Source organism: Gryllotalpicola reticulitermitis (genome assembly GCF_042651345.1).
Lineage (GTDB): Bacteria > Actinomycetota > Actinomycetes > Actinomycetales > Microbacteriaceae > Gryllotalpicola > Gryllotalpicola reticulitermitis.
Map to the genome: position 1 here is coordinate 336,917 of NZ_JBHSCN010000006.1, position 55,947 is coordinate 392,863.

The following is a 55,947-nucleotide window of genomic DNA, read 5'->3' on the forward strand; positions in this document are numbered from 1 at the left end:
CCCACTCTCAGCGCGCTGCTCGAGCAGGGCGCCCGAGTCGTGGTCATCAGCCACCTCGGGCGCCCCGACGGCGCGCCTGACCCCAAGTACTCGCTGGCACCGGTCGCGACCCGCCTCTCCGAGCTGCTCGGCAAGCCGGTCGCCTTCGCCGACGACACGATCGGCGACGCAGCCACGAAGGTCGTCGACGCGCTCGGCGACGGTGAGATCGCCGTACTCGAGAACCTGCGCTTCAATGCCGAGGAGACCTCGAAGGACGACCTTGAGCGCGCCCGCTTCGCGAGCAAGCTCGCAGCGTTCGGCGATGCTTTCGTCTCCGACGGCTTCGGAGTGGTGCACCGCAAGCAGGCATCCGTCTTCGAGCTCGCCCAGGCGCTGCCCAGCGCCGCCGGTCTGCTCATCGCAGCCGAGCTCGACGTGCTCGACCGCCTCACCGAGAACCCCGAGCGACCGTACACGGTCGTGCTCGGCGGTTCGAAGGTCAGTGACAAGCTCGGCGTGATCGGCCATCTGCTGCCGCGCGTCGACTCGCTCGCCATCGGCGGCGGCATGCTGTTCACGTTCCTCGCTGCGCAGGGCCACAAGGTCGGCTCGAGCCTGCTCGAGGCCGACCAGATCGACACCGTCAAGGGCTACCTCGCCAAGGCCGAGGAGCTCGGCGTCGAGATCGTGCTGCCCACCGATGTCGTCGTGGCAGAGAAGTTCGCGGCTGACGCCGCGCACGAGGTGCGCCCGATCGACGACATCGAGGGCACGCCGTGGGGCGAGAAGGGGCTCGGCCTCGACATCGGCCCCGACACTGCCGCAGCGTTCGCGCAGAAGATCACCTCGGCGAAGACCGTGTTCTGGAACGGCCCTATGGGCGTGTTCGAGCTCGCTCCCTTCGCGGCCGGAACGAAGGCCATCGCTCAGGCGCTCACCGAGGTCGACGGCCTCGCGGTGGTCGGCGGCGGCGACTCCGCGGCGGCCGTGCGCGCGCTCGGATTCACCGACGACCAGTTCGGGCACATCTCGACCGGCGGCGGTGCGAGCCTCGAGTTCCTGGAGGGCAAGAAACTGCCGGGCCTCGAGGCGCTCGGCTGGGAGCCCAGCGCATGAGCGACGCGGCCAATGTGACCGCGACCGTGCGCACCCCGCTGATCGCGGGCAACTGGAAGATGAACTTCGACCACCTGCAGGCGATCGCGTTCGTGCAGAAGCTGGCGTGGACCCTGAAGGACGCGGCACACGACTACGACGACGTCGAGGTCGCGATCTTCCCGCCGTTCACCGACCTGCGCAGCGTGCAGACGCTGGTCCAGGCCGACAAGCTCGAGCTGAAGTACGGCGGCCAAGACGTCTCGACGCATGTCTCGGGCGCCTACACCGGCGAGATCTCTGCCCAGTTCCTGAAGAAGCTCGACTGCGACTACGCGATCGTCGGGCATTCCGAGCGCCGCTATCGCCACGTCGAGTCCGATGAGACGGTCGCCGCGAAGGCCAAGGCCGCGCGCGACGCCGAACTCGTCCCGCTGATCTGCGTCGGCGAGACGGCCAAGGACCTCGAACGGCACGAGCCGAGCGCGGTCCCTGCCAACCAGCTGCGCGGCGCGCTGATCGACTTCAAGGCGGGCGATGACTTCGTCGTCGCGTATGAGCCGGTCTGGGCGATCGGCGCAGGGGCTGCGGCAACGCCGGAGCAGGCCCAGAACGTGGCGTCCGTGCTGCGCCGCGTCGTCGCCCAGGCGACCGATGAGGCAACGGCGCAGAAGACGCGCATCCTCTACGGCGGGTCCGTGAAGGCCGACAACATCGTCGGCTTCATGAAGTCGCCCGACATCGATGGCGTCCTCGTGGGCGGCGCGAGCCTCGACGTCGAGGGCTTCGCGTCGATCGTGCGCTACAAGAAGCACGCCACCTTCTGATCCGCACCCCTGCCGCCGGACAGCGGCAGCACTGTGCTCGCTTATACTGGCTGTTGCCCTCCGCCCACGAAAGGTCCGTTCATCGTGCAAATCCTCCAGGTAGTGCTGCAGGTGATCCTCGGCATCACGAGCGCCCTGCTGACGCTGCTCATCCTCCTGCACAAGGGTCGCGGCGGCGGCTTGTCCGACATGTTCGGCGGCGGCATGACCTCGAGCCTCGGAGCTTCGGGGGTCGCCGAGCGCAACCTGAATCGCATCACGGTGATCCTCGCCCTGGTGTGGGTGGTCGCCATCATCGTTCTCGGGTTGATCACCAAGTTCACCTCATAGCTCTGTCGGTCACTGGCGTTTGCACCGCCAGTGACTTCTGCACCGTCACGCACTCGCACAACAGCAACATCTAGGAGGAGCAATGGTTTCCGGAGGCAGCGCCATCCGCGGTTCGCGCGTCGGCGCAGGTCCGATGGGCGAGCAGGACCACGGCCACCACGCCGACCGCATCGCCATCTCGTATTGGGACGCGTTGGGTAACGAGACCGTCCGCTACTTCGCGGCGAACCTCCCCGCCGACGAGATCCCCGAGACCATCGACTGCCCGTCCTCCGGCCTTCCGGCCGGGCGCGACCGTGAGAACCCGCCGGCCCTCGCCAAGAACGAGCCGTACAAGACGCACCTCGCCTACGTGAAAGAGCGCCGCACTGAGCAGGAAGCGGAGGCGCTCCTGCAGGAGGCGCTCGACAAGCTCCGCGCACGCCGCGGCACGCTGACGAGCTGACCGGCGCCGCACGAATCGAGACCACAAGAAAAGGGCTCCCCGCGAGGGGAGCCCTTCTTCGCATCTCCGGCTAGTACGTCTCGGCGATCAGCTCTTCCGGGACCTCGGCCGCGGCGTCCTGGTCGATGAAGAACACGGTGCGGCGGCGCCCTTTCGCGCCCGCGGCGGGCACGTCGGTGTACTGCGCACCCGCAAGTGCGAGACCGAGAGCCGATGCCTTGTCGGCCCCGGCGAGAACGAGCCACACCCGCTCGGACGAGTTGATGACCGGCCGCGTGAGCGACAGGCGCTCGGGCGGCGGCTTGGGAGAGTTGCGCACCGAGATGACGGGCACGTCGGTGACGCGGATGCCTTCCCGCTCCGGGAACAGCGACGCGATGTGCCCGTCAGGGCCCACCCCGAGGAACGTGATGTCGAAGCGCGGCCACTGGCCGCCGTCGGGGGAGAAGCGGGCGAGCTCGGCCGTGTACGCCGCGACGCCCTCCTCGAGCGAGCCGACCTCGTCGCTGGCGGCGAACGCGTGGATGTTCCCGGCCGGTACGTCGAGGTGGTCGAGCAGCGCCTCGCGTGCCTGCAGCTCGTTGCGCTCGCCGTCAGCCTTCGGAACGAACCGCTCGTCCCCCCACCAGAAGTGCACCTTCGACCAGTCGACCGTGTCACGCGTGGGGGAGTCGTTCACGGCAGCGAGCGTGCCGATGCCGATCGAGCCGCCGGTGAGCACGACGTGTGCGTCGCCGAAGTCGGCGATCACGTCGATGACCTTGGTGATGAACCGGGCCGCGACCGAAGCGGCGAGTGCTTGCTTGTTCGGGTGGACAAGCACCCGCCGTTCGTTCGACGTCATAGTCCCTACTCTATTTATCGATCAGCGCGATCCCGCGCGTGACGACCTCTCTGACGAGCTCATTTATCGATCAGCGCGATCCCGCGCCTGACGACCTCTCGGAAGAGCTCATTTACCCATCAGCGCGATGCCGCGGGTGATGACCTCGCCGTAGAGCTCGTCGGGGTCGAGACGCCGCAGCTCCTCAGCGAGGCAGTCGCGCAGGTTCCGGCGGGGGAGTGCCAGGTCGTGCGTCGGCTGGCCCGGCTGCTTGAGGGTGGCGATGCCGGGCACGTCACGCTCGAGCTCGATGTCTCCCGAAGCCCGGGTGAGGCGCACGCCGTGGATTCCGCTCGAACCGTTGGCGCGCGTCGTGATGTCCTTGTTCACCGGTGCCTCGAGCGCCATGCGCAGCCAGGCGGCCAGCAGGTACGTCGACGGCGAGTCCTCCGCGCCGGTGACGTGCACCCCGGTGACCGGCTCGTACGGCGCCTGGTCGAGGGCCGCCGCGAGCTGGGCACGCCACAGGGTGAGGCGCGTCCAGGCGAAGTCGGTGTCGCCGGGCTGGTACGTGACCGAGTTGTGGCGGATCGCCGCGGCCGGGTCGGGCTGGGTCGACGCATCCGTGATGCGCCTGGTCGCGATGCGACCGAGCGGCGACGCGGACACCTTGATCGGGGCCTGACGGGGCCACCACGCGACGACGGGGGCGTCGGGCAGCAGCAGTGCCGTGACCAGGCCCTCCTCGTCGTCGGCGACGTCACCGTAGGCGCGCAGCACGATGACCTCGGACGCGCCGGCGTCCGCACCGACTCGGATCTGCGCGTCGAGGCGGTGGCCGACGCTCGCGACCGCCGGGTCGTCGCCGTCGGCCTTGGCGATCACGATGACGCGCATCGGATGCTCGCGCGAGGCGTCGTTCGCGGCCTCGATGGCCTCCTCCTCCTCGCCCATGGTGGTCGAGATGATGAGGGTGAGCACGCGACCAAGGGTGACGACGCCGCCCTCTTCGCGGATCTTCACGAGGGTCTTCGCAACGCCGTTGGTCGTGGTGTCGGAAAGGTCGACGATCACGGACGCCTCCAAACGCGGCCATCGCGGGCCATCATGTCGTCTGCGGACTTCGGGCCCCACGAGCCCGGCTTGTACTGCTCGGGCTGGCCCTGCTTCGCCCAGAACTGCTCGATCGGGTCGAGGATCTTCCAGGAGAGCTCGACCTCCTCGTGGCGGGGGAAGAGGGGCGGGTCGCCGAGCAGAACGTCGAGGATCAGTCGCTCGTAGGCCTCAGGGCTCGCCTCGGTGAACGAGTGGCCGTAGCCGAAGTCCATCGTGACGTCGCGAACCTGCATGCCTGCGCCCGGCACCTTGGAGCCGAAGCGGAGCGTCACGCCCTCGTCAGGCTGCACGCGGATCACGAGCGCGTTCTGGCCGAGCGCCTCGGTCTGCGAGCCGTCGAACAACTGCTGCGGCGCGCGCTTGAACACGACCGCGATCTCGGTCACGCGGCGGCCGAGGCGCTTGCCGGTGCGCAGGTAGAACGGCACGCCGGCCCAACGGCGGGTGCCGATCTCGAGCTTGACCGCGGCGTAGGTCTCGGTGGTCGACTGGGGGTTCATGCCCTCCTCGTCGAGGAATCCGAGCACCTTCTCGCCGCCCTGCCACCCGCCCGCGTACTGACCGCGGGCGGTCGCGACGCTGAGGTCCTCGGGCAGCCGCACGGCGGCCAGCACCTTCTCCTTCTCGGCGCGCAGGTCCTTCGCGTCGAAGCTGATCGGCTCCTCCATCGCGGTGAGCGCGAGCAGCTGAAGCAGGTGGTTCTGGATCACGTCGCGCGCCGCGCCGATGCCGTCGTAGTAGCCCGCGCGACCGGCGACGCCGATGTCCTCGGCCATCGTGATCTGCACGTGGTCGACGTAGTTCGCGTTCCAGATCGGCTCGTACAGCTCGTTGGCGAAGCGCAGCGCCAGGATGTTCTGGACCGTCTCCTTGCCGAGGTAGTGGTCGATGCGGAACACCGAGTCGGGCGGGAAGACCGACTCGACCACGGAGTTCAGCTCACGCGCGGTCTTGAGGTCGGAGCCGAACGGCTTCTCGATCACGACCCTGCGCCACTGGTGCTCGTCCTGCTCGGCGAGGCCCGACTTCTTCAGCTGCTCGGTGACGAGCGGGAAGGCCTTCGGCGGGATGGACAGGTAGAAGGCGTGGTTGCCGCCCGTGCCGCGCACCTGGTCGAGTTCGTGGATCGTGTCGGCGAGACGCTGGAACGCCGCGTCGTCGTCGAACTCGCCGGGAACGAAGCGGATGCCTTGCGCCAGCTGCTGCCAGACCTCGTCGTGGAACGGGGTGCGGGCGTTCTGCTTGACGGCCTCGTAGACGACCTTCTCGAAGTCCTGGTCCTCCCAGTCGCGCCGGGCGAACCCGACGAGCGCGAACCCGGGGGGCAGCAGACCGCGGTTGGCGAGGTCGTAGACGGCCGGCATCAGCTTCTTGCGTGACAGGTCACCCGTCACGCCGAAGATGATGAGGCCGGAGGGCCCAGCGATCCGGTTCAGACGCTGGTCGGACGGAATGCGTAAAGGATTGAAATCCTTGGTGATCTCCACCGGGGACATGTAGCTCGCTTACTCGTCGTCGTTCGCCGCGGCGAACAGCGTGGTGATGTCCGCCTCGGGGTCGCTCAGGTTGAGGGTCAGCACGGGACGGCCGTGCTGCGCGAGCACGGTGCCGTCGCCGGCCGCCTGGGCCTGGATGAGCTGACCGAAGGTGAACGGGCGGTCGGGGATCTGCAGGTCGTGTGACGCGTCTGCGGTGATCTGCAGGAAGACACCGACCGCTGGGCCGCCCTTGTGGAACTGGCCGGTCGAGTGCAGGAAGCGCGGACCCCACCCGAAGGTGACGGGGCGCTTCGCGCGCGCGGCGATCAGATCGCGGATTCCTGCGAGCTGCGGCAGCGCCACTCGGTCGACGTACGCCTGGATGGCGACGTAGCCGTCGGCGGGGAGCTGCGCGAGCAGCGCGCCGATGGCGCCGTCGACGTCGTGCGCGTCGCCCAGGACACCCTCAGTGGCGCGCACCGCGATGCCGGCGTCCGTGAACGCAGGCTCAGCCGGCGCGGGGGTGGCGTCGAGCAGCGCACGCGCGGCGGCCTTCGCTGCCTCGACGTCGGGCTGGTCGAACGGGTTGATGCCGAGCAGGCGCCCGGCCACCGCGACGGCGAACTCCCACACCACGAACTGCGAGCCGAGCGAGCCCGAGACGAGGATCTCGCCCTCGTGGCGCCCCTGGGGGAGCACGTGGAGCTCGGTCGCGTCGTCGACGAGACGCGCGATCTGCAGGTCGGGCAGAGCTTCCGAGAGCTCGGGAGCCTCGGTGTCGAGCACGACCGGCAGCACGCCCTTGCCGAGTTTTCCGGTCGACTCGGCGATCAGCTGTTCCGCCCAGTCGCCGAAGCCGACGAGCGGGCTGCCGTCGGTGACGATGCCGAGCTTGCCCTTCGAGGCCATCGCGGCACCGAGGATCAGACCCGGGTTCTTGGGGTCGTCGACGGCGACCTCGCGCAGGCCCGCTTCGGCTTCGATGAGCAGCTCTTCGAGGTCGACGCCGGCGAGGCCGGACGGCACGAGCCCGAACGCCGTGAGCGCCGAGTAGCGGCCGCCCACATTGGGGTCGGCGTTGAACACCGCGTAGCCGGCCTCGCGCGCGCTCTGGTCGAGCGGCGAGCCGGGGTCGGTGACGATGACCACGCGCTCGGCCGGGTCGATGCCGGCATCGCGGAACGACTTCTCGTAGATGCGGCGGTGGCTGCCGGTCTCGAGGGTCGAGCCCGACTTCGACGACACGACGACGGCCGTGGTCGCCAGACGGTCGCCGAGCGCGGCGAGCACCTGGCCCGGGTCGGTGGTGTCGAGGATGGTGAGCTCGACACCCTTCGAGTTCGCGATCACCTCGGGCGCGAGCGACGAGCCGCCCATGCCGCCCAGCACGATGTGGTTCACACCCGCAGCGCGCAGCTTGTCGCGGAGTGCGTAGATCTCGGGGATCAACGGGGTCGAGATGTTGACCGCGTCGATCCAGCCGAGGCGCTTGCTCGCCTCCGACTCGGCGTCGGGGCCCCACAGCGTCGCGTCCTGGGCGAAGATGCCCGAGGCGACCAGGTCGGCGACGAGGCCGGCGACCGTCGCGTCGACGACCTCCTTCACCGCGCCGCTGACGTGGATCTGGAAGCTCACTTGGCCGCCTCCAGCGAGGAGTCCAGCGTGTTCTGCACGGTCTCGACGAGCTCGTTCCACGAGGCGATGAACTTGTCGACGCCCTCCTTCTCGAGCAGCTCGACGACCTCCTCGTAGCTGACGCCGACCTTGGCGACGGCGTCCAGCACTCCCGCGGCCTCGTCATAGGCGCCCGTGATGGTGTCACCGGTGACGACACCGTGGTCGAACGTCGCGTCGAGCGTCTTCTCGGGCATCGTGTTCACGACGCCGGGGGCCACGAGGCCGGTCACGTAGAGCGTGTCGGGCAGGCTCGGGTCCTTCACACCCGTCGACGCCCACAGCGGGCGCTGCAGGTTGGCGCCGGCCGACAGCAGCCCCTGGGCGCGCTCGGTCGCGAACTCCTGCTCGAAGAGCTGGTAGGCGAGAACGGCGTTCGCGACGCCCGACTTGCTCTTGAGCGCGAGCGCCTCGTCGGTGCCGATCGCGGTCAGGCGCTTGTCGATCTCCGTGTCGACGCGCGAGACGAAGAACGACGCGACCGAGTGGATCTTCGAGATGTCGATGCCCGCCGCCTTCGCGGTCTCGAGACCGGTGAGGTAGGCGTTGATGACCTCGCGGTAGCGCTGCAGGGAGAAGATCAGGGTGACGTTCACGCTGATGCCCTTGCCGATGACCGTGGCGATGGCCTCGAGGCCCTCTTTGGTCGCGGGGATCTTGATCAGCGCGTTCTCCTTGCCGACCCGGTTCCAGAGCTGCTCGGCCTCGGCGATGGTGCCGGCCGCGTCGTTGGCGAGGTTCGGCTCGACCTCGATCGACACGCGGCCGTCGACGCCGTTCGTGGCGTCGTAGACGGGCTTGAAGATGTCAGCGGCGTCGGCGACGTCGGTCGTGGTGATCTCGAAGATCGCCTCCGTGGCGGTCTTGCCGGCCTTGGCGAGCTCGGTGGTCTTCTCGGCGTAGCCCTCGCCCTTGCCGATGGCGGCGGCGAAGATGGTCGGATTGGTCGTGACGCCCGTGACGTTCTTCTCGTCGATGAGCTTCTTCAGGCCACCCGAGGTGATCCGGGTGCGCGAGAGGTCGTCAAGCCAGATGCTGACGCCTGCGGCGGCCAGTTCTGCGGTGGGAGTAGTCATTTCCTTCTCTTCTTTCCTTGAGATCTCGGTCACTTGCCGTTGGCCGCGAGGCTGTCCTTCGCGGCGGCGATCACGGCTTCCGTCGTGATGCCGAACTTCTCGAACAGGGTCTTGTAGTCGGCGGACGCGCCGAAGTGCTCGATGGAGACGATGCGGCCCTTGTCACCGACCCAGCTGTGCCACGGCATGGCGATACCGGCCTCGACGACGACGCGAGCGGTGACGGATGCCGGAAGCACGGATTCCTTGTACTCGTCGCTCTGCTCCGCGAACCACTCCATGCTCGGCACCGAGATCACGCGGGCGTTGACGCCGTCGGCCGCCAGCTTCTGGCGTGCCTCGACGGCGATCTGCAGCTCCGAACCGGTTCCGATCAGCAGGATGTCGGGGGTGCCGTTCGGCGCCTCTGCCAGCACGTACGCGCCCTTGCCGACGAACTTCGCCGAGGCGAGCGTGTCACCGGATGCCTCGCCGTCGCCTCGCTCGAACACCGGCAGGTTCTGGCGGCTGAGCGCGAGGCCGACGGGGCCGCCGTGACGGCTCACGGTCTCGAGCCAGGCGTACGCGGTCTCGTTGGCGTCTCCGGGGCGGACCACCGCGAGGTTCGGGATGGCGCGCAGTGCCGCGAGGTGCTCGATCGGCTGGTGCGTCGGGCCGTCTTCGCCGAGCGCGACCGAGTCGTGCGTCCAGACGAAGATCGACGGGATGTTCATCAGCGCTGCGAGACGCACGGAGCCGCGCATGTAGTCGGCGAACTGCAGGAAGGTGCCGCCGTAGGAGCGGGTCTTGCCGTGCAGCGTGATGCCGTTGAGGATCGCGCCCATCGCGTGCTCGCGGATGCCGAAGTGCAGGATGCGGCCGTAGGGGTTGCCCTTGCCCCACTCCGGCGTCTCGATCGAAGCGGGCAGGAAGGAGCTGCCGCCCTGGATCGTGGTGAGGTTCGACTCGGCGAGGTCGGCCGAACCGCCCCACAGCTCCGGCAGCTGAGCCGCCAGGGCGTTGATCGCCTTGCCGCTCGCGGCACGCGTCGAGACGTCCTTGCCGGCTTCGAACACCGGCAGCGCCGCCTCGAGGTTGTCGGGGAGCTCGCCGGCCTCGAGCCGGTCGAAGAGTGCCTTGCGCTCGGGGTTGGCGGCGGCCCAGGCGTCGAAGCCCTTCTGCCACTCGGCGCGCTGCTCGGCACCGCGCTCGACGGCCTTGCGGGTGTGCGCCAGGACTGCGGGGTCGACCTCGAAGTTCTTCTCGGGGTCGAAGCCGAGCACCTTCTTGAGGCCCGCGACCTCTTCGCCGCCGAGCTTCGCGCCGTGCGCCTTGCCGGTGCCCTGCTTGGTGGGGGAGGGCCAGCCGATGATCGTCTCGAGAACGATGATCGAGGGCTTGTCCGTGACGGCCTTCGCGGCCTCGATCGCGTCGAACAGCTCCTGCACGTCTTCGACGTACTCGCCGGTCTTCTTCCAGTCGACCGTCTGGACGTGCCAGCCGTAGGCCTCGTACCGCTTCGCCGTGTCTTCAGTGAGGGCGATGTCGGTGTTGTCTTCGATGGAGATGTTGTTCTTGTCGTAGATGACGACGAGGTTGCCGAGCTGCTGCGTGCCGGCGAGCTGACCGGCCTCGCTCGTGATGCCTTCCTCGATGTCGCCGTCGGAGGCGATCACGAAGATGTGGTGGTCGAACGGCGAGGTGCCGGGGGCGGCATCGGGGTCGAAGAGTCCGCGCTCGAATCGCTGCGCGTACGCGAACCCGACGGACGAGGCCAGGCCCTGGCCCAGCGGGCCGGTCGTGATCTCGACGCCCTTGGTGTGGCGGTACTCCGGGTGGCCGGGCGTGAGCGAACCCCAGGTGCGCAGCGCTTCGAGGTCCTCGAGCTCGAGGCCGAAGCCGGCCAGGTACAGCTGGATGTACTGGGTCAGCGAGCTGTGGCCCGCCGAGAGGATGAAGCGGTCGGCGCCGACCCACTGGTCATCGCTCGGGTCCTTCCGCATGACCTTCTGCCAGAGCAGGTAGGCCGCGGGGGCCAGGCTCATGGCGGTGCCGGGGTGGCCGTTCCCGACCTTCTCGACCGCGTCGGCCGCGAGGACACGAACCGTGTCGACCGCCTTGTTGTCAATGGAATCCCATTGCAGAGCTGCCACTGGAAATGACCCTTCTGACTATCTCAGTGCGGACGGGCCCTGTACTTCCACCCGCCGCTTATCGGTTATGCCGCCACGGCGTCATTGGCAACCGCGGCGCTTCGCAGACTTCTCCCAGCCGCAAGGTTGGAATGTTGTCGTGTGTCTGTGTAAAGCCTCGGAAGGCGAGCACAACCAGCATAGTCACGCACGCGCACCGGCAGGACTCCCGTCGGGCAACTAAGCTGGACGCGAAACGAGACCTCGAGGAGCCATGGGGACTGCGGTAGATAGCCCGGCAGAAGTTCACGAGCGAATCGCCAAATCCAGCAAGCACTGGCGACGCAAAGCGCTCGCCTATCTCGCGCTGACCAAGCCGCGCGTGATGGAGCTGTTGCTGGTCACCACGATCCCCGTGATGATCCTCGCCGCCCACGGCCTGCCGAGCATCTGGCTCATCGTCGCCACCGTCATCGGCGGCGCACTGTCGGCGGGCAGCGCGGCAGCGTTCAACATGTACATCGACCGCGACATCGACGCGGTGATGAAGCGCACCAAGAACCGCCCGCTGGTCACCGGCGAGGTGAGCGCCCGCGAGGGCCTGATCTTCGCGTGGGTACTCGGCATCGTCTCGACCGTCTGGCTCGCCGTCACGACCAATCTGCTCGCCGCCGGCCTCTCGGTCGCCGCGATCCTGTTCTACGTCTTCGTCTACACGCTCTGGCTGAAGCGCCGCACCGCGCAGAACATCATCTGGGGCGGTATCGCGGGGTGCTTCCCGGCGCTGATCGGGTGGGCGGCAGTGACGAACAGCCTCAGCTGGGCGCCTTTCATCCTCTTCGCCGTCGTCTTCCTGTGGACGCCGCCGCACTACTGGCCGCTGTCGATGAAGTACCGCGACGACTACAAGTCGGTCGGCGTTCCGATGCTCGGCGTCGTGCGCGGTCGTGCGCAGGTCGGCCTGCAGGTCATCCTGTACGCCTGGGCGACGGTCGCCTGCTCGCTGCTGCTCATCCCGGTCGCGAACATGGGCTGGGTCTACTCGATCGCGGCCGCCGGGGTCGGCGCCTGGTTCATCTATGAGACCCACCGTCTCTACCACCTCGCCATTCGTCACGAAGACGTCTCGCCGATGCGCGTCTTCCACGGGTCCATCAGCTACCTGTCGGTCCTGTTCCTCGCGATCGCAATCGACCCCCTGCTGCACTTCTGATGAAGACCCCGCTCGGCTGGGCCGCCGACCGGTGGACGCTGTCGCCGCGCGTGCTGCGGTGGGCCACCACCTTCGCGCTGGTCATGGGTGTGCTCATCGTGCTCGGAGGCGGCATCGTCCGCGTCACGGGGTCGGGCCTCGGCTGCCCGACCTGGCCCGAGTGCGAGGCCGGTTCGCTGACCACGACTCCGCAGCTCGGCATCCACGGCCTCATCGAGTACTCCAACCGCATGATCACGGGGCTTCTCGAAGTCGCGGTCGCCTGCGTGATCATCGCGGCTCGCCTGCAGAAGCCGCGGGTGCGCAGCATCACCCGACTCGCGTGGAGCCAGTTCTGGCTCGTCGTGGCGAACGCGATCGTGGGCGGCCTGAGCGTCCTTGCAAAGCTCAACCCGTACATCGTCGCTTTCCACTTCATCATGGCGATGGCGCTGCTGACCACGATCGCCTTGACCTGGCATCGCGTGCACGAGCAGCACGGCCGTCCGCGCGAAGTGCGTCCAGCCGCACGCTCGCTGAGCTGGCTGACGCTGGCCGTCACCTTCCTGCTCATCTGCACGGGCACGGTCGCCACGGGGTCCGGACCGCACTCCGGCCAGGCGGAAGACGGCACGCCCGTGCAGCGCATGGCCGTCGACTGGCTCGCCGCGACGTGGGTGCACGGGCTGCTCGCGGGCGCGACGCTCGTGCTCGGCGTGCTGCTGCTCGTGATCCTGCGCACCCCGGGCGAGAAACTGGCGCGGGAGCGCGCCGGATTCTTCCTCGCAGCGGTCCTTGTCCAGGGCGCGATCGGCGTGATCCAGGCGGTCACCGGGCTCCCCGACGTCTTCGTGATCCTGCATGTCGTCGGCGCGTCTCTCGTCTGGGTCGGCGCGGTGCGCCTTGTGCTCGACGTTCAGCCGGGGCTGTTCCCGTCTGTGCAGTTGACGCAAGCCCCGGCTCAATCACCGCGGGCTCGCGCAACACTCCGATAGACTCAAATGGTTAATCGGGTGCGCGGCCGCGCATCCGAAGGCCATCCGCACATTCGCCAGCTGCGACGGACTCGTGACCGCCGTATTCGATGCCGGCGAGCCGGTCTGATAACCGGTCACGGGCGGCAGTAAGCGAGGTAAACAATGTCAGACGTTCTCATCGACCGTCCTGAGCTCGAGGGCCTCGGCCAATACGAGTTCGGTTGGTCGGATTCCGACGCGGCCGGTTCATCCGCCCGCCGCGGTCTCTCCACGGAAGTTGTCAGCGACATCTCTGCTCTGAAGAGCGAGCCGGAGTGGATGCTGCAGCGCCGCCTGCGCGCGCTCGAGCTGTTCGGCAAGAAGCCGATGCCCACGTGGGGCGCCGACCTCTCCGAGATCGACTTCGACAACATCAAGTACTTCGTCCGGTCGACCGAGAAACAGGCCCAGTCCTGGGAAGACCTCCCTGAAGACATCCGTAACACCTACGAGAAGCTCGGCATCCCTGAGGCCGAGCGCCAGCGCCTCGTCGCCGGCGTCGCTGCTCAGTACGAGTCCGAGGTCGTGTACCACCAGATCCGCGAGGACCTCGAGGCGCAGGGCGTCATCTTCCTCGACACCGACACGGCGCTCAAGCAGCACCCCGAGGTGTTCGAGGAATACTTCGGCACCGTGATCCCCGCTGGCGACAACAAGTTCGCCGCGCTGAACACCGCGGTGTGGTCGGGCGGCTCGTTCGTCTACGTGCCGAAGGGCGTGCACGTCGAGATCCCGCTGCAGGCCTACTTCCGCATCAACACCGAGAACATGGGCCAGTTCGAGCGCACGCTGATCATCGCCGACGAGGGCTCGTACGTGCACTACATCGAGGGCTGCACGGCGCCGATCTACAAGAGCGACTCGCTGCACTCGGCCGTCGTCGAGATCATCGTCAAGAAGAACGCACGCGTGCGCTACACGACCATCCAGAACTGGTCGAACAACGTCTACAACCTCGTCACCAAGCGGGCCATCGCCCACGAGGGCGCGACGATGGAGTGGATCGACGGCAACATCGGGTCCAAGGTGACGATGAAGTACCCGTCGATCTACCTCGTGGGGGAGCACGCCAAGGGCGAGACCCTCTCCGTCGCCTTCGCCGGCCCCGGCCAACACCAGGACGCGGGCGCGAAGATGATTCACATGGCGCCGTACACGCAGTCGTCGATCGTCTCGAAGTCGATCGCCCGCGGGGGCGGCCGCGCCGGTTACCGCGGCGAGGTCAAGGTCGACGCGAAGGCGCATCACGCGGCCAACACCGTGCGCTGCGACGCGCTGCTCGTCGACACCATCTCGCGCAGCGACACCTATCCGGCGATCGACATCCGCGTCGATGATGTGCAGCTCGGCCACGAGGCCACGGTCTCGCGCGTCAGCGAAGAGCAGCTCTTCTACTTGATGAGCCGCGGCCTTCCCGAAGACGAGGCGATGGCGATGATCGTGCGCGGCTTCATCGAGCCGATCGCTCGCGAGCTTCCCATGGAGTACGCCCTCGAACTCAACAAGCTCATCGAGATGGGCATGGAAGGATCGGTCGGTTAATCCGTGAGCACGTACACAGAGACCGAGGTGCCGGCTCTGCCGAGCACCTCGGTGCCCGTTCAGACCCGCTCCGAGCGCCCGGCGTCGACTGATGTCGCCGACTTCGAGAAGGTCACCGGCCGCGAGGCGATGTGGAAGTACACGCCCGTCGCCGAGCTCCTCGACCTGACCGAGGGGTCGCTCGACGGCAGCACGTACGACTACGAGGTGGCGGACACCCGCGGCATCCGCACCTCGTGGGTCCCGCGCGACCACGAGCTGGTCGGCTCCGCCGGTCTCCCCGAGGATCGCGCCAGCGCCAACGCCTGGGGCAGCTTCGAGCGCGCGCTGCTCGTCGAGCTCTCTGGCGACGAGCACGTCGATGCAACGCTCACCCGCGCCTCCCTCGGCACCACGCCGCGCGCCGCGCACACGATCGTGTCGGTCGCGCCGAACACTCACGCCACGCTCGTGCTCGAGAACCGCGGCGAGGCCGTGCTCAGCGAGAACGTCGAGATCGTCGTGGGCGACGGCGCGAGCCTCACGCTGGTGAGTGTGCAGGACTGGGCGGATTCCGCGAAGCACGTCTCGGCGCACTTCGCCACGGTCGGTCGTGACGCGAAGCTCAAGCACGCCGTCGTCTCTCTCGGTGGAAGCGTCGTGCGGCTCAACCCGTCGGCCCGCCTCGCGGGTCCGGGTGCCGACGTCGAGCTGCTCGGCGTGTACTTCGCCGATGCGGGCCAGCACCTCGAGCACCAGGTCTACGTCTTCCACCAGGCCGCGAACGGCAAGAGCCGTGTCACCTACAAGGGCGCGCTGCAGGGTCAAGGCGCACACACCGTGTGGATCGGCGATGTGCTGATCGGGCCCGACGCCGTCGGCACCGACTCGTACGAGCAGAACCGCAACCTGGTCCTCACTGAAGGAACCCGCGCCGACTCCGTACCGAACCTCGAGATCGAGACCGGCGACATCATGGGCGCCGGCCACGCGAGCGCCACGGGCCGCTTCGACGACGAGCAACTGTTCTACCTGCAGTCGCGCGGCATCACCGAAGACGAGGCGCGCCGCCTCGTCGTGCGCGGATTCCTCGTCGACATCATCCAGCAGATCGGCGTGCCCGCCCTCGAGCAGCGCCTTGGCGAGGCGATCGAGGCAGAGCTCGCCGGGGGAGCGCGGGCATGAGCGCAGTGCGCGTCTGCTCGTTCGACGAGCTGGTGGTCAACGAGGCGAGGCGGGTCGTGCTCGACGGCGTCGCCATCACGGTCGTGCGCGACGCGTCCGATGCGGTCTACGCGATCGGCGACACGTGCACGCACGGTGACATCTCGCTCTCCGACGGTTTCGTCGAGGGCGACACCATCGAGTGCTGGGCGCATGGCTCGCAGTTCTCGCTGATCAGCGGCAAGCCGCTCAACCTTCCGGCCTACGAGCCGGTCCCCGTTTTCGAGGTCGAGATCGCCGATGGCGATGTTCTGGTCGACCCAGCTGCAAAGCGCGTCGGCGCGTAACGCGACGCGCAAAGAAAAGAGAGTGAATTCGTAATGTCAGTTCTCGAGATCCACGACCTGCAGACGACGGTCGAGACCGAGCAGGGCACCAAGCAGATCCTGCGCGGCGTCGACCTGACCGTGAAGTCGGGCGAGATCCACGCGGTCATGGGCCCGAACGGATCGGGCAAGTCGACGCTCGCGTACACGATCGCGGGCCACCCGAAGTACACAGTGACCGGCGGCACGATCACGCTCGACGGCGAAGACGTCCTCGCGATGACGGTCGACCAGCGCGCCCGCGCCGGCCTGTTCCTCGCGATGCAGTACCCGGTCGAGATCCCCGGTGTCACCAACACGAACTTCCTGCGCACGTCGAAGACGGCGATCGACGGCGAGGCGCCCTCGATCCGGCAGTGGTCGAAGGACATCAAGGAGGCCATGACGAAGCTGCGCATGGACCCGTCCTTCGCGGCACGCAACGTCAACGAGGGCTTCTCGGGCGGCGAGAAGAAGCGCAACGAGATCCTGCAGCTCGAGCTGCTCAAGCCCGGCTTCGCGGTGCTCGACGAGACCGATTCCGGGCTCGACGTCGACGCGCTCAAGATCGTGTCGGAGGGTGTGAACCGTGCGCACGCCGCCAACGGGCTCGGCATCCTGTTGATCACGCACTACACGCGCATCCTCCGCTACATCAAGCCGGACTTCGTGCACGTGTTCGTCGCCGGCAGGGTGGCTGAGGAAGGCGGACCCGACCTCGCGGAGCGTCTTGAGGACGAAGGCTATGACCGCTACCTCGTGCCGGAGTCAGCCAGCGTCGAGGCCGCCGGCACGGACGATGCCGCTGCCGTGAACGTAGGCTAGACAATCATGGCCACTTCACTCGCACCTTCACTCTTCGACCAGGTCGTCGAGTCGCTCAAGGACGTGATGGACCCCGAGCTCGGCGTGAACATCGTCGACCTCGGGCTCATCTACGACCTCGCGTGGGACGACGAGAACGACGCCCTCATCATCTCGATGACGCTGACGAGCGCCGGCTGCCCCCTCACCGACGTACTCGAGGAGCAGACTGGCGAGTCCCTCGACGGCGTCGTGGAGCGATTCCGCATCAACTGGGTGTGGATGCCGCCGTGGGGGCCCGAGCGCATCACCGATGACGGTCGCGACATGATGCGAGCCCTGGGTTTTTCAATTTGATTTCGGCAGGCAATTGTTAGCAGTCTCCAACCTCGAGATCCGCGTCGGCGCCCGTACTCTCATGTCGGGCGTCGACTTCCGTGTGCAGCGAGGCGACAAGATCGGCCTGGTCGGCCGTAACGGCGCGGGCAAGACGACGCTCACCAAGGTGCTGGCGGGCGACCTCGCGCCGGCCGACGGCACTGTCACCCGCGCGGGTGAGCTCGGCTACCTGCCGCAGGATCCGCGCACGGGCGACCCCGAGATGCTCGCTCGCACGCGCATCCTCGACGCGCGCGGGCTCGGCACGCTGAACCTGCAGATCAACGACGCGACGCACAAGATGTCGGATGCCGACGCCGCGGTGGCCGAGAAGGCGATGCGGCGCTACGCCAACCTGCAGGAGCGCTTCGAGCAGCTGGGCGGTTACGCGGCTGAGGCGGAGGCGGCCTCCATCGCGAGCAATCTGAATCTGCCCGACCGCATCCTCGACCAACCGCTCAGGACGCTCTCGGGCGGTCAGCGCCGGCGCATCGAACTCGCGCGCATTCTGTTCTCCGACGCGGAGACGATGATCCTCGACGAGCCGACCAACCACCTCGATGCCGACTCCGTCGTGTGGCTGCGCGACTTCCTGAAGAACTACCAGGGCGGCTTCATCGTGATCTCCCACGACGTGGTGCTCGTGGAAGAGGCCGTCAACAAGGTGTTCTACCTCGACGCGAACCGCGCCGTGATCGACATCTACAACATGGGCTGGAAGAAGTACCTGGCCCAGCGCGCCGCCGACGAGGAGCGCCGTAAGAAGGAGCGCGCCAACGCCGAGAAGAAGGCGTCGGCGCTGCAGCTGCAGGCGGCGAAGTTCGGTGCCAAAGCGACCAAGGCCGCGGCGGCTCACCAGATGATGGCGCGTGCGGAGAAACTGCTCGCCGGCCTTGATGAGGTGCGCCAGGCCGACCGGGTGGCGAAGCTCCGGTTCCCGGAGCCCTCACCGGTCGGGCGGACCCCGCTCAAAGCATCCGATCTCTCGAAGTCCTACGGTTCGCTGGAGATCTTCACCGCTGTCGATCTCGCGATCGACCGTGGTTCGAAGGTCGTGATCCTTGGTCTCAACGGTGCGGGGAAGACGACGTTGCTGCGCATCCTCGCGGGGGTCGACGAGCCCGATACGGGCGAGCTGGAGCCCGGTCACGGGCTCAAGGTCGGCTACTACGCGCAGGAGCACGAGACGATCGACGTGCGCCGTTCGGTGCTGCAGAACATGGTGTCGGCGTCGCCCCACCTCACCGAGACCGACGCCCGTAAGGTGCTCGGCTCGTTCCTGTTCTCCGGGGAAGACGTGCACAAGCCCGCCGGGGTGCTCTCGGGCGGCGAGAAGACACGGCTCGCGCTCGCGATGCTGGTCGTCTCGTCGGCGAACCTGCTGCTGCTCGACGAGCCGACGAACAACCTCGACCCCGCTTCACGCGAAGAGATCCTCGACGCCCTCGCGCACTATTCGGGCGCCGTCGTGCTCGTCTCGCACGACCCGGGCGCGATCGAGGCGCTGAACCCGGAGCGCGTGCTGATCATGCCCGAGGGCACTGAGGACCTCTGGACGCCCGACTACGCGGAGCTGGTCGAGCTCGCGTAGCGTCGGCGACAGGACCTGCCGTCGAGCTGAGCCCGTCGAGAGAATCCACACAGCGAGGCGCGAGAGGATCGATGCGTGCCCGAACGTTACCCTCAGGGGTCGCTGCAGCACCGCGGCTCGCGCGCCGTTGAAGCGCGTCGCCCCGGTGCCCTCGAGCGCAAAACGGCCGCGGTCTACGACACGACGACCGAGGGCATGGTCGGCTACGAGTTCGTCCGCACCCGCCGCTGGGTCGTCTACATCATCGCGGCCGTCGTGTTCGCGGTCGCGTGCGTGTTCCTGTCGCACTGGCAGCTCGACCGTGGTCAGAAGGCGACGAGCTACAACGCCCGGGTGCAGGAGAACTTCAACGCCGACCCCGTGCCGCTCGATTCGGCGCTGCCGAAGCTCGACTCCTATCGCTTCGCCGACGATTACAAACGGGTCTCCGTCACGGGGACCTATCTGCCCGACCAGCAACTCGTCGTGCGCACACGGCCGTGCGGCGACGACACCGGCTTCGAGATCCTGACGCCGCTGCGCCTCACCAGCGGCAAGGTATTCGTCATCGATCGCGGCTGCGTCGACGCGAGCAACGCCGACCCCGACCTGCCGAAGCCAGTCGCCGCGCCGCCGAGCGGCACCGTCAGCCTCATCGCGCGTCTGCAGCCGAGCGAGGCGAAACGCGGTTCGACGCCGGCGATCAAGAACCAGATCGAGACGATCGACCTGCCTCAGGTCAAGCAGCGCATCGGCGGCAGCGTGTACACCGGGGCCTACGGCTTGCTGCAGACGCAGACACCGGCGTCGAAGGCACTCGGTGCCGTCGTCACGAGCGCGCCCACCGCGAACACAGCGATCCACTGGTCGTACATGGTGCAGTGGGTCCTCTTCGCCATCGGCGGGTTCGTGGCGCTCTACTACGCGGTGCAGGTCGAGTTCCGGCGCATCAACGCCGACGATCCGGAAGAGCGCGTCCGCGCCCGGAACCGGCGCGAGAAGGCGGCACGCAAGAAGTTCACCGACGGAGAGATCGAAGACGAGCTCCTCGACGGTTTCGTCCCGATGTCGCGGTGGGGCATCGAGGGCCCAGTCGCCATCGCACCCCCTGGCGCCGGCCCGAAGTTCGCCCTCGATGAGGCCTCAGCGGGCGAGCCGACGCAGGCCGCCCCCAAGCGCGCCTCCCACGACGTCATCGTGATCCAGCCGAGCGACGACGAGCCTAAGCCCGAGGAATGAGCTCGGAGACCGAAACCGGAAAACCGCGCGAGTCGAGGAATCCGTAGAGAAAGTCTCTGTGCTCGGCGCAGGCGAGCCACGTCTTGCCGCGTTCGGCCGTGTGGATCTTGGGGTTGCGCCAGTCGATCCGCCACACCGCGGTCGCCCGGCAACCGGCCCGCGAGCACGTGTCGACCGCAGGTTCGCCGAGCAGGCTCACTGCTCGCCGTGATTGCGCTCGATCGCGCCGGGCCGCTCGACGGTGCCGGCCTCGCCCGCCTGAACCGCGTTCGCGATGATGACGGCGAAGTAGGGCAGGAACACGGCGCCGAGTCCGAGCGGGATGAGCCACCAGCCGCGGACCCAGATGCACGCGAGGACGCACAGCACGCGAATGATCATCATGATCGTGTACTCGATCATGCGCTTGTGCCGCTCTCGTTCCGGCGACGGCGGAAGTGCGGTGATGGTGTGCGACGGGCTCTTCATGACGTTCGTTCCAGCCTACGTCCCCCGAGCCAATACCATTCCCGTATGCCTGAATTAACTCCTCGTACCGTGCTCATTACCGGCGGAAATCGCGGAATCGGCTTCGCCATCGCGCAGGCGTTCATCGCTCTGGGGCATCGTGTCGCCGTCACCGCCCGCTCGGGGGCGGGCCCCGAGGGCGCCATGACGGTGCGCGCGGACGTGACGGATGCCGCGGCCGTCGATGCGGCGTATTCCGAGGTCGAGGCAGCCCTCGGCCCGATCGAGGTCGTCGTCGCGAACGCCGGCATCACTCGCGACACGCTCATGCTGCGCATGAGCGAGGACGACTTCGACGCGGTCGTCGACACGAACCTGGGCGGGTCCTTCCGCGTCGTGAAGCGCGCGCTCAAGGGAATGATCAAGGCGCGTCACGGGCGCATCGTGTTCATCTCGTCGATCAGCGGCCTCTACGGAAACCCCGGTCAGGTGAACTACTCGGCGTCGAAAGCCGGCCTCATCGGCATGGCGCGCTCGATCACCCGCGAGCTCGGCAGCCGGGGCATCACCGCGAATGTCGTCGCCCCCGGGTTCATCGAGACCGACATGACCGCCGAGCTTCCGGAGGCGCAGACGGCCGAGTACAAGCGAGCGATCCCCGCCGGCCGCTACGGTACGGCGTCCGAGGTCGCGGGGGTCGTCACGTGGATCGCGTCCGACGACGCCGCGTACATCTCCGGCGCCGTCATCCCCGTCGACGGCGGACTGGGCATGGGGCACTGAGCCTCGCGTCGCGCCGGTTTCGGCTGAGCGCTGGCCGCGCGAGCAGGTCGCGGCTCAGCCCCTAAGTCCCAGCAACCCCAGCACCTGCGAGAGATCCTGAGCCGGAATCACGACGTCGGCCTCGTCGCGCACGCGCGGCTTCGCGTTGAACGCGACGGCGAGGCCGGCGATCGCCATCATCTCGAGGTCGTTGGCGCCGTCGCCGATGGCGATGGTGCGCGACTCACGGATGCCTGAGGCATCCGCCCACTCGGTGAGCGTCTGTGCTTTCACCTGCGCGTCGACGATCGCCCCGTCGACGCGGCCGGTGAGGGTCTGCGCGCCGTCGGCGCCGGCCACCTCGAGCCGGTTGGCTCGCCAGAAGTCGAGGCCGAGGCCCTCGGCTATCGGGTCGAGCACCTCGTGGAAGCCGCCAGAGACGACGCCCACCTTGCCGCCCGTCGCGTGCACCGCCGCGATCAGTTCGGATGCGCCCGCAGTCACCGTCAGGCGCCCGCGGACCTCGGCGAAGGCATCCGTCGACAGACCTGCCAGTGTCGCCACCCGCTCACGCAACGAGTCCGCGAAATCGAGTTCGCCCATCATCGCTCGCGTCGTGATGTCGGCGACGAGTTCGGTCGTGCCGGCGTGATCGGCGATCAGCTCGATCACCTCATCGTGCAAGAGCGTGGAGTCTGCGTCGAGGACGACCAGGAAGGGAACGGTGGCGCCCTCGTGACGCGCGCTCATGGATGTACGTGGACTCCCTTTCCGACCACGACGAGGCCGGACTCGGTGATGGTGAAACCGCGCGCGCGGTCGCGGGCGGGATCGATGCCGACCTGAGCGTTCGGCTCGATGACAACGTCTTTGTCAAGGATGGCACGGCGCACCTGCGCGCCCGGGCCGATCTCGACGCGGTCGAAGGCCACGGTGTCGGTGATGTTCGCGCCCGAGTCGATGAGGGTCCAGGGCCCGAGCACGCTGCGCTCGACGTGCGCGCCCGAGATCACCGAGCCGAGCGAGATGATCGAGTCGATCGTCGTGCCGAGCGAGCCCCGTGCATCACGGACGATCTTGGCGGGCGGCGAGTTCAACTCCTGCGAGTAGATCGGCCACTCGCGGTTGTACAGGTTGAACACGGGCAGCGCCGAGATCAGGTCCTGGTGGGCTTCGAAGAAGGACTCGATCGTTCCGACGTCGCGCCAGTAGGCACGGTCGCGCTCCGTCGAGCCGGGCACGTCGTTGTCCTTGAAGTCGTAGACGCCGGCCTCGTTGCGGTCGACGAAGTACGGCACGATGTCGCCGCCCATGTCGTGGTTCGACTCCGGGCGGTCCGCGTCGGTCTCGACGGCCTCGATCAGGGCGTCGACGTCGAAGACGTAGTTGCCCATCGAGGCGAGCACCTCGTGCGGGGCGTCGGGCAGCCCGACCGGGTCGAGCGGCTTCTCACGGAACGCTGCGATCTTGTCGCGCGACTGCTCATCGACCTCGATCACGCCGAACTGGTTGGCGAGACCGATCGGCTGGCGGATCGCCGCGACCGTGGCGCGCGCACCCGACTCGATGTGCGCCTCGATCATCTGAGCGAAGTCCATGCGGTAGACGTGGTCCGCGCCGACCACGACGACGATGTCGGGCTTGGCGTCGCGCAGCAGGTTGAGGTTCTGCAGGATCGCGTCGGCCGAGCCGGAGAACCAGCGCTTGCCGAGCCGCTGCTGCGCGGGTACGGAAGAGATGTACGAATTGAGCAGCTGAGGCAGTCGCCAGGTCTGCGACACGTGCCGGTCGAGCGAGTGCGACTTGTACTGGGTCAGCACGACCATCTGCCGCAGGTCGGAGTTCACCAGATTCGACAGGGCGAAGTCGATGAGACGGTATTGACCGCCGAACGGGACAGCGGGCTTGGCCCGATCCGCGGTCAGCGGCATGAGCCTCTTTCCCTCGCCGCCGGCAAGAACGACGCCGAAGATCTTCCTACCTGCCCTCATGAAATCGACATTAGTTGGCCCGACCGGCCTGTACTAGCGTCAGGTGCATGCGAGTGGATGTCTTGACACGCGAGTATCCGCCTGAGGTATATGGGGGCGCCGGAGTTCACGTCGCCGAACTGGTCAAAGCCCTGCGCGCCCACACCGAGGTGCGCGTGCACGCGTTCGGCAGACCGCGCGCCGAAGCCGACGTGTTCTCGTATGGCGTGCCCGCCGAACTGACCTCGGCCAACCCCGCCCTCGCGACCCTCGGCGTCGACCTGCAGATGGCCCAGGCCGCTGCAGGTGCCGACGTCGTGCACTCCCACACCTGGTACGCGAACGGTGCCGGTCACCTCGCCAAGCTGCTGCACGGCGTGCCTCACGTGGTCACCGCGCACAGCCTCGAACCGCTGCGCCCGTGGAAGGCTGAGCAGCTCGGCGGCGGGTATCGCGTATCGAGCTGGATAGAGAAGACGGCATATGAGGCGGCGGATGCCGTGATCGCCGTCTCCGAGGGAATGCGACGCGACATTCTGCGCTCTTATCCGGTGATCGACCCGGCGAAGACCCACGTCGTCTACAACGGCATCGACCTCACCCAGTGGCAGCCGAACCCCGACGCTGACACCGCACGCGCTCTCGGCGTCGACCCCGACCGGCCCGCCGTCGTCTTCGTCGGGCGCATCACCCGGCAGAAGGGGCTGCCCTATCTGCTGCGCGCAGCGAGGTCGCTGCCGTCAGAGGTGCAGCTCGTGCTCTGCGCCGGTGCGCCGGACACCCCCGAGATCCTGGCCGAGGTCCAGGGGCTCGTCGCCGAACTGCAGCAGACGCGCTCGGGCGTCGTGTGGATCGATCAGATCCTCCCGCGCGATCAGCTCACCGCGGTCTTGTCCGCCTCGACGGTGTTCGTGTGCCCGTCGGTCTATGAGCCGCTCGGCATCGTGAACCTCGAGGCGATGGCCTGCGGCCTTCCCGTCGTCGGCACCGCCACCGGCGGCATTCCCGAGGTGGTCGTCGACGGTGTCACGGGTCGCCTCGTCCCGATCGACCAGGTGCAGGACGGGACGGGCACGCCCACCGACCCCGACCGCTTCGTCGCCGATCTCGCCGCGGCGCTCACCGAGGTTCTGAGCGACCCCGCGCGCGCGAAGGCCATGGGCGAGGCCGGGCACGAGCGTGCACGCGACGCGTTCTCCTGGTCCTCGATCGCTGAGCAGACAGCATCCGTGTATAAATCCCTACGCTGATCTGCCGATAGGGTTGGAAGCATGTCGAGCACCGTCGTCAGCATGAAGGGCGTCGCCGTCGAGCGATCCGGCAACACGATCCTTTCCGAGGTCGACTGGCGGGTGAAGAACGACCAGCGCTGGGTCGTGCTGGGGCCGAACGGCGCTGGAAAGACCACTCTGCTCCAGCTCGCTGCCGCGCAGATCACGCCGAGTGCGGGCACGGTCACTCTGCTTGACGAAGACGTGACCAACGAGACCGATGCCGCCGAGTTGCGGCCGCACATCGGTTTCGCCTCGAGTGCACTGTCCCGCCGGCTTCCGTATGGCGAGAGCGTTCTCGACATCATCCTCACGGCGGCGTACGGCATCACCGCACGCTGGAAAGAGGAATACGAAGACATCGACGAGCGCCGCGCCCACCGCGTGCTTGCCGAGTGGAACGTCGACCATCTGGCCGAGCGCCGGTTCGGCGAGCTGTCCGACGGTGAGCAGAAGCGCGTGCAGATCGCGCGGTCGGTGATGGCCGATCCCGAGCTGCTTCTGCTTGACGAGCCTGCCGCCTCGCTCGACCTCGGGGCTCGCGAAGAGCTCGTCCGCCTGCTCGGCGGGTACGCCGCGTCGCCGTCGAGCCCTGCGATCGTCATGGTCACTCACCATGTCGAAGAGATCCCCGCCGGATTCACCCACGCGGTTCTGCTCGTCGGCGGCAAGATCGCCGCATCCGGTCGGATCGACGAGACGCTGAGCTCGAGCAACCTGAGTTCGGCGTTCGGTGTCGACGTCGTCGTCGAATCGAGCGGCGGCCGGTTCACAGCGCGCGCGAAGTAGCGCCGGCGGCGATCTGGTAAGCTGTTTCTTGGGCTAGCGCCGACCTTTTTCTTCCCATTCCTAACCGACGTTTCAAAGGCATCTCACTATGAAGGCTGACATCCACCCGAACTACGCCCCGGTGGTCTTCCGCGACCTGGCTTCGGGCGCGACGTTCCTCACGCGTTCGACCGTGAACAGCGACAAGACGATCGAGTGGGAAGACGGCAACACGTACCCCGTCATCGACGTCGAGATCTCGTCCGAGTCGCACCCGTTCTACACGGGCAAGCAGCGCATCATGGACTCGGCCGGTCGTGTCGAGCGCTTCAACCAGCGCTTCAAGAACTTCGGCGCCAAGAAGTAAGCAGCGCCATCGGAAAGCCCCCGGCATGCCGGGGGCTTTCCGCGTCTCAGAATCGCTCGGGCCAGGTGCCGGACGCCACGAAGTTGAGATCGCCGAGCTTGTTCCGGCGGAACGCAGCGTAGTTCTCTTCCTGCTCGCGGAACCACTCGACTTGCTTGTCGTGGAGTTCGAGCGCGGTCATCGCCAGATCTGCGGCGTACTTGTTGGCGAGCGCCTGCGCGACGCGACCGGCGGCGATCGCGTCGAAACCCGCGTCGTGGGCGTCGTCGCCCAGATCGACGCCGTAGAACTGCGCCGTCAGCTCGAGTGTGCGCTTGCCCCTGCGGTAGCGGTCGACCGCCTTGTCGATGACCAGCGGGTCGACGATCGGCGACGGCTTGTCGAGGGGTGCGACGCCATGGCGCTTCGCCTCACGGTTCAGCACAGTGAAGTCATACGGTGCGTTGTAGGCGACCACGGGCACCCCGCGGTCGAAGAGCACGCGCAGCGCCGCGACGATCTCAGCAACCCCGAGCGCGGCCTCCATGCCCTCGATCCGCACGCGGTCGGTCGTGTAGCCGTGCACAGCCGCCGCCGCATCGGGAATCTCGACCATCGGGTCGATCACCCAGTCCTGTCGTGAGACCGTGATGCCGAGTTCGTTGATCACCCCGACGTGAGCCGTCACGATGCGCGCCGTCTCAGTATCGACACCCGTGGTCTCGAGGTCGAAAACGCCCAGTTGCTCATGCCATCCGCTCATGAGACCAGCGTAGAAGGGACCTCGGACGTTGACCGCAAGCGCACCCGTTAGCCTTGGGGACGATGCGCGAGATCGAGCTGCCGGGCGGCATGACCCGCTGGTGGGACTACCCGGCTGAGTCCGCCGCGGCGGGCACCGCAGCGGGTCACGGCACGATCATCGCCGTGCACGGGTTCCGCGGCGACCACCACGGGCTGGAACCGGTGGTCGGCAACCTGCCCGGCCAGCACGTCATCATGCCCGACCTGCCAGGATTCGGCGCATCGGATGCCTTCCGCGATCGCACCCACGACATCGCCGGCTATGCGCGCTGGCTGGGGGAGTTCGCCCGCGCCGTGGAGCCCGAAGGACCGATCACTCTGCTCGGCCACTCCTTCGGCTCGATCGTCGTGGCCGCAGCGCTCGCTGAACACGGCGCCGACGAGGGCCTGCTCGACGCATCCGCTGCGATTCTCATCAATCCGATCGGGGCTCCCGCCCTGTCGGGCCCGAAGGCGATCGGGACCGCGGCCGCGATCTTCTACTACTGGCTCGCGCGCGAACTGCCGCCCAGGCCCGGTAACGCGCTGCTGCGCAACCCGGGCATTGTCCGTGCGATGAGCATCGCGATGGCGACCACCCGGGAGCCCGAGCTGCGCAGGTGGATCCACGGGCAGCACGATGCCTACTTCTCGTCCTTCGCCGACCGCGGCTCGCTGCTCGAGTCGTTCCGCGCGTCGGTTTCGCACGACGTGAGCGAGTACGCCGCACGTGTCGAGCTGCCGGTTCTTCTCGTCGCCGCAGCGAACGACCAGATCACTCCGCTCGCCGCTGAGCGCCGGCTCGTGACGCTGTTCTCCGATGCCGAGCTCGAGGTGATCGATGGGGTGGGTCATCTGATCCACTACGAGAAGCCGGAAGAGGCGGCGACTCACATTTCGCAGTTCTTGGCGCGCCGGTTCGGGATCGGGGCATGAGGGTCCTCTTCGACTGCCGGTACGTGCGCACCGGCCGCCACGATGGCATCAGCCGCTACAGTGCGGAACTCGTGCGTGAGCTCGCGATGCTGACGCCGGTGGAGATGCTGATCAGCGATGAAGCACAGCTCGCGAACCTGCCCGACTTGCCGTGGCACCTCATCAGCTCGCAGACCGCTGCGGGGGAGCCGTGGGTCGCCCGCGAGGTCAACCGGCTCGTGGACCGCCTCGGCGCCGACGTGGTCTACTCGCCGATGCAGACCATGGGTTCTCGTGGGCGTCGGTACCCGCTGGTGCTCACCGTGCACGACCTCATCTATTACCGCCATCGCACGCCGCCCCGGGATCTGCCATGGTTCGTGAGGATCGCGTGGCGGCTGTACCACCTGTCGTGGTGGCCGCAGCGCACGCTGCTCAATGGAGCGGATGCCGTCGTCGCGGTCTCCGAGACGACGAAGGCGCTCATCACCGAGCATCGCCTCACACGACGCCCCATCCACGTGGTGTACAACGCGGCGTCCGACCCGTCAGCTGCGGCACTCGCGGCTGCGGCGACGCGGACCCCGCCGAGCGCAGAAACGCGGGTGCTCGTGCACATGGGGCAGTTCATGCCCTACAAGAACGTCGATACGCTCGTGCGCGCGATCGCGGAGCTTCCAGCGGAGTACGAACTGCATCTCATGAGCCGGGCGACCGGCGCAGAGCGGGCGCGACTCGAAGCGCTGGCCCCCGGTGCGCGACTCGTCTTCTACAACGGCGCGAGCGACGCGGACTACGAGACGGCACTGCTTCGCGCCCATGCACTCGTGACGACCTCATGGGATGAGGGCTTCGGCATTCCCGTCATCGAGGCGATGCGCGTCGGCACACCGGTCGTGGCGAGCGACATCCCGATTTTCCGCGAGGTCGGCGGCCGCGCGGCCGTGTTCGTGGACCCTGCGTCGCCGAGCGACGTCGCCCGCGGCATCCGCTCGCTCGAAGCAACGGATGCCTGGACCACCGCAAGCCGCGCCGGTGTCGCCCAGGCCGCGACGTTCAGCTGGGGCGCCTCGGCCCGCGCCCTGCTAGAGGTGCTCAGGTCGGTGCGCGCCGAGTAGCGCCATGCGGGCAGTGGCACGCATGTGCTGCCACGACGGCCACGCCGCCTCTGCGGTTCAGTCCTCATCGTGGGATTCTCCACGAGCGCCGGGTTCTGCAGCGCTGGCAGGTTCTCCAGCACCGCCGGGTACTCTGCCGCCGGCAGGTTCTCCAGCACCGCTAGGCCCTCCGCCCCCGGCAGGATCTCCGCCACCGTCGTCTTCGATCTCGTCGGGGAGGTCGAACGGGGCCGGCTGACCTGTGCTCGGCGGGCGCCACGGGTCGACGGGCTGACCGGGCGGCCCCACGACGGCGACTTCCGGGTGGGTTCGATAGAACCTGCCTGAGGGCGAGCGCCACTCGAGGATGCCGCCGAGGTACTGCTTGAGGCCCCAGCCGGCCTCGTGCTTCAGATGATGATGGTTGCGGCACAGGCACGCGAGATTCCACAGCGCGGTGGGTCCGCCCCCTGCGGCGGCGCGCGTGTGGTCGAGCTCGGTCACGGAGACCGGAAGGAAGCAACCGGGCGCGCGACAGTGACCATCGCGACGCTGAATAATGCGTTTCAGCTCAGCCGGGACGCGATAGGTCTTGCGATCGAAATCGACGATGGCCGAGCTGATCGGATCTGTCAGAATCCGTCGCAGACTCGGCGCTCGCGCGACCAACTGGCGCGCCCGCACGGGGTCGATAACACCCAGGCCGACGATTTCCGCACTGGCGGGCGTGTCTCCAGCGCCCGCGAGGTCGGCGGCGCTGTGCTGGTCACTGCCGTCACTGCCGTCACTGCCGTTGCTGCTGTCACTGCCGCTGCTGCCGTTGCTGCCGTTGCTGCCGGCGAGGACCGCCGCTGGAATCAGCACATCGACGGTCACCGGAGCGCGGCTGATGAGCGTGCCGCTCGACACCGAGACAAGCTCGTCGGTCGCGCCACTGCTCGACGCCGTCAGGGGCGCCCCCGCGCCGATCGTCACGTTGCCCTCACTCAGGATGTCGACGAAGAGATCGGCCTGCAGCTGCGTTGCCGAGCGAGTGTCACCGAGTGACCGTGCCTCGGCCGCGGCGTTCTGAAGGCCGGCTCTCAGCAAAGCGGCGTCGGCCGCGTCGATGTACGCGTCAAGATGCGCCATGCCGTCGCGCGCGGCTGTGACGTCGACTCGTCGCCGAGCGAACGCGCGAGCATGCCGAGCTTTCAACGAGTCCTTCTCGAGGGTTTCCAGGGCGCGTTTCGCACGGCGCCGGAACTGCGAGATCGGCAATGCCTTCGCGAGCGGCAGCAGCGCCAGCTCAGCCTCAAAGCGAGCGCCGCCCAGATGGTCGGTCTCGGTCACGAGCTCGTGCGCGTGCGCTCGCGAAATGTCGCCCGCCTCGAGCGCGGTGAGCGTCGCCCGTAGCTGGTTCGACAGCACCCATGCCTCGCCGAGCCGCGACTGCGCCGCGTTCACGCTCGTGTGCGTCGAGGCGGCGAGCTCAGTCGCGATCGACCGGACCGCAAGGTCATGTCGCCGCGTCACGTCGGCTGGGTCTGCAGCATCGATGGCGTCTTCCCCGGCCTCACCCTCTGCCTCGGCGAGCAGTCCGCTGAGCACATGCACCTCTTCAGCCTCGAGGCGAGCGATCTCCTTCCGGATCGCCACCACACGCTCGAATTGTTCGGCCTGCCATGACGCACCGAGCGCAAACGCTGACTGCTCAGCAGCCTGGTCGAACGCGATTTCGATGCTCATGGGACGATTCAAGCAGGACCCACCGACATTTGCGGCTCCCATTGGAAGCTGTGGATAACTTTCATCGCGGGCCTTCTCGTCCCGCTACCTTGGCACGATGATCGTGCATAGTTTCGAATCTGGAATCAATCGTTGCGGCGAGCGCCCCGTGGCTCGATGCTGTGCGCATGGCTGCCCGATTCGTGTATTGGATGAACGTCTCGATAGATCTCCTCATCGAGCGCGCCGGCGGCGAGCACTCCGACCTCGGTGGCCCCGACTGGTTGCTCATCGACGAGCAGCTCCACCGCGACTTCAACGCTCGCGCACGTGGGCTGTCGATGATGGTCCAAGGGCGCATCGTCTTCGAACTGATGGACCCGTTCTGGCCGAACGCGCGCAACGACCGGTCATTGCCCGATTACCTGCGAGAGTACGGGGCGATCTGGACGGACATCCCCAAGGTCCTCGTCTCGCGCACCCGTACGACGGCGGAGCACAACACTCGAATCTTCGGCGGGGGCGCTGATGGGGCCCCTGACGCGATTGCGCAACTCGCGGATCTCAAGGCGGAAACGAACGGCGACATCGGGGTGGGCGGCGCGACCGTGGCCACTCAGCTGCTTGAGGCCGGCCTACTCGATGAGTTGCTGCTGTTCACGCACCCGGCCATCCTCGGGTCCGGACGGCCACTCTTCGACTCAATCGGGCATAAGGAGTTCGAACCTGTTCTGCTCGACCTGCTCGAGCAGAACAGGTTCGACAGCGGCGTCACGATGCACCGATACGCGATCCGCTAGATCTCGGCCATCTGCTCGGCGGTCATTGTCATTGCGATGTGGGGAATGTCGTCCTCGAGGTACTCGTCACCCTGCGGAACGAATCCGTGACGACCGTAGAAGCGCTGCAGATGTGCCTGAGCCGAGATCTCGTGCCCGAAGCCGGGGTACTCGGCCGCCGCCTTCCGCAACGCCTCAGCGACAAGCTGGTGCCCGGCCCCGGTACCACGCGCGTGGGGCGCGATGACGACGCGGCCGAGGGACGGCGACGGATGCTTGGCGCCCGGCGGCACGAGGCGGAGCGCCGCGACCACGCGACCGTGGGCGTCGTGACCCGTCAGGTGCCACGAGTGGAGGTCGTGGTCGTCCATGTCGGAGTAGACGCAGTCCTGCTCGACGACGAACACCTCGCTGCGCAAGCGCAGATAGGCGAACAGCGTGAGCGGCTCGGCGTCAAACATTCGACACCAGCGCCACAGGATCGTCGCGCCGAGCGCGGGCGCAGCAGATGTAGCGGACGTAGGGGGTGCAGGCGTGTCAACAGCCCGCGCCTCATCCTCCACGCCGGGTGCCGTCGAACGAGGGTGGGTCATCGCGCAGCCTCACCCGCCTTGTCGGCGCCGAGCTGCGCATCGACGCCGACACCACTTTGGCCATCGATATCGACATCCACATCGATGGCAGCGATGTCGGCGCCGGCGAGGTTGAAGTTCACGAGCGCGAGCTCGCCGTCGACGACCTCCAGGTCGTGTACGGAGCCATTCAGGATCGCTTCGCCCTTCGCCGGGCGCTCACCGCCGGTCAAATGCCGAGCGATCGCGCCGATGACGCCGCCATGTGCGACCACGAGCACCCGCTCGCCCTCGTGGTGGGCGCCGAGCCGCGCGAGCGCCGCGAGCACTCTGTTGAGCAGGCTCGCGTCGTTCTCCCAGCCCGGGACGTTGCTTCGGTCGTCGCCGAATGCCGCGCGGATCTCCTGGCCGTCCATGCCCTCCGCGTCACCGTAGCTGCGCTCTTCCAGGCCGGGAACAGGTGTCGGCTGAGGCATCCGCAATTCGGTCGCGATGATCGCGGCCGTCTCGAGGGCGCGCTTCAGCGGTGACGCGTACACGCCATCGAAGCGGCGCCCGCGCAGAGCGCGACCCGTCTCTCGTGCCTGCTCACGACCCGTGTCGTTCAGAGGAATGTCGCTGCGACCCTGAATGCGACCGGTCTTGTTCCAGTCGGTCTGCCCATGACGAACGAGGGAGATGCGCGTGGGGTGCGATGCGCGCGTGGGGGAGGGGGAGCTCACGACTCCAGTCTGGCGGCTATCGCTGAAAGGTACTCCGAGGTGCCCCCGTCGATCTTCAGCGTCGCGCGGTCGTCGGCTTTCGTGACCCCGCGATTGATGACAACGATCGGAAGGCGGCGGCGACGAGCCTGCTCGACGAGACGAATGCCGGTATTGACCACAAGGGAGGACCCAGCGATGAGGAGCGCCTGAGCGCCGGCGATCAGCGCCTTCGCCTCGTCGAAGCGGTCGACCGGCACGAACTCGCCGAAGAACACGACGTCCGGCTTGAGCAGTCCGCCGCAGACTGTGCACTCGGGGACGACGAAGTCATCGACGTCGGCCACCTCGGCGTCGCCGTCGGGGTTGATCACGACCGACTCGGGCTTGGCGAGCCACGGGTTGGCCGCGTCGATGCGAGCTGCGATCTCGGGGCGCGCGAACACCTGGCCGCAGCGCACGCAGATGACGCGATCCATCGAACCGTGGAGCGGAACCACGCGCCGCGAGCCGGCGCGCACGTGCAGGCCGTCGACGTTCTGGGTGACGACGCCATTGACGACTCCCGCGGCCTCGAGACCAGCGAGAGCGAGGTGGCCGGCATTCGGCATGGCCGCGTTGAACGCGCCGTAGCCCAGGTGCGAACCGGCCCAGTAACGCTTCTGCGATCGCGACGACGAGAGGAACTGCTCGATCGTCATCGGGTTGCGCTTGGGGGCCCCTGCGCCGCGGTAGTCCGGAATACCGGAATCGGTACTCACTCCGGCGCCCGTCACCGCCGTGACAGTGCGGCCGGACAACGCCGCGAGCGCGCGCTCGAGCAGCGCCCCGTCGACCAGCGCAGGGTCGGCCACGTGGCCGGCCGTCTGCGGGTCGACAATCGCTCTCGCACCCACGGCCATTCGCGCACCTCCATAACCGCTCGGTTAAATCGTACGGGCAAGATGTTTCGCATGGATGTCCGCCGGATCGACCACCTCGACGATGCCGCCGTCGCGGCCAACCCCGACCTCGCCGATTACTCACGGCTCACCGACGTGGCGCTGCGACGCGTCAGCGAGCCGGCCGGCGGACTCTACATCGCCGAGTCCACGAAAGTGATCATGCGAGCGCTGCAGGCCGGCCACCGGCCGCGGTCCGTGCTGGTACAGGAACAGTGGCTCACCCAGGAACAGTGGTTGACGGATGTCGCGCCGCTGCTCGACGCATATCCCGACGTTCCGGTCTACGTCGGGGACGCACCGACGCTGGAGACGCTCACGGGCTATCACCTGCACCGCGGCGCCCTCGCGGCGATGCACCGCCCCGAGCTCCCGAGCGTGCCGGCTCTCCTCGCGGAGGCGCACCGGGTCGTCGTTCTCGACGGGCTCGTCGATCACACGAACGTCGGCGCCATCTTCCGATCGGTTGCGGGTCTCGGAGCGGATGCGGTGCTCGTCACGCCGACCTGCGCCGACCCGCTGTACCGGCGCAGCGTGCGCGTGTCGATGGGCACGGTGCTGCAAGTGCCCTGGACGAGACTCCCCGAGTGGAAGGACGGCGCGGCTGAGGTGCTGCACGCCAGCGGGTTTCACATCGCCGCGCTCGCCCTCGCCGACGACGCCGTGGCTCTCGACGCCTTCGCGGCCATGCCGCCGGAGCGCGTCGCACTCGTGATGGGCGCCGAGGGCGATGGACTCGGGCGGCGGGCGCTGGCATCCGCCGACTCGATCGTGACCATCCCCATGGTGCACGGAGTCGACTCGCTGAACGTCGCCTCGGCGAGCGCCGTCGCTCTGTGGGCGCTACGGCGTTCGAGCATTTAGCAACTGCCGAAGCGAATCCCCGTAGCATCACCTCGTGAGCCTTGCCGTCGACCTCGAACCGGAGCGTCCGACGCAGGCAGCGAAACCGCCTAGACGACGGAGGCGCGCAGGTCGGCGGGCCGCGGTCATCATCGCTCTCGTCCTGGTGCTCGCGATGGCGGCGTACGTAGGACTCGCACTCGTGCGCCCGCTGCCCGCGACTGCTGCGATTGTCCCGGCCTCAGCTACCGCATCCATCGAGACTGCAGGCGTCGCACCCGCGTGGCCGGCGACCGGTGGTGCGGCCATCGGCCTGGTCGGGCAGGACGAGCTGCTCGGAAGCCACGGCAGCGACGCATCCGTGCCCATTGCGAGCATGACCAAGACGATCACCGCGCTCGTGCTGCTCGACAGGTACAAGCTCACCGCGGGGGAGCAGGGCCCGACGATCACGTTCGGAGAGCGTGACGTCGACATCTTGAATGAGGTCTGGGCCGAGGACGGCTCGTGGGCGAAGGTCGCGGCGGGCGAGAAGCTCACGCTTGTGCAGGCGCTCACCGCGATGATCCTGCCGAGCGCGAACAACTACGCACGATCGCTGGCGGTCTGGTCATACGGCTCGCAGGCGAAGTTCGTGAGCGTCGCCAACGCATGGCTGAAGCAGCACGGCTTCACGCACACCCACATGACCGATCCGTCCGGCCTCGACTCGGGCAGCGTCAGCAACATGACCGACCTGGTCGGCATCGGCAAGCTCGCGATCGCGAACCCGGTTCTCGCGAAGGTCGTGAACACGCCGACGGCGACGCTCCCGACCGTCGGCACGATCCACAACACCGACCCGCTGATCGGCAAGTACGGCATCGAGGGTGTCAAGACCGGTTACACGCAGCAGGCGGGCCACTGCCTGCTGTTCGCTGCCAAGGTGTCGGTGAACGGCACGGAGCGCACCTTCGTCGGCGTGATGACCGGTCAGCCGACCTATGCGGCGCTGTGGAAGGGCGTGCCGAAGCTGCTGAAGAGCTTCGAGCAGTCCTTCCATCTGGTTGATCTGACGAATTCCGGTACCACGGTCTACGCCAGCTATCGCGCGCCATGGGGCGCGAAGACGTCAGTCATCCCGGGCACGACACCGCATGTCGAGCTGTATTCGAAGGGCAGCGTCACGGTGAAGGTCGACGCAGCGCGGCTTGTCACCGCCCCGAGTGGCGCTGCAGCGGGCAAGGTGACGTTCACCGCGGCCGGTACGGGCGGTGGCGGCGACACCACCGGCACGGAGGTGTCCGCACCGCTCGTCACGACCGGCACGCTGGCGGCGCCGAGCGCCTGGTGGCGCATCACGCACCCGCACGAGCTGTTCTAACCAGGGCGACCCTCCGGGGCATCAGCCCGGGGCGGCACCTCAGGGCAGCAACTCGCTAGTTCGCGTCCTCGAGGTGAGCATCGAGCGCGGCAGCGACACGGCGCTCGAGCTGGGACAGCTGGGGACGCTTCGGAGGCAGGCCATCGCCGCTCGAAACGTGCCTGATGCGACGCACGACCCAGGGCCACGCGTACTCGCGCGCCCACTGCAGGTCCTGCACGCGCGCCTCGCGCCAGCTGCGTTGCGGCACCGGCGCCGGGGTCAGCACCGGAAGCTCGTTCGGCACGCCGAGGGTGCGCAGCACCATGCGCGCGACGGCCTGGTGGCCGAGCGGGGACATGTGCAGGCGATCGATCGACCACATGCGCTGGTCGTGAATCTCTTTGAGGGACCACTGGTCGGCGACCAGGCATCCGTACTTCTGCGCGACCATGCGGACGTCTTCGTTGTAGATCGCGACCTTGCCTCGAATCGCCTTGAAGGTGCCCGACCAGCCGACGTCGACGCCGGTGAACACGACCACGGTCGCACCGGTCGCGGTGAGGCGCGCAACGGCCTCCTCGAACACGCGGGCGATCTCGTCGGGGTCGGTCCCGGGGCGGATCACGTCGTTGCCGCCGGCTGAGATCGTGACGAGGTCGGGCGCGAGCGCGACCGCCTGGTCGATCTGCTCGGCGACGACCTGGCGCACGAGCTTCCCGCGCACGGCGAGGTTGGCGTACGCGAAGTCGGGGGTCTTCTCGGCCAGCACCTCGGCGACTCGGTCGGCCCAGCCGCGGAAGCCGCCGTCGGGGTACGGGTCGCCGAGTCCCTCGGTGAAGCTGTCGCCGAGCGCTACGTATCGGGTGAAAGTAGTTAGTTCGGGCATGTTAACTATTGTGCACCGGAAACGCATAGATTGCAGAGATCCGGGCGACACGCCCAGCGCTGGAGCGTTTTCATCGTGCCGCTCCCTCGGCAGCTGGAGCGACGTGCCGGCAGCTCGTGATTACATTGCAGCTCGTGATTACATTGCATCCGCATGTCTGATCAGCCTCTCCTGACCCCCGGCACCTTCGCGGCGCAGCACCTCTCGCCGTCGTTCCCGGCGCGCGCGCCGTGGGGGACCGCCACGCGCCTGCGTGCTTGGCAACAAGAGGCGCTCGACGAGTATTTCCGGACGGAACCACGCGACTTCCTCGCCTCCGCCACGCCCGGTGCGGGCAAGACCACCTTCGCGTTGCGCCTCGCGACCGAGCTGATCGGGCGCCGAACCGTCGACCGGATCGTCGTCGTCGCACCGACCGACCATCTGAAGCGCCAGTGGGCCGAGGCGGCCGAGCGGGTCGGAATCCATCTCGACGCCGAGTTCAAGAACGTGCACCGGCGCTTCGCGCGGCATTATCGCGGCATCGCGGTCACCTACGCGCAGGTCGCGGCCAAGGCGTCGCTCCACAAAGACATCGTGGAAGACGGCCGCACGCTGGTCATTCTCGACGAGGTGCACCACGGTGGCGACGCGCTCTCCTGGGGCGACGCCGTGCGCGAGGCGTTCGAGCGGGCGACCAGGCGGTTGTCGCTCACCGGTACCCCGTTCCGCTCCGACACCTCGCCGATTCCGTTCGTGACGTACCTGCCTGACGCCAAAGGCATCCGTACCTCGCTCACCGACTACAACTACGGCTACGGTCGCGCGCTCGCCGACGGCGTCGTGCGACCGGTGCTGTTCATGGTCTACGCCGGCCACATGCGCTGGCGCACGCGCGCGGGCGAAGAGATGGAAGCCCGGCTCGGCGAAGGCAACACCAAAGATGTGACCTCGCAGGCCTGGCGCACCGCACTCGACCCGCAGGGCGAGTGGATCCCATCGGTGTTCTCGGCCGCGACCAGGCGCCTCGATGAAGTGCGCACCCAGATCCCCGACGCGGGCGGTCTCGTCATCGCGACGGACAAGGAGCAAGCGCGGGCATACGCGGCGATTCTCGATCGGATGACCGGCGAGAAGACGACCGTCGTACTGTCCGACGAGAAAGAGGCGTCCGACCGGATCAGCGCGTTCGCGGCATCCGAAGCGAAATGGATGGTCGCCGTGCGCATGGTGTCCGAGGGCGTCGACGTGCCGCGCCTCGCGGTCGGCGTCTACGCGACCAACTCGTCGACGCCGCTGTTCTTCGCGCAGGCGATCGGGCGGTTCGTGCGCGCGCGGCGCCGGGGCGAGACGGCATCCGTCTTCCTGCCCGATGTCGAGCCGCTCATCGCGCTGGCCGGTGCGCTCGAACTCGAACGCGACCATGCGCTCGACCGCGACGTCTCGGCCGAGGAAGGCGACCTCTACAACCCCGAAGACGCGATGATGCAGGCTGCGGAGCGCGAAGACAAGGCGTCGGACGGCCTCGACGGCGAGTTCTCGTACCAGGCTCTCGGGTCCCACGCCGCGTTCGACCGCGTGCTGTTCGACGGCGAGGACTACGGCGGCTACGCCGAGCCCGAGACTGAGGAAGAACTCGACTTCATCGGCCTGCCGGGGCTGCTCGAGCCATCCGAGGTGCACGAACTGCTCATGCACCGGCAGGCTCGCCAGGCCAAGCGAGCGGCCTCGAGGCCCGTGCCGTCGACGTCCGCCGATGCGCCGCCGCCGTCTCCCGCCAAGCCGCTGCCGCTGTATCGCACGCTGAAAGAGCAGCGCTCGCTGCTGAACTCGCTCGTCGGGCTCTACGCCAAGTCGAAGGATCAGCCGCACGGCCTCGTCCACGCCGAACTGCGACGCGTCTGCGGCGGACCGCCCGTGGCGAAAGCGTCGATGACGCAGCTCGAGGCGCGCATTCAGCTGCTCAGGAAACGTCTGGGGCACGCGTAGACGGCAGGCCGTCCCGCGCTGCTCACGCCGCTAGGTTGACTGCATGAGCACCCTGTCGATCTCGCTCGGCCCCTGCGCCGTGCGGACCCCGTGAGCGCGCTGATGGACGACGACAGCCGCCCGGACAGTCTGAATCGCCCCGGCGAGTCCAACGCCCAGCGCTACGACCGCAACTGGCAGGACATCCTGCAGGAACTGCGCGTCACGCAGACCGGCAACCAGATCCTCACCGGCTTCCTGCTCGCCCTCGCATTCCAGAACCGCTTCACTGCGCTCGACACCCTCGGCATCGTGATCTATCTCGTGCTCGTCGGACTCGCGTGCGCGGCGACACTCCTCGCGCTCGCCCCCGTCTCGCTGCACCGCTGGCTCTTCCAGCGGCATGCGAAGAAGGAAGCCGTTCTGATCGCGAATCGCATCCTCCGCGTCACCCTCATCGCGGTCGCTCTGCTGATCGTGGGCGTCGCGCTGTTCCTGTTCTATTTCGTGCTGTCGCTCACGGCGGGCATCATCGCCGCGGCGCTCGTCGCGCTGCTGATCATCGGCCTGTGGGTGATGCTGCCCATCGACGTGCTGCGCCGGGAAGCGGCGGCGGGGCGCTGAGCGCACTGGCGCGCTCGCGCGCTCGCGAAAACGGAGTAGTTGCGCCCCGGAAGCGCCTGTGAGCGCAGCTAGTCCGTTCTCGATGCACTACTCGCGCTACAGACGACGCGTCGCGAACCCGAGGTCGACGAAGCGCAGCTCGTCGCGCGGCACCACCGCGGTGACGCAGGTCGCCGTGTCGAGCGAGACCCCGATACCGTAGACGTCCGGGTCGGTGTCGATACGGATGCCTGAGCGCTCGAACCCGTCGACCCGCACCGTTATGCCGTGCTCGACGTGACGCTCATCGACCGGGCTGTCGAGTTGGCCCGGGGCCGCTCCGCGCAGGCGCGTGCTCTGGAATCCGTTCCTCAGGATGTGATTCACGTGATCCGCGAGCCGCGCCTCGACGCGGTCGGAGTCGCGGGGCCGCGCGCTCCAGTGCGTCGTCACGCACTCCCAGAGCAGCGGGCGGTAGCGCGTGCGCCGCAGCCGCTCGATGAGCCACGCCGGCCGGTCGTCCGGCTCGTCGCGCTTGCGCTGCGTGCCGGAGGTCCGATCGCGCGCGTCATCATCGATCTCGCGGAGGGCGTCATCGGTCAGGTTCACCGGATCGTCGAGGTAGTCGGGGTTCCGCCACAGCGTGTAGCTGATCGACAGGTGACACTCGACGACGACGCCGTCGTGCTCGCTCGAGCTCACCCCCAGCGCGTCCCAGTCCTCGAGGTGGCGCTGTGGCACGAGGCCGTACACCGGCACCGGCATCCGTCTCGCCTGTTGGAGCACCTCGAGAGCAGGGTCCGGCGGCTGCCGCCGAAACCGCCCGCGGATGTGCATGCGCACAGTCTCGCGCTCGGCCGGCGGCCTGTCAGCCGAAGTCGCGAGACTTCGTCTTCGCCGCCAGCGGCAGGCGGGAAAGCTTGTCGGCGACGATGCTGACGACGCCCTCCGGACTGCGCTCGAGGGTGCCGCGCACCACCATCGCCGGCGCCTCACGAGCCACTCTGCGATACCTCTGCCACACGCCGGTCGAGACGATCACGTTGACGAGACCGGTCTCGTCTTCGAGGTTGAGGAATGTGATGCCGGATGCCGTGGCCGGCCGTTGCCGGTGAGTGACGACCCCGCCCACCTCGATGCGGCGCCCCGGCTCGGCGGTCATGAGGTCGAGCGCCGAGAGCACGCCGGCCGTGGCAAGCGTCGAGCGCACGTACCGGATCGGGTGATCGCCCGGCGCCACCCCCGTCGCCCACAGGTCGTAGACCACCTGCTCGGCCGGTGAGAGCAGCGGCAGCAGCGGCGGCTGCACGACGACCGCCGTTCCCGGCAGATAGTCACGGCGCTCGCGCGAGGCCGAGCCTGCCTGCCACATCGCCTCACGGCGGCTGAAGCCGAGCGACTCGAAGGCGCCGGCAGCAGCCAGCGATTCGAGCTGCGTCGCGTTCAAGCCCACGCGCCGCGCGAGGTCGTGCAGGTCGGCGAACGGGGCGGCCTCGCGCTCGGCGACGATCCGCTCAGCGACGGCCGCCCCGATCGAGTTCACTTCGGCGAGCCCGAGCCGCACCGCGAATCGCCCGTCACGGCGATGCACCGCCGACTCGTCGGGAGCACCCGGGTCGAAGGGGCTCGACTCGTCGAGCACATCGGGGTCGCCCGAGCCGGTGAGCTTCCAGTCGAGGCAGGCGGGCAAGCCGGTCGGGACGTTGCCGGATGCCTCGGCGAAGGCATCCGACAGCGCTTCAAGATCTGCGTGCACGCCCGAACGCAACAGATCGACGCCGCGTACCTCGACGCCGTGCCGCGCCGCATCGCCGGTCAGTGACTGCGCCGAGTAGAAGCCCATCGGCTGCGCGCGCAGCAGCCCCGCAAGGAACGCCGCGGGATAGTGCAGCTTGAGCCACGAGCTGGCGTAGACGAGCAGCGCGAAGCTCAGCGAGTGGCTCTCGGCGAAGCCGAAGCCCGCGAAGGCCTCGATCTTCTCGTAGATGCTCACCGCGTCGTCACCCGTGATGCCGTTCGCTGCCATGCCGTCGAACAGCTTCTCGCGCAGCGAGTCGATCTTCTCGACCCCGCGCTTCGAGCCCATCGCGCGGCGCAGCTGGTCGGCGTCGGCAGCCGAGCAGCCGCCGACGGCCATGGCCATCTGCATGATCTGCTCTTGGAAGAGCGGGATGCCGAGGGTTCTGCGCAGCACCGGCTCGAGCTTCGGATGCAGGTAGGTCACCGGCTCGGCGCCCATGCGACGTCGGATGTACGGGTGCACCGCGCCGCCCTGGATCGGCCCCGGTCGAATCAGCGCCACCTCGATCACGAGGTCGTAGAAGCGTCGGGGACGCAGCCGGGGCAGGGTGCCGAGCTGTGCGCGGGACTCGACCTGGAAGACCCCGATCGCGTCGGCACGGCAGAGCATGTCGTAGACCGCGGGCTCTTCCTTCGGCAGGTTCGCGAGGGTCCACGCCTCACCGACGCGCTCGCGCACCAGATCGAGCATGTACTGGATCGCCTCGAGCATGCCGAGGCCGAGCAGGTCGAACTTGACGAGGCCCATCCACTCGACGTCGTTCTTGTCCCACTGCAGCACGGTGCGGCCGTCCATGCGGGCGTGCTCGATCGGCACCACCTCGCCGATGGGACGTTCGGTGAGCACCATGCCACCCGAGTGGATGCCGAGGTGCCGCGGCGCATGCATGAGCTGCATGGCGAGGTCGATGACAGGCTTCGGGATGTCATGGCCGGTGTCGGTCGAGATGTGGGCGCCCCAGCCCTCGACCTGCTTGGTCCAGGCATCCTGCTGACCGGGGGAGTGGCCGAGCGCCTTCGCCATGTCTCGGACCGCGGCCTTGGGCCGGTAGCTGATCACGTTGGCGACCTGTGCGGCGTTGCGGCGGCCGTACTTCGTGAAGACGTACTGGATGACCTCTTCCCGTCGCTTCGAGTCGAAGTCGACATCGATGTCGGGCTCTTCCTCGCGCAGCGACGAGAGGAAGCGCTCGAATGGCAGGCGGTAGAAGATCGGGTCGACGGCGGTGATGCCGAGCACGTAGCAGACGGCGGAGTTGGCGGCCGAGCCGCGACCCTGGCAGAGGATGCCGCGGCCTCCAGCAAATTGCACTATGTCGTGCACGATCAAGAAGTAGCCGGGAAAGTCCTTGTCTTCGATGACATCGAGCTCGTGGTTCAGTCGCCCCCGGATGCGGTCGAGCGGCTCCGGCCGGCTCCCCTCGGGGTAGCGCTCGGCGATGCCGTCATCGACGAGCTTCCGCAGCCAGCTCATCGGGGTGTGCCCCTCCGGCACGTCTTGCTTCGGCAGCCGCGGTTTGGCCGTACGCAACTCGAAGGCGAGGTCGGATGCCACGTCCACGGTCGCCTCGACCGCCCCGGGGTAGCGCGCGAACAGCCTCGCCATCTCGGCCCCGCTGCGCAGATGCGCGGCCCCTGCCGCGGGCAGCCAGCCGTCGAGCTCGTCGAGGCTGCGCCGGGCGCGCACTGCGGCCACCGCGGTGGCGAGCGGGCGGTCGGCCGGGGTGGCGTAGTGCACGTTGCCGGTCGCGACGACACGCAAGCCCCTGGCCTGCGCCAGTTCGTAGAGCGCGTCGTTGTACGTGCTCGCGAGCGGGTCGCCGTGATCGAACAGCTCGACGAGCACATTCGTGCTGCCGAAGAGATCGACCAGGCGGTCAAGCTCGCGGGCAGCAGCAGCGGTCTCCCCGCGTGCCGACGCCAGCGCCTGTCGAACTGCGCCCTTTCTGCAGCCGGTGAGGATCTGCCAGTGGTCGCCCGCGGCCGCCGCGAGCGACTCGAGGTCGTAGACGGGGCGCCCCTTCTCGGCACCGCCCGCGAGTTGCGCGTCGGTGATGGCGGAGGCGAGGCGGTGGTAGCCCTCCTGCCTCTTCGCGAGCACCAGCAGGTGCGCCCCCTCGGGGTCGGCGACGCCGTTCTGCGGGGCCGTGAGCCCGAGGGAGAGCTCGGCGCCGAAGATCGTCTTCACGCGCCCCGCAGCATTCTTCCCAGAAGACCCCTCGTTCCCGGAAGACGCCTCGTTCCCAGAAGACTCCTCCTTCTCGGAATACGCCTCGGCAGCCTCGGCCATGCGCACGATGCCGTAGAGGCCGTCGTGGTCGGTGATCGCAAGGCCGTCGAGCCGGAGCCGTACCGCCTCCTCGAACAACGACTCAGGATCGCTCGCACCGTCGAGGAAGCTGAAGTCGGAGTGCGCGTGCAGTTCGGCGTACGGGACGTACGGGCCGTCGTCGTAGTCGAGGCGGCGCGGCGCGACCGAGGCGCGGACCCGGCTCCAAGCGGGGGAGTCGCCGCCGTCGGCATCGCGGTCGGGGCCGCCCTGACGACGGCGCCCCGACAGCTTGCGCTCGAACTCCGACCACGGGATCGGAGGATTGTTGAAGCCCACTAGTCATGCCTCGCTGGTCGGGTCGCAGGTGTTGCCGCCCGAGTCGCGGCTGCGCCCTGCCGCAGCTGGGCGCTAGTCATAGCGCGCCTCCGCGAGCCAGGACTCCCCATCAAGGATCAGCAGCCAGGCGGTGCCGTCGGCGTCGACCACACTGAAGCGGTGCACGCGGCGCGCGACCGCCTGATCCCACCAGCGCTCGTCGACGGTCCACGGGCCGGCCCAGCCCTCGATCGGCCGCGCGAGCCGCAGCGCCTCGGCCTGCGACCCGACCGGCCGCGCCCCCGAACCGTACGCGAACAGCGTCGGCTCGCCCTCGACGAGCCCCCGCTCGGAGACCGAGATCGGCACCCCGGTGCCGTCGAGGAGTGCGACGGCCACCCGCGGCAGGAACACCGTCGCGGGCAGCGGATCGGGAAGTGCCCCCGGCCAGGGCTGCCCCGCGCGCGTCGCTGAAGCGGGGGAGCGATCGCCCCACGGCACGAGCACCTGCCGGTCATCGAGCAGCCGGCCGCCGCCGATCGCAGCCGTCACCACGGCGTCGTGACCGAGAATGCTCTGCACCCGGGAAAGCGCATGATGCACCCGCTCATCGGGCGCGTCGCCCCACAGCCCCTGTTCGTGATGATGCGCCGCATCGACGCTCTCCGGCGTGAACACGACACGGACCACCGGGGCTTCGAGGCCCCCGGCGCCGTTTCCCTGCAGCTGCCAGCGCAGTCGGTCGACCAGGTCGATCGCCGTGAACCAGCGCGGGTGCAGCCAGGTGCGGGAACTCTCGCTTCCGGAATCCGTCTGGATCGTCACCGTCACCGCCGTCGCGACGAGTTTCGCCGCCGTCAGCCCCGCGATCACCTCGTCGGCCGTCGGCCGCGCGGCGAAGGCGAGCTGATCGATACGGTCGAGCCCATCGTCGAAGACGAGCTGTCGTTCGAGGGCGCGCTGGGGGGCGCGCGGCACGACCACCTGGGCGTCCTGGCCGGTGACGAGCGCGTGCACGCGCGCACCGGTCGCGCCGAACCGCTCGACGAGCTCGTCGGCCGCCATGCCCGCGAGCGCCCCGAGGGTGTGCAACCCGAGACGGTGGCACAATTCCGTGAAATCGCCGTCGCCCATGACGTCGACCGGCAGCGCGGCGAGGAACGCGGGCGAGCCGTTTTCCGGCACGACGAGAACCCGATCAGCAGACGGATGCCTGGCCGCGAGCTCTGCCGCGAACGGCCCATCGGCGATGCCGGCGCGCGCGTCGGGCACCCCGTGCTCGGCGAGCACGCCGAGCAGCACCTCGGCCGCTTCGCTCTCGCTGCCGTAGTACCGCGCCGGGCCGCGTGCCCGCAGGGCGCACATGCCCGGCCGGATCGGCTGCACCCCCGGCACCGTCTGCTCGACGGCGACCAGCAGCGGCTCGAAGAGCCGGGCATCGGTCTGCGGGTCGTGGGGGAGCACCACGAGCTCGGGGCACCGGGCCTGCGCCTCGCGCACGCGCAGGCCGCGCCGCACCCCGGCAGCGCGGGCCGCGGCGGAGCAGGCGAACACGAGACCTGCGTCGATGAGGGCGATGGGCAGGTCTGCGGCCGTGTCAAGATCGAGCGACGGATGCTCGAGCACCGCAGCCCGGATCGGCCAATCGGGACACCACAGCACGATCGACCGGGTCAGAGCACCCGGACTCTGCACGTCGGAGGATGCGCTCACGAGACCCGCTCCAGCCGGAGCATCGGCACGGCGGCCGGTGGCGTGGCGCCCGGCGCGTAATCGCCGGGGAGACGCAGTTGCACGACGCGGGGACGGCCGCCGCGCACCTCGGAGCGAACCGTGACGAGCCGTTCGCGCGGGTAGCCATGGCCTCGGCCGATGCCGCTCCAGCGGCTGTCGGTGATGGCGAGCGTCGCCTCGGAACCCGGCCAGCGCGTGCCGAACGAGATGAGAACAGAGCCGCGTTGCCGTAGACGGGCAGCGAGCTTCGCAGCATCCGCATCTGTCACTGCGCTGCTCTGCCGCACCACGATGATGCCAAGAGCATCGGCGAGCGCCGCCGAAACCTGCAGCCACGACGTGCCCGGCTCGCGCACGAGCACGAGACGGCCGAGTTCGATGCCGAAATGCGCGGCCGCCTCGGCGCCGAACTCGGGCACCCCGACGATGCCGCACCACGCCCCGTCGGCGCTCGCGGCCGAGAGCAGCCCCATCAGCAGAGTCATCGAGCCGTCGACCGAATACACGCCACCGGCCTGCAGCGCCCCGCCGGGCAGCAACGAGGTGAAGGCCGAGAGCGTGGGCAGCGCGCGGGTGGAGAGTTTGGTGCGCTCCATTCCGGAGATGCGCGATTTGAGCTCACGGATGCGCTCGAGGTCGGCCTGCGCCTTTTCAAAGACACTCGCCTTTTCAAAGACGTTCGCCTTTGCGAAGGCGTTCGCCCTTGCGAAGGCGTTCGCCCTTTCAAGGACGCTGCCTTCCTCGACGCGCTCGACCGCTGCACTCACCTATTTATGTTCGAACCCGCATTCGAATATGTCAAGGCGACTGAGTTTCGCACATCGAAGGTGAATCGAACACCCAGCGTACGCTCACCAGCCTTCCACGCACCGCCGACATCGGCCCAGGCCGCGCACAGGCGCGACGCGGCGCGAGCGTCGCTAATGCAGGATGCCGGCGACGAGAAGCGCGACGAGTGCGAGCGCGATGAGGCATTCGCGCAAGTTGACGGTGGAACGGACTTCCGCAGCCGCAACCGGAGCGCCGGACTCGGCGGCGCGGTGCTGCCATCGGTCCCATTCGCGGCGGATGTAGCCCGCGGCCAGCGTCGAATCAGCCGAGTCGGCGCGCCGATCGAAGCGAAGGGCGTCGCCGATCTGGCGACCGTCGTCAGGCAGCATCAGGTTGAGCCGGACCTGCTGGTCCGCACCCAGGGTCGCAAAGGTCGAGGCCTGCGCTGCGCCCGGCGCCGCCCACGCGTGATACGCCCGGCGCTTCGTGCGGATCAGCAGGGTGAAGCTCGGCTGCACATCGATGATCGCGCTCCACGGGATCCGCACCGTGCGAAAGACATTGACGAGCCCCACGCCGTGCTCGCCGACCGTGACGCTCGGCACTCCGAACAGCATCCAGCACAACCACGCCACCAGAAGGAACGCGGGTGCATACACGAACAGATCGCCCCAGAACCGCTGCACGAAGATCGATACGAGCGCGAGCGCGAGAAGAGCCCACACGATGACGCACAACCACATGCCGAAGCGCGGCTTGAGGGTCACATCACTGGTCATGGCCGGACTATACGACGGTCTAATACTTCCCGACAGGGGGCGGTGCTCCTCCAGGGGGTCAGCGCCCCTCGACGGGGGCGCGCACGACCACGTCGCGCCCGAACCGCAACAATAGGGACCATGCCTCTGCTGGCGGGCGCGAACCGACATACCTGGCGCGGGGAAGCGCTCATGGGCATCACGCTCGCCGCGATGTCAGCGCCGGTCGCGATGGCGTTCGCCGGATTCGCCGGGCTGCCACCGATGATGGGGTTGTACGCACTCATCGTGCCGGGCGTGATCTTCGCGTTCTTCACCGGCACGGGTCGCCTCACCGCCGCACCGGACGCGGTACTCGTCGCGCTCATCGTCGCCACCCTCACGCCGTTCGCAGCTCCGGGCACGCATCGCTACGTCGAGCTGGCGATCGCGCAGTCGCTGCTCGCCGCAGTCGCCTTTCTCGTCATGACGATCACCCGCGTGAGCCGCGTGGCGGTGCTGTTGCCGCGGCCGATGCTCGTCGGGTTGTCCGCAGCGATCGCCGCGGACTTCCTCGCACGCGAGATCGCGGCGATGTTCGGGATCCGGCTGGGCACGCGCATCACCGGTGCCGCAGGCAACGGATTCCTGCACATCGGCACCGTGCTCGCTCAGCTCGGCGATGCCGACGTCTGGGCCGTCGCCGTCGCGGCCGGCGCCCTCGTGATCCTTCTGGTGGGGCGCCGCATCGGCCCACGACTCCCATGGGAGCTCGCCGTCTACCTCGTCACCTACGCCGCCTATCACGTATTCGGCCTGAGCGGCACCGGGGTCGGGACGATCGGAAGCGCAGGGGGCGGCGCCTCCGGCGGCGGTCCGCAGCTCGCCGTCCCGGCGCTCAATGGGAGCGAATGGTTCGAGCTGATCCCCGGCGCGCTGGTCCTCGTCGTCGTCGCGTTCGCCCAGCACCAGGACGCCGACCCCGGCTACCAGCAGGCACGGTCGCGCGACGGCATCGCGTATGCCGCGGCGAATGCTGCGAGCGGCCTCACCGGCGGCTTCGCCATCGGCCCGTCACCCGCGCGGCGGGCGCGGCTCGACGAACTGCGCTCGACTTCGCAGCTGCCCACCGTCGTCGCCGCGCTGCTCATCCTCGTCACCCTCGTCTTCTGGGGCGACTTCCTCGGCGACATCCCGCTGCCCGCATTCGCGGCCATCGCCGCGGTCGCGACGTGGCCGCTCCTGCGGCTGCGCGAGGTGCGCACGATCTGGCGCGCATCGAAGAGCGAGTTCGTTGCAATGTTGCTCGTCTTCGCGGTCACGCTGGTGTTCGGGGCGCTCTGGGGCGTGGCCGCCACGGCCGGATTCGGTGCGCTTCGGATGGTGGCCGCAGCATCCGCACCGCCGATCGACGTCGTCGACGCCGACGGACGCCCCATCGCCTCGCTGCGACCCGGCAGCCCGGCACCGCGCGCGACCGCGCGCGGAGTCAGCGTCGTGCGATTCGCGGCGCCGATCCAGGCGGCTGCGGCGGGGAGCCTGGTACGTGGCGTCCGCTCCGCACTCAACACCCCCGACGGCCGCGATGGGTCAGGCATCCGCCACCTCGTTCTCGACTGCGAGGCGATCGGTTCCATCGACACGACGGGTGCACAGGTGCTGCGCCATCTGCTCGCCGAGGCCGCGCAACGCGGAATCAGCGTCGACTACTGCCGGACGCGAGCCGTGCTGCGCGTCGAACTCGAACGCCACGGCCTGCTCGGCGGCAGCCATGTCTTCCGAACTGTGCGCGAGGCGCTCGACGCCCTCGCTTGAGCGGCCCGGTAATCTGACCGGGGCCGCCTTCAGTCTCTTCAGACTTCGAGACCTTCGAACTTTCTCAGTGCGGCAGCGAAAGGATCCCTGAGTGAATCTGCTGCAAGCGATCGTCCTCGGCATCGTCGAGGGCGTCACCGAGTTCCTCCCCGTCTCGAGCACGGGCCACCTCACGATCGTCGAGAAGCTGATGGGGCTGCAGGTGAACGCCAAGGGCGTCACGGCCTTCACTGCGATCATCCAGGTCGGCGCCATCATCGCCGTCATCATCTACTTCTGGCGCGATATCGTGCGGCTGATCGCGGCGTGGGTGCGTGGACTCGCGAACCGCAACGCGCGCGGCCAGGACTACCGGCTCGCGTGGTTCGTGATCATCGGCACGATTCCCGTGGGGATCGTCGGATTCCTCGCCCGCAACTTCATCTCGGGCGGATTGCGCAACCTGTGGGTCGTGGTCGTCGCGCTCGTGGTGTGGAGCGCCGTGATGTGGTTCGCCGAGCGCGTCGCGCTCAAACAGCGCAACGAAGAGAAGATGAACCTCACCGATGCCATCTTCATCGGCGTCATGCAGTGCTTCAGCCTCGTGCCGGGCGTCTCGCGCTCCGGCGCGACGATCAGCGCCGGCCTCATGCGCGGCCTCGACCGCGTCGCGGCCACGCGCATCTCGTTCTTCCTGTCGATCCCCGCGCTGATCGCCGCGGGCGGCTTCGAGGCCGCGACGTCCGCGAAGGACATCAGCCACACCGTCGGCTGGGGCATGACCGGCGTCGCCACTCTCGTGAGCCTGATCGTCGCCTACGCCGCAATCGCGTGGCTGCTGCGCTTCGTGCAGCACCACAAGATCAGCGTGTTCATCTGGTACCGCATCGCCGTCGCAGTCGTCGTCGCAGCCCTGCTGATCACCGGGGTGATCACCGCCACCTGAGCGTGCCGCGTCACGTGAGTGGGGAAATCGCAGCCGCAGCGCACGCCGGACTCGCTATCCTCGCCGCATGCCGGAGACGCAGCGGAATCACGACGATGAAGTGCTCTGGCAACAGGTGCTGTGCGGGGTAGAGACCTGCTTCGCCGCTCTGTACGTGCGGCACAGACCACGCATCCTTCGGAAGGCGCTGACCCTTACGGCCGATGCGGCTGAGGCGGAGGACATCACGGCCGCCGCCTTCCTCGAGCTGTGGCGGCGGCGGGCGGAGGTGCGGCTGGTGGATCGGTCGCTCCTGCCGTGGCTGTACGCGACGACGCGCTTCATCGCACTGAACTTCGATCGCGCACGACGGCGCCGTGAGATCGCGTTCGCCAAGACGCCGCCGCCGGAGCCGCTGCCCGATGTCGCCACGACGGCGGACGAGAGCATAGATGGTCAGCGCCAGGCTCGTGCCCTGGACGACGCGCTGTCGCAGCTCGGGCCGGCCGACCTCGCGGTGGTGCGGCTGTGCCTGCTGGACGAGTTGCCCCTCGCGCAGGCCGCAGCAGCGCTGAGCGTTCCGCTCGGCACCCTGAAGTCACGCCTCCATCGCGTCAGGGCAAAGCTCCAAGGCATGCTGACCTCGGCCTTCGTGCTGTGGTGGTGTCTCACTCCCGCAGCAGGGTGGGGATGACCGTGTCAAGCGCGGAGACATAGGCGTTGACCGGCCCGATCACGGAGGCGGCCACTCTGCCGGTCTTATCGAGCACGAGGGTCGTCGGCGTCGCCCGGGGAGGCCGAGCGTTCGCGAAACTCAGCTGAACTGCACCGGATGTCGCGTCCAAGATCGACGGATAGGTCACGCCGAACGTCTCCTCAAAGCTCCGCGCAGCGGCGGCGTCGTCCCTCGTGTTGACCCCGACGAAGACCACCCCGTGAGTACCGAAGCGCGCAAACATCCGCTGCAGCTCCGGCGCCTCGAGCCGGCACGGCGCGCACCCCGCCCACCAGAAATTGACCATGGCCACCTTCCCCAGCGCGGTGGAGGAGTCAAACCTCCCGCCGGTCGCAAGCGACCCCGAAAAGCTCGCCACCGCTCCGCGCTCCGGCGGCGTGTACTCGCGCAACGGCGATGCGGTTGTCGCGCCGCCGCGTGCACCAGTGCCGCTGAGTGCGGGCAGTGTCGTACAGCCCGCAACCAGAAGAGCAGTGGCGAGCCCAGCTGCGGCGCGGATTAGCCGTGATCGCGAGAACACCTGCCGGCTCCAATCCAATGCAATCCGATCCGATGCCGCGAGCGGGCGAAGCCATGTGCGCCTGATCACGGGTGTCGACACTCTGATATGTCCGCTGCGGCGGATTGGTTGCAGACGGATCGCCGCGGCGCATCGATACGAGCTGCTGCGCAGGCACGAGCACGGGTGCGACCGTGAACTGCTTCAGGGCAAAACAAAATCCCAACCAGAGCCAGATGACCAGTGCGGCACCCCAGCTCAGCGTGGCATCGACGAGTCGGCTCACAGTGACGCTGGGATGCCGGGCCGCGAGCTCGGCCACGCCCATCAAATACTTCCCGGTGAGCGGATGTTCCAGATTCGCGGTGACGTGTCGTGCAGGTACTGCCACCCGGCCGTCGCGTACGTCACCTCGTCGCCGGCGAGGTTCCCCGCGCTGAGGTGGTCCGGCTCGATAACGGCGCCGAGCGCGAACACGACCGCGAAGAGTGCCGCGGTCAAGAGGGGCACGCGTCGCCGGCGAGAGCGAGCAAGCGAGCCCTCACGGCCTGTGCCCGGGACAGAGGCGGTGGACTTCACGGCGTAACCATATGCGGCAACCGCAGTCGAGCCGACGACGGGCAATGAACGTTGAAATTGCACGGAAATGACACGACCCGCCCCTACTCGTCGCGCATTATGCGCACTAGCGTGTGGCGTATGTCAGCAGCCAAGGGAACCGCAAGCGGTGTACGTCGGCCGCTGCTATGGGCGGGCGCAGTCGCCGTTGCGGGCGCGGCTGTCGTTATCGGCGCCCACTTTGTTCCGCCGGCACACGCTACGAGCGCCGAGACGCCATCCCCTTCGCGATCAAGCGCCGCGCAGAACGTCTCGCTGCCGGGGCTCACTCTGCACCTCCCTGCGAGCTATCAGTTGACGAAGCTCTACGGCTGCACCGCCGCAACGGCGTACAACGGGGCCGCCTCGGCGTATGTGTCGCTATGGCAGTTCAAGTGGAACGCGCCGTTCGCATGCCCCGACACTCCGGCCGCTCCGGCTCCGACGCCCGCCGCGCCGCCGTCCAGGGTACCGAAGATCTCCGTCATCCCCTATGACACGAGAACCCCGCAGGACGACCCGGCGACCGCGGCGAAGCTCGTCCAGACGCGCACGGCTGCCGGCCAGCAAGTTGAGGTTGAGACCGGCCTAGGCGGTGCAACGAACGACACCGTTCTGGTCTTCACCCGCAGCCATGTGGCCGTCGACGTCGCGCCAGCCTCGCCGGCTTCACCCGTCGTCGCGCAGCTTCTAAGCGGCGCTTCAAGCTGACACTGGGGACCTCGGGGCCTTCACCCCCGCAGCCGTACCAGGTGTCCGTGAACTCGCCGTCGTTGGCGCCCGATGTCGGCTTGGAGAGATATGCGCCGTTGTACACGATGAACAGTCCGTTGTGGTCGGCGCCCTGGCGAATGTAGGTCAAGCCCGCGCCGTCGGAGTTCACCTCGACCATCTGCCACGGGTCGGTGCCGAAGTCACGCAGCGTCGTGTACTTCTTCGCGATGGCGCCGCGCTCGTCGACCGCCTCGCCGGTCCAGTCATCCCAGAAGTCGCTCGCAGGTAGGTTCGCGAACGTCGAGCTACTGATGTTCCCTGTCGCACCGGTAGTCAGGTCATGCCAGCTGAACGTCGCGGTGCCGGCGGAATAGGTCGTCGAGATGTTGAACGTGTCGCCCTGGTTGGTGTTGGCGATCGTGACAGGGACGGTGCCGGTGTCGGTCGTTCCGTCGATCGCCTCGTAGAACAGGAAGCTGTTGGTGGTATGGCCGTTCCAGAATCCGTTCTGCAGCAGCTTGGTGCTGTCCCACCCGCCGATGCCGACCCAGTTCGTGTAGCTGTCCGGCTGCGTCGAGCACTGCGAGCCGCCCTTGAATGTCGTGCGGCCGTAGACCTCCGTGATGCCGCCAGCGGTGGAGATCGACCCCGACCAGTTGTCGCTGTCGAGCTCGGCGCCGCTGCCCACCGGCTGACCGACGCTCGGGCCGGCGGCGAGCCCCGCAGAGGTGTCGAGCGTGTTGGCGCACACGGATACCGGTTCGCTGCCCACCTTGACAACGCTTAGCACTTTTTCTAGCACTTCAACAGAAAATAACCCCCGGCCCGGAGTATAAAATCCTGGTCAGGGGCCATTCTCAGTCTGTGCGCGAGGGGGGACTTGAACCCCCACGCCCTATACGGGCACTAGCACCTCAAGCTAGCGCGTCTGCCTATTCCGCCACCCGCGCGCACTTCCAGCGGGTCGAAAAACCTTCAACCGCCGAAGAAAAACCCTAGCACGGATTACCGGTGCGGCTGACCACGGGCCACGTCGGCGGCCGGCACTAGCGTAGGAGTATGACCGATCCCGTGCGCCCCGGATCCGACGTGCACTCCGAACTCGACGAGACCGCGATCATCGCGCGCGAGCTGATCCGCATCGATACGACGAACTACGGCGACGGGAAGTCGAAGGGCGAGACCGAGGCGGCCGAATACGCTGCCGCCAAGCTCGAGGCGCTCGGACTCGCACCGCAGCTTTTCGACGCTGACACCCGACGCACGAGCGTCGTGGCGCGCGTCGAGGGCAGGAACCACGACAAGCCGGCGCTCGTGGTGCACGGCCACCTCGACGTGGTGCCCGCCGATGCCTCCCAATGGAGCGTCGACCCGTTCGCAGGTGAGATCCGCGACGGCCTGCTGTGGGGTCGCGGCGCCGTGGACATGATGGACATGGACGCCATGATCCTGACCGCCCTCGGCGACGTGCTGAGCAACGGCGGTCAGCCGGAGCGCGACCTCATCGTCGCCTTCTTCGCCGACGAGGAGAACGGCGGCGTCTTCGGCTCCCATTTCCTCGTACGCGAGCGCCCGGAGTTGTTCGCCGGCGCGAGCGAGGCGATCAGCGAAGTCGGCGGCTACTCGATCGATGTCGAGGGCAAACCGGCGTACTTGCTGCAGACCGGTGAGAAGGCGATGATCTGGGCCCGGCTCGTCGCCGAGGCGCCCGCCGGGCACGGCTCGCGTCTCGTCAAGCGCAATGCTGTGACCGAGCTCGCCGAAGCGGTCGCGAAGATCGGGCGCCTCGAGTGGCCGGTCGAGCTCACCGACACGACGCGCGAGCTCATCGCCGAGCTGAGCAGCATCCTCGGCGTCGAGCCAAAGCAGGTCGGCCCCGACGAGATCGTGCTGCGCACCGGTTCAGCCGCTGGTTTCATCACCGCGACGCTGCGGTCCACGGCCAACCCCACGATGCTCACGGCGGGCTACAAGTCCAATGTGATTCCGGGCCGCGCAGAGGCCCGAGTCGACATCCGTCCGCTGCCCGGCCAGGAAGATGCGGTGCTCACCCAGCTCGAGGAACTCGTCGGCGAGAACGTCAGGATCGAGATCGTCACGAAGGACACAGGGCTCGAGAACCCCACGTCCGGCGAGCTCGTCGACGCCGTGCGCGCGACGATCGAGCGCAATGACCCCGGCGTTCCGGTGCTGCCGTACCTCATGCCGGCCGGCACCGACAACAAGGCGCTGTCGCTTCTCGGCATTCGCGGCTACGGCTTCGCGCCGTTGAAGCTGCCGCCCGATCTCGATTTTCCCGCCATGTTCCACGGCGTTGACGAGCGCGTCCCTCTCGACGCACTCGTGTTCGGCCGCAAGGTGCTCGGCGAACTGCTGGCCGAGTACTAGGAGAGACGACTCGATGGAAGCATGGCCCACCCCTCTGCTGCCCACCTCTGTTCCCGGCCGCGGTGCGGCCCCACTGCTCTACGACAGCGCGACGCAGGGACTGGTCGCCGCCGAGCCGACCGGTGACACCGCGACGCTCTATGTCTGCGGCATCACGCCGTACGACGCGACGCACCTCGGCCACGCCAACACCTACCTCGCGTTCGACACGCTGCAGCGCGTCTGGCGGGACGCCGGTTACACCGTGCGGTATGCGCAGAACGTGACCGATGTCGACGACCCGCTGCTCGAGCGAGCCGACCGCGACGGCGTCGACTGGCGCGATCTCGCGCGCAGCGAGGTCGATGGCTTTCGTGCCGACATGACCGCGCTGGGGGTCATTCCGCCCGACGCATATGTCGCAGTCACCGATCGCATCGACGCTGCGGCCGTCGCGACGGCCGAGCTCCTCGCGGCGGGGCTCGCGTATCGGGTGCCGGCGGCCGAGGCATCCGATGACAGCGACGGCGCCGACATCTACTTCGACCAGATCGCCGCATCGGATGTCTCGCCCTGGCAGCTCGGCGACGAGAGCCGCATGGCCCGCGACGAGATGCTGCGGATCTTCGCCGAACGTGGCGGCGATCCCGACCGCGAAGGCAAACGCGACGAGCTCGACCCGCTGCTGTGGCGCGCCAAGCGCGACGGCGAGCCGTGGTGGGAATCACCCGTCGGTCGAGGGCGGCCCGGCTGGCACATCGAGTGCTCCGTGATCTCGCTCGACGAGCTCGGCGGCAGCACGATCACGGTCCTCGGCGGCGGATCCGACCTGATCTTCCCGCATCACGAGTTCAGTGCCGCGCACGCGGCGGCGTTGACCGGTGAGCCCGCGGCCCGGTTATATGCGCACGCCGGCATGATCGCGTACCAGGGCGAGAAGATGTCGAAGTCGCTGGGGAACCTGGTGAAGGTCAAGGATCTCGTCGTCGCGGGCGTCGACCCGCAGGGCATCCGTCTGGCGCTGCTGGCCCATCACTATCGCGCTGACTGGGAGTGGACGGATGCTTCGCTCGCGAGCGCGTCGTCGCGACTGCAGCGCTGGCGCGACGCACCGCTCACAGACGACTCGGGGGACGCGCTCGACCGGCTTCGCTCCGCCCTGCACGACGACCTGGACACCCCTGGTGCGCTCGCCGTCATCGACGCGGCGGTCGACGCAGGCGGCCTCTCAGGCGAGCTGCGCTCCCTGATCCACCTGCTGCTCGGCATCACCCTCTAGCGCGAGCGATCAGTCGCTGGCGCGAGAGGCCGGCGCGCACGGCGCACTCAGTTGTTGGGGCGCCAGGGCTCAGACGGCGGGGTGCCGGGGCCACCGGCGGTGCCCCCATCGCGCCCGTCACCGCGGCGCCGCAGATAGCGCTCGAACTCCTGCGCGATCGCCTCGCCGCTCGCCTCGGGCGAATCGACCGTGTCGCGGGCCTGCTCCAGCTGCGCGATGTATGCGGCCATGTCCTCGTCTTCGCCGGCGAGCGTGTCGATGCCGCGTTCCCACTCGGCGGACTCTTCGACGAGTTCGCCACGCGGGATCGTGACGTCGACGAGCTCCTCGAGCTTGTCGATGATCGCGAGCGTCGCCTTCGGACTGGGTGCGTTGTGCACGTAGTGGGGGACCGACGCCCAGATCGAGATCGTCGGGATGCCGACGGCCTCGGCCGCCGACCCGAGCACGCCGAGAATGCCGGTCGGCCCCTCGTACGTCGAGCGCTCGAGTCCGAACTCGTGCCGCACGTCGGCGTT

The 55,947-nt window shown here is 68.1% G+C and carries 55 protein-coding genes and 1 tRNA gene (2 of these 56 only partly in view); 29 read left to right on the forward strand and 27 right to left on the reverse strand.

Annotated elements, in window-relative coordinates; translation table 11 throughout:
* The 4 genes from ACFOYW_RS14925 to ACFOYW_RS14940 all read left to right on the forward strand — a co-directional run.
* Positions 1 to 1,098, forward strand: partial view of a phosphoglycerate kinase gene (locus tag ACFOYW_RS14925; RefSeq protein ID WP_390230545.1) — the 3' portion only. Its footprint begins 126 nt before the window's first position; only the last 1,098 of its 1,224 coding nucleotides appear in the window; its start codon lies beyond the left edge, outside the window; its stop codon occupies positions 1,096 to 1,098.
* Positions 1,095 to 1,904: a triose-phosphate isomerase gene (gene tpiA / locus ACFOYW_RS14930; protein ID WP_390230548.1), complete on the forward strand. Its 810-nt coding sequence runs from the start codon at positions 1,095 to 1,097 to the stop codon at positions 1,902 to 1,904. The genes ACFOYW_RS14925 and tpiA overlap by 4 nt, the downstream gene beginning before the upstream one ends.
* 84 nt (positions 1,905 to 1,988) lie before the next feature.
* The gene (gene secG / locus ACFOYW_RS14935) at positions 1,989 to 2,234 is read left to right on the forward strand and encodes a preprotein translocase subunit SecG (RefSeq protein ID WP_390230551.1); all 246 of its coding nucleotides are present in this window, start codon (positions 1,989 to 1,991) and stop codon (positions 2,232 to 2,234) included.
* A gap of 82 nt (positions 2,235 to 2,316) precedes the next feature.
* Positions 2,317 to 2,679 (forward strand): RNA polymerase-binding protein RbpA, encoded by a 363-nt coding sequence (locus ACFOYW_RS14940; RefSeq protein ID WP_390230554.1) that lies wholly within the window; start codon positions 2,317 to 2,319, stop codon positions 2,677 to 2,679.
* Between the two features lie 70 nt (positions 2,680 to 2,749).
* On the opposite strand, the gene pgl is transcribed toward ACFOYW_RS14940, so the two are convergent.
* From pgl to tkt, 6 genes are all read right to left on the reverse strand, one after another.
* Complete coding sequence (pgl, locus tag ACFOYW_RS14945; protein WP_390230557.1) at positions 2,750 to 3,523, reverse strand: 6-phosphogluconolactonase; 774 nt, start codon at positions 3,521 to 3,523, stop codon at positions 2,750 to 2,752.
* Positions 3,524 to 3,631: 108 nt separating this feature from the next.
* Complete coding sequence (locus tag ACFOYW_RS14950) at positions 3,632 to 4,576, reverse strand: glucose-6-phosphate dehydrogenase assembly protein OpcA (protein WP_390230560.1); 945 nt, start codon at positions 4,574 to 4,576, stop codon at positions 3,632 to 3,634.
* Positions 4,573 to 6,114 carry a glucose-6-phosphate dehydrogenase gene (gene zwf / locus ACFOYW_RS14955; RefSeq protein WP_390230563.1) on the reverse strand — a complete coding sequence of 514 codons (1,542 nt, stop codon included), beginning with the start codon at positions 6,112 to 6,114 and terminating at the stop codon, positions 4,573 to 4,575. Before zwf ends, ACFOYW_RS14950 begins: the two co-directional genes overlap by 4 nt.
* Positions 6,115 to 6,123: 9 nt before the next feature.
* Positions 6,124 to 7,731 carry a glucose-6-phosphate isomerase gene (locus ACFOYW_RS14960; RefSeq protein ID WP_390230566.1) on the reverse strand — a complete coding sequence of 536 codons (1,608 nt, stop codon included), beginning with the start codon at positions 7,729 to 7,731 and terminating at the stop codon, positions 6,124 to 6,126.
* The gene (tal, locus tag ACFOYW_RS14965; RefSeq protein ID WP_390230569.1) at positions 7,728 to 8,846 is read right to left on the reverse strand and encodes a transaldolase; all 1,119 of its coding nucleotides are present in this window, start codon (positions 8,844 to 8,846) and stop codon (positions 7,728 to 7,730) included. Before tal ends, ACFOYW_RS14960 begins: the two co-directional genes overlap by 4 nt.
* Positions 8,847 to 8,875: 29 nt before the next feature.
* On the reverse strand, positions 8,876 to 10,978 hold the full coding sequence (tkt, locus tag ACFOYW_RS14970; protein ID WP_390230572.1) for a transketolase: 2,103 nt from the start codon (positions 10,976 to 10,978) through the stop codon (positions 8,876 to 8,878).
* 253 nt (positions 10,979 to 11,231) lie between these two features.
* Here tkt and ACFOYW_RS14975 point away from each other — a divergent pair, with 253 nt between their 5' ends.
* The 9 genes from ACFOYW_RS14975 to ACFOYW_RS15015 all read left to right on the forward strand — a co-directional run bounded on the left by ACFOYW_RS14975 (position 11,232) and on the right by ACFOYW_RS15015 (position 20,206).
* Positions 11,232 to 12,170 carry a heme o synthase gene (locus tag ACFOYW_RS14975; protein WP_390230575.1) on the forward strand — a complete coding sequence of 313 codons (939 nt, stop codon included), beginning with the start codon at positions 11,232 to 11,234 and terminating at the stop codon, positions 12,168 to 12,170.
* On the forward strand, positions 12,170 to 13,144 hold the full coding sequence (locus ACFOYW_RS14980; RefSeq protein WP_390230578.1) for a COX15/CtaA family protein: 975 nt from the start codon (positions 12,170 to 12,172) through the stop codon (positions 13,142 to 13,144). The genes ACFOYW_RS14975 and ACFOYW_RS14980 overlap by 1 nt, the downstream gene beginning before the upstream one ends.
* A gap of 144 nt (positions 13,145 to 13,288) precedes the next feature.
* Positions 13,289 to 14,707, forward strand: a complete 1,419-nt coding sequence (gene sufB / locus ACFOYW_RS14985) for a Fe-S cluster assembly protein SufB (RefSeq protein ID WP_390230581.1) — start codon at positions 13,289 to 13,291, stop codon at positions 14,705 to 14,707.
* 3 nt (positions 14,708 to 14,710) lie between these two features.
* Positions 14,711 to 15,871 carry a Fe-S cluster assembly protein SufD gene (sufD, locus tag ACFOYW_RS14990; RefSeq protein ID WP_390230583.1) on the forward strand — a complete coding sequence of 387 codons (1,161 nt, stop codon included), beginning with the start codon at positions 14,711 to 14,713 and terminating at the stop codon, positions 15,869 to 15,871.
* Entirely contained in the window at positions 15,868 to 16,197 is a 330-nt protein-coding gene (locus ACFOYW_RS14995; RefSeq protein WP_390230585.1) for a non-heme iron oxygenase ferredoxin subunit, read from the forward strand. The genes sufD and ACFOYW_RS14995 overlap by 4 nt, the downstream gene beginning before the upstream one ends.
* Before the next feature lie 33 nt (positions 16,198 to 16,230).
* The gene (gene sufC, locus ACFOYW_RS15000) at positions 16,231 to 17,040 is read left to right on the forward strand and encodes a Fe-S cluster assembly ATPase SufC (protein WP_390230586.1); all 810 of its coding nucleotides are present in this window, start codon (positions 16,231 to 16,233) and stop codon (positions 17,038 to 17,040) included.
* A gap of 6 nt (positions 17,041 to 17,046) precedes the next feature.
* Entirely contained in the window at positions 17,047 to 17,376 is a 330-nt protein-coding gene (locus ACFOYW_RS15005) for a metal-sulfur cluster assembly factor (protein WP_390230589.1), read from the forward strand.
* A 13-nt stretch (positions 17,377 to 17,389) separates the two neighbouring features.
* Positions 17,390 to 18,988 carry an ABC-F family ATP-binding cassette domain-containing protein gene (locus ACFOYW_RS15010; protein WP_390230592.1) on the forward strand — a complete coding sequence of 533 codons (1,599 nt, stop codon included), beginning with the start codon at positions 17,390 to 17,392 and terminating at the stop codon, positions 18,986 to 18,988.
* A 75-nt stretch (positions 18,989 to 19,063) separates the two neighbouring features.
* A complete protein-coding gene (locus ACFOYW_RS15015) occupies positions 19,064 to 20,206 on the forward strand; it encodes an SURF1 family cytochrome oxidase biogenesis protein (RefSeq protein WP_390230594.1) in 1,143 nt (380 codons plus the stop codon).
* On the opposite strand, the gene ACFOYW_RS15020 is transcribed toward ACFOYW_RS15015, so the two are convergent.
* Positions 20,190 to 20,405: a hypothetical protein gene (locus ACFOYW_RS15020; RefSeq protein WP_390230597.1), complete on the reverse strand. Its 216-nt coding sequence runs from the start codon at positions 20,403 to 20,405 to the stop codon at positions 20,190 to 20,192. The two genes, ACFOYW_RS15015 and ACFOYW_RS15020, sit on opposite strands and share 17 nt — an antisense overlap.
* Entirely contained in the window at positions 20,402 to 20,674 is a 273-nt protein-coding gene (locus ACFOYW_RS15025) for a DUF3099 domain-containing protein (RefSeq protein ID WP_390230599.1), read from the reverse strand. Before ACFOYW_RS15025 ends, ACFOYW_RS15020 begins: the two co-directional genes overlap by 4 nt.
* Before the next feature lie 45 nt (positions 20,675 to 20,719).
* Between ACFOYW_RS15025 and fabG the strand changes: the two genes are divergently transcribed.
* A complete protein-coding gene (gene fabG / locus ACFOYW_RS15030) occupies positions 20,720 to 21,436 on the forward strand; it encodes a 3-oxoacyl-ACP reductase FabG (protein WP_390230602.1) in 717 nt (238 codons plus the stop codon).
* 54 nt (positions 21,437 to 21,490) lie between these two features.
* Here fabG and serB read toward each other — a convergent pair whose 3' ends face one another.
* Positions 21,491 to 22,165, reverse strand: coding sequence for a phosphoserine phosphatase SerB (gene serB / locus ACFOYW_RS15035; RefSeq protein ID WP_390230604.1), 675 nt, complete (start codon positions 22,163 to 22,165; stop codon positions 21,491 to 21,493).
* Complete coding sequence (glgC, locus tag ACFOYW_RS15040; RefSeq protein WP_390230607.1) at positions 22,162 to 23,406, reverse strand: glucose-1-phosphate adenylyltransferase; 1,245 nt, start codon at positions 23,404 to 23,406, stop codon at positions 22,162 to 22,164. Before glgC ends, serB begins: the two co-directional genes overlap by 4 nt.
* A gap of 47 nt (positions 23,407 to 23,453) precedes the next feature.
* On the opposite strand from glgC, the gene glgA reads away from it, so the two are divergent.
* The 3 genes from glgA to ACFOYW_RS15055 all read left to right on the forward strand — a co-directional run bounded on the left by glgA (position 23,454) and on the right by ACFOYW_RS15055 (position 25,791).
* Positions 23,454 to 24,635, forward strand: coding sequence for a glycogen synthase (gene glgA, locus ACFOYW_RS15045; RefSeq protein WP_390230610.1), 1,182 nt, complete (start codon positions 23,454 to 23,456; stop codon positions 24,633 to 24,635).
* A 21-nt stretch (positions 24,636 to 24,656) separates the two neighbouring features.
* On the forward strand, positions 24,657 to 25,445 hold the full coding sequence (locus tag ACFOYW_RS15050; protein WP_390230613.1) for an ABC transporter ATP-binding protein: 789 nt from the start codon (positions 24,657 to 24,659) through the stop codon (positions 25,443 to 25,445).
* An 88-nt stretch (positions 25,446 to 25,533) separates the two neighbouring features.
* A complete protein-coding gene (locus ACFOYW_RS15055) occupies positions 25,534 to 25,791 on the forward strand; it encodes a type B 50S ribosomal protein L31 (protein WP_390230616.1) in 258 nt (85 codons plus the stop codon).
* Between the two features lie 46 nt (positions 25,792 to 25,837).
* On the opposite strand, the gene ACFOYW_RS15060 is transcribed toward ACFOYW_RS15055, so the two are convergent.
* Complete coding sequence (locus ACFOYW_RS15060) at positions 25,838 to 26,533, reverse strand: exonuclease domain-containing protein (protein ID WP_390230618.1); 696 nt, start codon at positions 26,531 to 26,533, stop codon at positions 25,838 to 25,840.
* Positions 26,534 to 26,595: 62 nt separating this feature from the next.
* On the opposite strand from ACFOYW_RS15060, the gene ACFOYW_RS15065 reads away from it, so the two are divergent.
* The gene (locus ACFOYW_RS15065) at positions 26,596 to 27,489 is read left to right on the forward strand and encodes an alpha/beta fold hydrolase (protein ID WP_390230621.1); all 894 of its coding nucleotides are present in this window, start codon (positions 26,596 to 26,598) and stop codon (positions 27,487 to 27,489) included.
* Positions 27,486 to 28,586 (forward strand): glycosyltransferase family 4 protein, encoded by a 1,101-nt coding sequence (locus ACFOYW_RS15070; protein WP_390230624.1) that lies wholly within the window; start codon positions 27,486 to 27,488, stop codon positions 28,584 to 28,586. Before ACFOYW_RS15065 ends, ACFOYW_RS15070 begins: the two co-directional genes overlap by 4 nt.
* A gap of 57 nt (positions 28,587 to 28,643) precedes the next feature.
* Here the strand turns inward: ACFOYW_RS15070 and ACFOYW_RS15075 are convergent, their stop codons facing one another.
* Entirely contained in the window at positions 28,644 to 30,293 is a 1,650-nt protein-coding gene (locus tag ACFOYW_RS15075) for an HNH endonuclease signature motif containing protein (RefSeq protein ID WP_390230626.1), read from the reverse strand.
* A 167-nt stretch (positions 30,294 to 30,460) separates the two neighbouring features.
* On the opposite strand from ACFOYW_RS15075, the gene ACFOYW_RS15080 reads away from it, so the two are divergent.
* On the forward strand, positions 30,461 to 31,072 hold the full coding sequence (locus ACFOYW_RS15080) for a dihydrofolate reductase family protein (protein ID WP_390230629.1): 612 nt from the start codon (positions 30,461 to 30,463) through the stop codon (positions 31,070 to 31,072).
* On the opposite strand, the gene ACFOYW_RS15085 is transcribed toward ACFOYW_RS15080, so the two are convergent.
* From ACFOYW_RS15085 to ACFOYW_RS15095, 3 genes are all read right to left on the reverse strand, one after another.
* A complete protein-coding gene (locus ACFOYW_RS15085) occupies positions 31,069 to 31,512 on the reverse strand; it encodes a GNAT family N-acetyltransferase (RefSeq protein ID WP_390230632.1) in 444 nt (147 codons plus the stop codon). The two genes, ACFOYW_RS15080 and ACFOYW_RS15085, sit on opposite strands and share 4 nt — an antisense overlap.
* A 128-nt stretch (positions 31,513 to 31,640) precedes the next feature.
* Entirely contained in the window at positions 31,641 to 32,345 is a 705-nt protein-coding gene (locus ACFOYW_RS15090) for a histidine phosphatase family protein (RefSeq protein ID WP_390230634.1), read from the reverse strand.
* Positions 32,342 to 33,226, reverse strand: coding sequence for a Sir2 family NAD-dependent protein deacetylase (locus ACFOYW_RS15095; RefSeq protein ID WP_390230637.1), 885 nt, complete (start codon positions 33,224 to 33,226; stop codon positions 32,342 to 32,344). Before ACFOYW_RS15095 ends, ACFOYW_RS15090 begins: the two co-directional genes overlap by 4 nt.
* A 51-nt stretch (positions 33,227 to 33,277) precedes the next feature.
* On the opposite strand from ACFOYW_RS15095, the gene ACFOYW_RS15100 reads away from it, so the two are divergent.
* On the forward strand, positions 33,278 to 34,129 hold the full coding sequence (locus ACFOYW_RS15100) for a TrmH family RNA methyltransferase (protein WP_390230640.1): 852 nt from the start codon (positions 33,278 to 33,280) through the stop codon (positions 34,127 to 34,129).
* 34 nt (positions 34,130 to 34,163) lie between these two features.
* A complete protein-coding gene (locus tag ACFOYW_RS15105; RefSeq protein ID WP_390230643.1) occupies positions 34,164 to 35,471 on the forward strand; it encodes a D-alanyl-D-alanine carboxypeptidase family protein in 1,308 nt (435 codons plus the stop codon).
* Between the two features lie 55 nt (positions 35,472 to 35,526).
* Here the strand turns inward: ACFOYW_RS15105 and ACFOYW_RS15110 are convergent, their stop codons facing one another.
* Positions 35,527 to 36,339 (reverse strand): SGNH/GDSL hydrolase family protein, encoded by an 813-nt coding sequence (locus ACFOYW_RS15110; RefSeq protein WP_390230646.1) that lies wholly within the window; start codon positions 36,337 to 36,339, stop codon positions 35,527 to 35,529.
* Between the two features lie 153 nt (positions 36,340 to 36,492).
* Here ACFOYW_RS15110 and ACFOYW_RS15115 point away from each other — a divergent pair, with 153 nt between their 5' ends.
* Entirely contained in the window at positions 36,493 to 38,307 is a 1,815-nt protein-coding gene (locus ACFOYW_RS15115) for a DEAD/DEAH box helicase (protein WP_390230649.1), read from the forward strand.
* A gap of 90 nt (positions 38,308 to 38,397) precedes the next feature.
* Positions 38,398 to 38,910 carry a DUF6328 family protein gene (locus tag ACFOYW_RS15120; RefSeq protein ID WP_390230651.1) on the forward strand — a complete coding sequence of 171 codons (513 nt, stop codon included), beginning with the start codon at positions 38,398 to 38,400 and terminating at the stop codon, positions 38,908 to 38,910.
* Positions 38,911 to 39,006: 96 nt separating this feature from the next.
* Here the strand turns inward: ACFOYW_RS15120 and ACFOYW_RS15125 are convergent, their stop codons facing one another.
* The 5 genes from ACFOYW_RS15125 to ACFOYW_RS15145 form a co-directional block, all read right to left on the reverse strand.
* Entirely contained in the window at positions 39,007 to 39,726 is a 720-nt protein-coding gene (locus ACFOYW_RS15125) for a hypothetical protein (protein ID WP_390230654.1), read from the reverse strand.
* 31 nt (positions 39,727 to 39,757) lie between these two features.
* The gene (locus tag ACFOYW_RS15130) at positions 39,758 to 43,297 is read right to left on the reverse strand and encodes an error-prone DNA polymerase (RefSeq protein WP_390230657.1); all 3,540 of its coding nucleotides are present in this window, start codon (positions 43,295 to 43,297) and stop codon (positions 39,758 to 39,760) included.
* 72 nt (positions 43,298 to 43,369) lie between these two features.
* Positions 43,370 to 44,989, reverse strand: coding sequence for a DNA polymerase Y family protein (locus ACFOYW_RS15135; protein WP_390230660.1), 1,620 nt, complete (start codon positions 44,987 to 44,989; stop codon positions 43,370 to 43,372).
* Positions 44,986 to 45,777 carry a hypothetical protein gene (locus ACFOYW_RS15140; RefSeq protein WP_390230663.1) on the reverse strand — a complete coding sequence of 264 codons (792 nt, stop codon included), beginning with the start codon at positions 45,775 to 45,777 and terminating at the stop codon, positions 44,986 to 44,988. Before ACFOYW_RS15140 ends, ACFOYW_RS15135 begins: the two co-directional genes overlap by 4 nt.
* 153 nt (positions 45,778 to 45,930) lie before the next feature.
* On the reverse strand, positions 45,931 to 46,560 hold the full coding sequence (locus ACFOYW_RS15145) for a PH domain-containing protein (RefSeq protein WP_390230665.1): 630 nt from the start codon (positions 46,558 to 46,560) through the stop codon (positions 45,931 to 45,933).
* A 120-nt stretch (positions 46,561 to 46,680) separates the two neighbouring features.
* On the opposite strand from ACFOYW_RS15145, the gene ACFOYW_RS15150 reads away from it, so the two are divergent.
* The 3 genes from ACFOYW_RS15150 (at position 46,681) to ACFOYW_RS15160 (ending at position 49,931) form a co-directional block, all read left to right on the forward strand.
* A complete protein-coding gene (locus ACFOYW_RS15150; protein WP_390230668.1) occupies positions 46,681 to 48,333 on the forward strand; it encodes a SulP family inorganic anion transporter in 1,653 nt (550 codons plus the stop codon).
* A 91-nt stretch (positions 48,334 to 48,424) separates the two neighbouring features.
* On the forward strand, positions 48,425 to 49,258 hold the full coding sequence (locus ACFOYW_RS15155; protein ID WP_390230671.1) for an undecaprenyl-diphosphate phosphatase: 834 nt from the start codon (positions 48,425 to 48,427) through the stop codon (positions 49,256 to 49,258).
* Positions 49,259 to 49,325: 67 nt separating this feature from the next.
* On the forward strand, positions 49,326 to 49,931 hold the full coding sequence (locus ACFOYW_RS15160) for an RNA polymerase sigma factor (protein WP_390230674.1): 606 nt from the start codon (positions 49,326 to 49,328) through the stop codon (positions 49,929 to 49,931).
* On the opposite strand, the gene ACFOYW_RS15165 is transcribed toward ACFOYW_RS15160, so the two are convergent.
* The 5 genes from ACFOYW_RS15165 to ACFOYW_RS15185 form a co-directional block, all read right to left on the reverse strand.
* Positions 49,906 to 50,331 carry a TlpA family protein disulfide reductase gene (locus ACFOYW_RS15165; protein WP_390230677.1) on the reverse strand — a complete coding sequence of 142 codons (426 nt, stop codon included), beginning with the start codon at positions 50,329 to 50,331 and terminating at the stop codon, positions 49,906 to 49,908. The two genes, ACFOYW_RS15160 and ACFOYW_RS15165, sit on opposite strands and share 26 nt — an antisense overlap.
* Complete coding sequence (locus ACFOYW_RS15170; protein WP_390230680.1) at positions 50,288 to 50,794, reverse strand: hypothetical protein; 507 nt, start codon at positions 50,792 to 50,794, stop codon at positions 50,288 to 50,290. The genes ACFOYW_RS15165 and ACFOYW_RS15170 overlap by 44 nt, the downstream gene beginning before the upstream one ends.
* Positions 50,795 to 50,799: 5 nt before the next feature.
* Positions 50,800 to 51,051: a hypothetical protein gene (locus ACFOYW_RS15175; protein ID WP_390230683.1), complete on the reverse strand. Its 252-nt coding sequence runs from the start codon at positions 51,049 to 51,051 to the stop codon at positions 50,800 to 50,802.
* Positions 51,052 to 51,691: 640 nt separating this feature from the next.
* Positions 51,692 to 52,555 (reverse strand): hypothetical protein, encoded by an 864-nt coding sequence (locus ACFOYW_RS15180; protein WP_390230686.1) that lies wholly within the window; start codon positions 52,553 to 52,555, stop codon positions 51,692 to 51,694.
* Between the two features lie 93 nt (positions 52,556 to 52,648).
* A tRNA-Leu gene (locus ACFOYW_RS15185) sits at positions 52,649 to 52,733 on the reverse strand.
* A 109-nt stretch (positions 52,734 to 52,842) separates the two neighbouring features.
* On the opposite strand from ACFOYW_RS15185, the gene ACFOYW_RS15190 reads away from it, so the two are divergent.
* Both ACFOYW_RS15190 and mshC read left to right on the forward strand, forming a co-directional pair.
* Complete coding sequence (locus ACFOYW_RS15190) at positions 52,843 to 54,171, forward strand: M20/M25/M40 family metallo-hydrolase (protein WP_390230689.1); 1,329 nt, start codon at positions 52,843 to 52,845, stop codon at positions 54,169 to 54,171.
* 13 nt (positions 54,172 to 54,184) lie between these two features.
* A complete protein-coding gene (gene mshC, locus ACFOYW_RS15195; RefSeq protein WP_390230692.1) occupies positions 54,185 to 55,429 on the forward strand; it encodes a cysteine--1-D-myo-inosityl 2-amino-2-deoxy-alpha-D-glucopyranoside ligase in 1,245 nt (414 codons plus the stop codon).
* Positions 55,430 to 55,476: 47 nt separating this feature from the next.
* Here mshC and ACFOYW_RS15200 read toward each other — a convergent pair whose 3' ends face one another.
* Positions 55,477 to 55,947, reverse strand: the final stretch of a protein-coding gene (locus tag ACFOYW_RS15200; RefSeq protein ID WP_390230695.1) for a PAC2 family protein. The gene runs 498 nt beyond the window's last position; 471 of the gene's 969 nt are visible here — the last part of the coding sequence; its start codon lies off the right edge, out of view; the stop codon is at positions 55,477 to 55,479.

What these genes read in the sequence shown, in the direction of transcription:
- tpiA (WP_390230548.1), top strand. Translation starts at nt 1,095, where the DNA reads ATGAGCGACGCGGCCAATGTGACCGCGACCGTGCGCACCCCGCTGATC.
- ACFOYW_RS14940 (WP_390230554.1), top strand. Translation starts at nt 2,317, where the DNA reads ATGGTTTCCGGAGGCAGCGCCATCCGCGGTTCGCGCGTCGGCGCAGGT.
- pgl (WP_390230557.1), bottom strand. Translation starts at nt 3,523, where the DNA reads ATGACGTCGAACGAACGGCGGGTGCTTGTCCACCCGAACAAGCAAGCA.
- zwf (WP_390230563.1), bottom strand. Translation starts at nt 6,114, where the DNA reads ATGTCCCCGGTGGAGATCACCAAGGATTTCAATCCTTTACGCATTCCG.
- tal (WP_390230569.1), bottom strand. Translation starts at nt 8,846, where the DNA reads ATGACTACTCCCACCGCAGAACTGGCCGCCGCAGGCGTCAGCATCTGG.
- ACFOYW_RS14975 (WP_390230575.1), top strand. Translation starts at nt 11,232, where the DNA reads ATGGGGACTGCGGTAGATAGCCCGGCAGAAGTTCACGAGCGAATCGCC.
- ACFOYW_RS14980 (WP_390230578.1), top strand. Translation starts at nt 12,170, where the DNA reads ATGAAGACCCCGCTCGGCTGGGCCGCCGACCGGTGGACGCTGTCGCCG.
- sufB (WP_390230581.1), top strand. Translation starts at nt 13,289, where the DNA reads ATGTCAGACGTTCTCATCGACCGTCCTGAGCTCGAGGGCCTCGGCCAA.
- ACFOYW_RS14995 (WP_390230585.1), top strand. Translation starts at nt 15,868, where the DNA reads ATGAGCGCAGTGCGCGTCTGCTCGTTCGACGAGCTGGTGGTCAACGAG.
- sufC (WP_390230586.1), top strand. Translation starts at nt 16,231, where the DNA reads ATGTCAGTTCTCGAGATCCACGACCTGCAGACGACGGTCGAGACCGAG.
- ACFOYW_RS15005 (WP_390230589.1), top strand. Translation starts at nt 17,047, where the DNA reads ATGGCCACTTCACTCGCACCTTCACTCTTCGACCAGGTCGTCGAGTCG.
- ACFOYW_RS15025 (WP_390230599.1), bottom strand. Translation starts at nt 20,674, where the DNA reads ATGAAGAGCCCGTCGCACACCATCACCGCACTTCCGCCGTCGCCGGAA.
- fabG (WP_390230602.1), top strand. Translation starts at nt 20,720, where the DNA reads ATGCCTGAATTAACTCCTCGTACCGTGCTCATTACCGGCGGAAATCGC.
- serB (WP_390230604.1), bottom strand. Translation starts at nt 22,165, where the DNA reads ATGAGCGCGCGTCACGAGGGCGCCACCGTTCCCTTCCTGGTCGTCCTC.
- glgC (WP_390230607.1), bottom strand. Translation starts at nt 23,406, where the DNA reads ATGAGGGCAGGTAGGAAGATCTTCGGCGTCGTTCTTGCCGGCGGCGAG.
- glgA (WP_390230610.1), top strand. Translation starts at nt 23,454, where the DNA reads ATGCGAGTGGATGTCTTGACACGCGAGTATCCGCCTGAGGTATATGGG.
- ACFOYW_RS15050 (WP_390230613.1), top strand. Translation starts at nt 24,657, where the DNA reads ATGTCGAGCACCGTCGTCAGCATGAAGGGCGTCGCCGTCGAGCGATCC.
- ACFOYW_RS15055 (WP_390230616.1), top strand. Translation starts at nt 25,534, where the DNA reads ATGAAGGCTGACATCCACCCGAACTACGCCCCGGTGGTCTTCCGCGAC.
- ACFOYW_RS15060 (WP_390230618.1), bottom strand. Translation starts at nt 26,533, where the DNA reads ATGAGCGGATGGCATGAGCAACTGGGCGTTTTCGACCTCGAGACCACG.
- ACFOYW_RS15065 (WP_390230621.1), top strand. Translation starts at nt 26,596, where the DNA reads ATGCGCGAGATCGAGCTGCCGGGCGGCATGACCCGCTGGTGGGACTAC.
- ACFOYW_RS15070 (WP_390230624.1), top strand. Translation starts at nt 27,486, where the DNA reads ATGAGGGTCCTCTTCGACTGCCGGTACGTGCGCACCGGCCGCCACGAT.
- ACFOYW_RS15075 (WP_390230626.1), bottom strand. Translation starts at nt 30,293, where the DNA reads ATGAGCATCGAAATCGCGTTCGACCAGGCTGCTGAGCAGTCAGCGTTT.
- ACFOYW_RS15080 (WP_390230629.1), top strand. Translation starts at nt 30,461, where the DNA reads ATGGCTGCCCGATTCGTGTATTGGATGAACGTCTCGATAGATCTCCTC.
- ACFOYW_RS15085 (WP_390230632.1), bottom strand. Translation starts at nt 31,512, where the DNA reads ATGTTTGACGCCGAGCCGCTCACGCTGTTCGCCTATCTGCGCTTGCGC.
- ACFOYW_RS15095 (WP_390230637.1), bottom strand. Translation starts at nt 33,226, where the DNA reads ATGGCCGTGGGTGCGAGAGCGATTGTCGACCCGCAGACGGCCGGCCAC.
- ACFOYW_RS15100 (WP_390230640.1), top strand. Translation starts at nt 33,278, where the DNA reads ATGGATGTCCGCCGGATCGACCACCTCGACGATGCCGCCGTCGCGGCC.
- ACFOYW_RS15110 (WP_390230646.1), bottom strand. Translation starts at nt 36,339, where the DNA reads ATGCCCGAACTAACTACTTTCACCCGATACGTAGCGCTCGGCGACAGC.
- ACFOYW_RS15115 (WP_390230649.1), top strand. Translation starts at nt 36,493, where the DNA reads ATGTCTGATCAGCCTCTCCTGACCCCCGGCACCTTCGCGGCGCAGCAC.
- ACFOYW_RS15125 (WP_390230654.1), bottom strand. Translation starts at nt 39,726, where the DNA reads ATGCACATCCGCGGGCGGTTTCGGCGGCAGCCGCCGGACCCTGCTCTC.
- ACFOYW_RS15145 (WP_390230665.1), bottom strand. Translation starts at nt 46,560, where the DNA reads ATGACCAGTGATGTGACCCTCAAGCCGCGCTTCGGCATGTGGTTGTGC.
- ACFOYW_RS15150 (WP_390230668.1), top strand. Translation starts at nt 46,681, where the DNA reads ATGCCTCTGCTGGCGGGCGCGAACCGACATACCTGGCGCGGGGAAGCG.
- ACFOYW_RS15160 (WP_390230674.1), top strand. Translation starts at nt 49,326, where the DNA reads ATGCCGGAGACGCAGCGGAATCACGACGATGAAGTGCTCTGGCAACAG.
- ACFOYW_RS15190 (WP_390230689.1), top strand. Translation starts at nt 52,843, where the DNA reads ATGACCGATCCCGTGCGCCCCGGATCCGACGTGCACTCCGAACTCGAC.
- mshC (WP_390230692.1), top strand. Translation starts at nt 54,185, where the DNA reads ATGGAAGCATGGCCCACCCCTCTGCTGCCCACCTCTGTTCCCGGCCGC.